Source organism: Verrucosispora sp. NA02020, from assembly GCF_013364215.1.
GTDB lineage: Bacteria > Actinomycetota > Actinomycetes > Mycobacteriales > Micromonosporaceae > Micromonospora.
The window spans coordinates 5,843,213-5,900,883 of record NZ_CP054923.1; the positions used below are offsets into that span (position 1 = coordinate 5,843,213).

Below are 57,671 nucleotides of genomic sequence, written 5' to 3' on the forward strand. Positions count from 1 at the left end.
TGTCCACTGACGCTACCGGCGGCGATGACCGCGCCTCCCGCCGACCCGCACGACGTCCACCAGTTGGCGCGCAAGGAAGGGCACCTTATTAACGCCTCAGGTAGAGCAGGGGGCCCTTGTTAACACTCCGGCTCGATGCGCGCCTGACGTCGGCCGACGGGCGAGTGCTGCCGGCCGACAGGCCCGTGCTGCCGGCTTGGGGGTGGTCTGTGCTGCCAGCCGACAGGCGTGTGCTGCGGGTTTGGGGGTGTGTGGTGCTGGCCCGGGGGTGTGTGCTGCGGGCCTTGAGGCGTCACCAGCGCGGTGGGGCGTACCCGTCCCGGCGGTGGGCCCTGGTCGCGTAGGTCCCGGTCCGGTGGGGTCAGACGCGAGGTCACGGGGACCCGGGCCACGCCCACCACACCCGACCCGGATACCCGGGTCAGGCCGTCGGAAGGGCCTTTTCCGGTGACGGGCCAGCGCAGGTCGACCGCCGGTCGGTCCGCGCCGCTCCCGCGCTCCTCCCACCACGGGACATCGTCGACGGGCGCACGGTGCTTGGCCATGGCTACACCTCCACGAGCTGCGGTGTGCGGTCGGCAGCCGTGGCTACGGGCCGCCGGATCGCCGCTGCGGACACCTGGTCAAACGAGGCCACAGAGCGGGCGGTGACGCGCAACGGCGGTAGCGGCAGCGTCCGGCGGCGGCAGCGGTGTTAGGAGGGGACCCCTGCTATACACGAGGCGTTAGCAGGGGGCCCTTCCTTACACCCAAGGTGGGTCAGGTGAAGATGGGGTCGATGTCGCGGCTGCGCTTGAGTTCGAAGAAGCCGGGCGTGCCGGCGACCAGCATCACGCCGTCCCAGAGTCGGCCGGCGGCCTCGCCCTTGGGTGCCGGGGTGACCACCGGGCCGAAGAAGGCGACCTGCTTGCCGTCCGGACCCGGAGCGTGCACGACCGGGGTACCGACCTCGGTGCCGACCGGACGCATCCCCGCCTCGTGGCTCTCCCGCAGGGCCGCGTCGAGGCTCGCGTCGTCGGCCGCCGAGGCCAGCGCCGGGTCCAGCCCGGCGTCGGTCAGCGCGGCGGCGTACAACTCCGGTCCACGCGCCTCCTTGCCGAGGTGGATCCGGGTGCCCATGGCGGTGTAGAGGTTCCGCACGGCGTCCGGGCCGTACCGCTGCCCGACGGCGATGCAGACGCGGACCGGGCCCCACCCGGTCTTCATGATCTCCTGGTACGCCTCGGGCAGCTCCCGCCCCTCGTTGAGCACCGACAGGCTCATCACGTGGTAGCGGACGTCGATGTCGCGGACCCGCTCCACCTCCAGCAGCCATCGGGAGGTGATCCACGCCCATGGGCAGATCGGGTCGAACCACATGTCGACACTGACACGCTCGTTCACGTTTAGGTCCCTTCGCAACGGAGATGCCGATTCGACCGGCCTATCACGCATCTTTACTCCGCATCGGGGCGACCGGCCGGTAACGGGCCGCGTGACCTCGCCCACCGACGGGTGTTGACGCATGGAAGACTCAGGCCCGGACCGGCCGTCACGAGCGGTCGACGACTGAGGTGACCGTGACGTGCGGCGATAGTGGGATGGAGACGAACGTGCCGGGAGTGCGCAACCTGACACAGGTCGAGGCGACCGAGCGGGCCCGACTGCTCGACGTGACCGGGTACGACATCAACCTGGACCTGTCCAGTGCCGTACACGCGGCCGGTGGCCGCACCTTCCGATCGACCACCGAGGTGCGCTTCCGGTGCAGCGAGCCGGGCGCCAGCACGTTCATCGAGGTCGCCGCGGACTCGATCCGCTCGGCGACGCTCAACGGCGACCCGGTCGACCTGTCCGACTGGTCGGCCGAGAAGGGGCTGACGCTGACCGGTCTGGCCGAGGAGAACACGCTGGTCGTCGACGCCGACTTCGCGTACTCCAGCTCGGGGCAGGGCCTGCACCGCAGCGTCGACCCGGTCGACGGCGAGACCTACCTCTACTCGCAGTTCGAGACCGCCGACGCGCAGCGCACGTACGCCTGCTTCGACCAGCCCGACCTGAAGAGCGTCTACACCTGGCACGCCACCGTCCCGGAGCACTGGAAGGCCGTCTCCAACATGCCGGTGGAGCGCGAGGAGGCGGCGGGTGAGGGTCTGAAGACCCTGCACTTCACCACCTCACCGCGGATGAGCACCTACATCACCGCGATCTGCGCCGGGCCGTACCACGAGGTGCGGTACGCCCACGACGGCATCGACCTGGGCTACTTCTGCCGGGCCAGCATGGCGCAGTACCTCGACGCCGAGGACCTGAACCTGATCACGACGCAGGGCTTCGACTTCTTCCACGAGCAGTTCGGGGTGCGCTACCCGCTGCCCAAGTACGACCAGGTCTGGGTGCCGGACTTCAACGCCGGCGCGATGGAGAACTTCGGCTGCGTCACGCACGCCGAGTCGTACTACCTGTTCCGGTCGCAGGTGACCGACTACGAGTACGAGCAGCGGGCCAACACGATCCTGCACGAGCTGGCGCACATGTGGTTCGGTGACCTGGTCACCATGCGCTGGTGGAACGACCTGTGGCTGAACGAGTCGTTCGCCGAGTGGGCCAGCCACTGGTGCAACACGCACGCCACCCGCTTCACCGAGGCGTGGACGACGTTCCTGTCCATCCGGAAGAACTGGGGCTACCGGCAGGACCAGCTCTCCTCCACCCACCCGGTGTACTGCGAGATGCCGGACCTGGAGGCGGTCGAGGTCAACTTCGACGGCATCACGTACGCCAAGGGCGCCAGCGTGCTCAAGCAGCTCGTGGCGTACGTGGGTGAGGAGCCGTTCCTGGCGGGTCTGCGGGCGTACTTCGCCAAGCACGCCTGGGGCAACGCCACCTTCGACGACCTGCTCACCGAGCTGGAGACCGCCTCCGGGCGCAAGCTGCGCACCTTCGCCACCCAGTGGCTGGAGACGGCGCAGGTCAACACGCTGCGGCCGGAGCTGACCATCGGCGAGGACGGCACGTACCAGCGGGTCCTGGTCCGCCAGGAGGCGCCGCAGGGTCACCCGACGCTGCGGACCCACCGGATCGGGGTCGGCCTCTACGACCTCACCGACGGTCGCCTGGTGCGCCGCGAACGGTACGAGGTGGACGTCGACGGCGAGTCGACCGAGCTGACCGAGCTCGCCGGAGTGCGGGCGGCCGACGTGCTGCTGCTCAACGACGACGACCTGACGTACACGAAGCTGCGCCTGGACGGGCGGTCGATGGCGACGGTGGTGCAGCACATCGCCGGCTTCGAGTCGTCGCTGGCGCGCGCGCTGTGCTGGACGGCCGCATGGGACATGACCCGCGACGCCGAGCTGGCCACCCGCGACTACGTGGCGCTGGTGCTGGCCGGGCTGCCGGCCGAGCGGGACATCAACCTGGTCACCGCCACGCTGCGCCAGGTCAGCACCGCCATCACCTTCTACGCCGACCCGAGCTGGGCGCCGACCGGCTGGGCCGACCTGGCCCGGACCGCGCGGACCGCGCTCGCCGCCGCCGAGCCCGGCAGCGGCTTCCAGCTGGCCTGGGCCCGGGCGTACGTCTCCGCGGCCCGCTCCGCCGAGGACCTGGCTATCCTGCGCGGCTGGCTGGACGGCTCCGAGGTGACCGCCGGGCTGACCATCGACACCGAGCTGCGCTGGAGCGTGCTGCAGTCCCTGGTGGCCAACGGTGTGGCGGGTGGGCCGCAGATCGAGGCCGAGCTGGCCGGCGACAAGACCTCCAGCGGCGAGCGGGAGGCCGCGTACGCACACGCCCTGCTGCCCACCGCGGAGAACAAGGCGGCGGTCTGGGCACAGCTCACCGGTGCCGAGGCGCTGCCGAACTGGCGGAACCGGGCGCTGTTGCAGGGTTTCACCCACCCGACCCAGGTCGAACTGATCACGCCCTACCGGGACCGGTACTTCGACACGGTCGGGCAGGTCTGGGCGCGCCGGGACAGCGAGCCGGCGCAGGAGTTCGCCATGCTGGTGTACCCGGCGTACCTGGTCGACGACGACACGGTCGAGGCCACCGACGCCTGGCTGGCGCAGGAGGGCCACCCGGGTCCGCTGCGCCGGCTGGTGGCCGAGGGCCGCGACGGTGTGGTGCGGGCGCTCGCGGCCCGCGCCCGGGACGCCCGCAGCGCCTGACCCGCGCGCCGTGCGGCGGGCCGGTCGGCCCGCCGCACGGACACGGAAGGCCACACGGAGACGAGAAAGCCCGGTCCCACGTCAGGTGGGGCCGGGCTTCGTCGTACGGGAACGGTCAGGCGGTGCCGGCGTACCGGGAGAGCTGGTCGAGCCCCTGGATGATGCCGCCGGCCAGGTCACCGCCGCCGAACGAGGCCACCATCGACAGCGCGGCGATCTTGGCGTACGTGTCCGGCACCCGCTTGCGGGCGTGCCGGCCGGTGACGATCTCCAGCTGCCGCTGGTTGGGCGAGACCGCGATCAGCACCGAGCGGTCCGGGTCGGCGAGCTGCCGGTGCAACCGCTCGGCGTGCTCGCGGACCGGCTCGTCGAGGCCGCCCACGAAGACCGAGAAGGTCAGGCCGGTGGTCCTGTCGGCCAGGCGCAGCGCCTCGTCGATGCGCAGCAGCTGGCGGGTCGAGAACGGACCGTCGAGCACGTCGGGCGGGGTGCCCGGAGTGGTCTCGGGCTGCTTCTCACCAACGGTCACTTGCGCCTCCGGTCCCACCGGCCGGCGCCTCGACACCGGCCTGTTCCTGCTTGCGGCTGCTCAGCGCGGGCGCCTGTGCCCCCGCCGCCAGCGCGGTGCCGGCCGAGTCGGCCAGCTCCTCCGGCTTGCCGAGGAACCACACCGGCGTGAAGCTGAAGGGTCGGCCCGGACGGTACCGCTTGGCACCGCCGCCACCACTGCGGCTGCCCGCGTAGACGAGGCCGGCGATCACCAGCACGACGACTGCCGGGATGCCGACGAAGACCAGCAAGGTGTCGGTTACAGACAATCCCAACGCCCCCAGGCGGAAAGAGAGAACTTCGACCGGGCCGGGTGGCGGGTCACCGTGGTGACCTCCCGACTCCGCTGCCATTCACGTTAGCGGAGCCCACGCCCCGCCAGAGCGGCGGGTGGCGATCCCACCCGCCACACAGACCCTCCAGTTGCGCAGCCGTCGCGATCAGTCTCGCGTCGTCGCCGTACCGACCGGTCAGCAACACACCGACCGGCAACCCCTCGGCGGTCACCCCCACCGGCAACGAGACCGACGGCTGACCGGTGACGTTGAAGACCGCACAGTACGGGGAGAACCGCCGTTGCAGGTCGAAGTCCTCCTCCGGCGTACGCCCCTCGGTGAACCAGCCGACGGGTGCCTGCGGGGACGCCAACGTGGGACAGAGCAGCAGGTCACAGTCGGCGGTACGGCGCGCGCCGAGGCGTACCTGCGCCTGGAGTTCGCCGAGGGTGGCGCTGAGCGTACCGGCGGATATCCCGCCGCCCCGGGCCCGCAGGAAGCGGGTCAACGGCAGCAGGTCGGCCTCCCGCTCGGGCGGCACCGGCGCGAGCGAGAGGACGTACCAGACGACCTCGAACAGCGGCCAGACCTGTGGCCCGAGTGGCGGTGGCACCTCGACCACCTGGTGACCGGCGGCGGTGAGCAGCGTCACGGCCCGGTCCACCGCGGCGACGCAGTCCGGGTGGACCGGCTCGTCGGCGAGCATCGGCGCGGTGAACCGGCCCACCCGCAACCGTCCGGGGTCGGCGGCGCGGGCGGCGCCCAGGTAGCCGTCGGCCGGCGGCGGTGGCGGCAGGTACGGCTCGCCGGGCATCGGCTCGGCGAACACGTCGAGCAGCGCGGCCACGTCGGCGACGGTACGGCCGATCGGGCCGCTGGTGGGCAGCCCGAACGCGCCGGAGCCGAGCGGGCCGCCGGAGACCACGCCCCGGCTCGGCTTGTAGCCGATCAGGCCGCACAGGGACGCCGGGATGCGGACCGATCCCCCGCCGTCGGAGCCCTGGGCCACCGGCACGAGCCCGGCCGCCACCGCAGCCGCCGCGCCGCCGCTGGAGCCGCCGGCGGTGTACGCCAGGTCCCACGGGTTGCGTGCCGGCGGGGCCACCAGCCCCTCGGAGTAGAGCGAGCAGCCCAGCTCGGAGGTGGTGGTCTTGCCGAGGCTGACCAGACCGGCCGACCGGACGAAGCGCACCACGTCGGCGTCGACCGGCGGGACCAGGTCGGCGAAGGCGGCCGAGCCGAAGCTGGTGGGTACGCCGGCCGTCAACGTCAGGTCCTTGATCGCGGTGGCCACGCCGTGCAGCGGTCCCCGCCGGTCGGCCGGGGTGGCGTCGGCGGCCCGCGCCGCCTCGCGCGCCGCCTCGGCGGTGACCGTGACGAAGGCGCCCACCGTGTCGCCGAGGGCGTCGACCCGGTGCAGGTAGTGCTCGACCGTCTCCAGGCTGGTCAGCTCGCCACGGGCGATCGCGGCGGCCTGCTCCAACGCGGTCAGGTCGTGCGGCTCGGCCATGTCGTTATCCTGCCGCGCCGGCCCGCCGCTCGCACCCGTCACGCGCCGGAACGCGCCCAGGCGGCTGCGTGCCGAGCGCGCTGCGTGCCGAGCGCCGAGCGCCGGGACGTGGTGTTAGGAGGGGACCCCTGCTATGCACGAGGCGTTAATAAGGTGCCCTTCCTTGCAGGAAGTGCAGGGCGTTACCGGCCAGCAGGCGGGCGCGCTGGGCGTCGGTGAGGAAGTCGGCCTGGTGGACCACCCGTCCGGCCGGACGCTCGCCCAGCGGGTACGGGTAGTCGCTGCCGAGCAGCACCCGGTCGACGCCCATGGTGTCGACCAGAAGCCGCAGCGCCGGGGTGGAGAAGACCACCGAGTCGACGTAGAACCGGTCCAGGTAGCTGCTGGGCGGGGCGGCGGAGGCACCGCGTACCAGGTCGCCCCGGCGGTGCCAGGCGTTGTCGGCGCGCCCCAGCCAGAACGGGAAGCTGCCGCCGCCGTGGGCGAAGCAGATCCGCAGCGTCGGCGGCACCTTGTCGAAGACCCCGCCGAGGATCATCGACAGCACCGACAGGTGCGTCTCGGCGGGCATGCCGGTGAGCCAGCGCGCCATCCACCGGTCGAGCCGGGGCCCGCCGGGCATGTCCCACGGGTGCACGAAGACCGGCGCGCCCACCTCGGCGCAGTGGGTCAGGAACGTCACGATGCCGGCGTCGTCCAGGTCCCGGTCGCCGACGTGGTTGCCGATCTCCACGCCGACGTGCCCGGCCGCCAGGCAGCGGTCCAGCTCGGCGCAGGCCGCGTCCGGGTCCTGCAACGGCACCTGGCAGAACGGCAGCAGCCGGTCGCCGCCGGCCGAGGTGACCTCCAGGGTGAGGTCGTTGAAGATCCGGGCCACCCGGACCGCCTGGTCGGCCGGGCGGTCGTAGCCGAAGAACACCGGCGTGGGCGAGACCACCTGCACGTCCACCCCGTCGGCGGCCATGTCGGCGAGGCGGGTCGGCGCGTCCCAGCACTCGGCGCCGACCGGCCGGAACTCGGTCTCCCCCACCATGATCATGGCCGCGCGTTCCGAGTCGACCCGCAGCCAGGGCCACCCGGACCCGCCGCAGGCCGCGGCGAGGTCCGGCCATCCCCTGGGTACGACGTGGGTGTGCACGTCCACCACGGTGGGTGTCGCCATCGTCAGCCCTTACCCGGGTGCAGCGTGCCGCACCGCTCGCAGGTCCGTGCCGCCTCGTCGGTGTAGAAGGCGCCGAAGACGGGCGGCAGGTCGGCGGCGATGTCACGGACCTGCAACTCGACCTCGTGCACCTTGTGCCCGCACTCGGGGCAGTACCACTGGAACTTCTCCAGCGTCCCCTCGGCGCGTACCCGCTCGACCACCACGCCGATCGAGCCGGGCTCGGGACGCTGCGGCGAGTGCGGAGTGTTGCGCGGCAGCATCCACATCTGGCCCTCGCGCACGTGCACCGTACGCGGCCCCTCCGGGGTCATCAGGTTGATGTGCATGTTGCCCTTGACCTGGTAGAAGAACTCCTCGTACGGGTCGACGTGGAAGTCGGTGCGCTGGTTGGGTCCACCCACCACCATGACGATGAAGTCGTCGGAGCCGGGGAACATCTCCTTGTTGCCGACCGGCGGCTTGAGCAGGTGCTGGTTGTCGGCGATCCAGCCGGGAAAGCTGAAAGGCTCGGCGATCTCACTCACGACTACCTCCTCCGGGAAGCAGGGCCACGGCTTGCATCTCGATCAGCAGGTGGGGATGCGGCAACTGGTGCACGGCCACGGTCGTCCGGGTCGGCCCGGTGGCGTCGAAGAACTCCGCCCACACCTGGTTGTACCCACCGAAATCATTCATGTTGACCAGGTACGACGTCACCTGCACCAGGTCGGTCAACTCGGCGCCGACGGATCTCAGCAGGTCACCGATGTTCTCGATGACCGCGCGCGTCTGCACCCGGATGTCCAGGTCGGTGGTGCCGAACTCGTCCACCGACACGCCGGCGAAGCTGTTGTCCGGCAGCCGGGACGACGTCCCGGACACGAACACGAACCCCCCGGCCACCTTCACGTGCGGAAAGGCCCCCCGAGGCACCGCCTTCCCCGCAACCACCCGCCCCCCGTCACTCCCCACACCACACCCCCACCAACGAACCCCGACCACCCGGCCGAGCAACACAAGCGCCAACCACCTGAGCCGCACCCCCACCCGGCGGAGCAACGCGAACGCCAACCGAGTCAGGGGTTCCGGGCAGCCCGACCGGCGCAGGGATCAAGCCTGACCGCCCGGAGCCGGTCGGGCTGCCCGGAACCCCCACCACGCACCCACGCACAAGCACAGACATCAAGAACCAGCCCGAACCGAAGCCCCACCAAGCTTCTCCACCACAGCCCGCACCCGCACCCCCGCCCGCAACGGCACCGCCGCCGTAGCCGCCCCCGCCAGGAACACCCACCCCTCCCGCAGCCGTACGCCGTGCCGTCCGGCCAGCCGGATGCCCTCGTCCAGGGCCCGGCGCGGGTCGCCGAGGATGGCCGCCGTCGAGCCGACCTGGGCGACTCGTCCGTCGACCTCCAGCAGTACGCCGAGGTTCTCCAGCCCGTCGGGCACGGGTGACCAGGGGCCGATCACGAACGCGCCGGCCGAGGTGTTGTCGGCGATGACGTCCGGCAGGGAGAAGGTGAAGTTCGCGTACCGGCTGTCGATCAGCTCGATCGCCGGGGCGACGGCGCGGACCGCGTCGGTGAAGTCGCCGACCGGCTCGCCGGGTTCGGGCAGTCGGTCCAGCAGGAACGCCACCTCGGGTTCGACCCGGGGGTGGATGAAGCCGGTCACGTCGACCGTGCCGCCGTCGGGGATCCGCATGGTGTCGGTGAGCCGACCCCAGATCACCTCGTCCACCCCGACCTGGGCCATCTTGGCCTTGCTGGTCAGTCCCATCTTCAGCCCGACCAGCCGCTCGCCACGGTCGAGCCGGCGTTGCACGAGAGCGGCCTGCACCGCGTACGCGGTGTCGACGTCGAGTCCGGTCTCGGCGGCGAGCTGCGGTACGGCGGTGGCCGTGTCGGCCGCCCGGTCCAGCGTCGCCGCGATCCCGGCGATGTCCGGCCCGATCATGTTCTCTCCTGCCCGGCGAGGTCCAGCGCCACGTCGACGATCATGTCCTCCTGCCCGCCGACCATCCGCCGTCGGCCGAGTTCGACCAGGATGGAGCGGACGTCCACGCCGTACCGGGCGGAGGCCCGTTCGGCGTGCCGGAGGAAGCTTGAGTAGACCCCGGCGTAGCCGAGGGAGAGGGTTTCCCGGTCCACCTGGACCGGCCGGTCCTGGAGCGGGCGGACGATGTCGTCGGCGGCGTCCATCAGCGCGAAGACGTCGCAGCCGTGCTCCCAGCCGTGCAGTTCGGCGACCGCGACGAAGACCTCCAGCGGCGCGTTGCCGGCCCCGGCACCCATTCCGGCGAGCGAGGCGTCCACCCGGACGGTTCGCCCGTGCGGGGCGTCCGGGCCGGGCGCGTCGGCGCCGACGACGCGTCCGTGCTCGACGGCCGCCACGCTGTTGGCCACCCCCAGCGAGAGGTTGTGGTGGGCGTGGATGCCGATCTGCGTGGTCGGCTCCAACACCTGCCGGTACGCGTCGACGCGTTGCGCCACGTCGGATGTCAGCAACCGGCCGCCGGAGTCGGTGACGTAGACGCAGTGCGCCCCGTACGACTCCATCAGTCTGGCCTGGGCGGCCAGCCCGGCCGGGTCGTTCATGTGCGACATCATCAGGAAGCCGGAGACGTCCATGCCGTTCTCGCGCGCCCACGAGATGTGCTGGGCGGAGATGTCGGCCTCGGTGCAGTGGGTGGCGATCCGGACGCTGGTCACACCGAGCGCACGCGCCGCCTTGAGGTCGGCGATGGTGCCGATTCCGGGCAGCAGCAGGGTGGTCAGCTTGGCGGTGGTCATCACCTCGGCGGCAGCCGCGATCCAGTCGGCGTCGCTGGCCGCGCCGTGGCCGTAGTTGACGCTGGAACCGGCGAGACCGTCGCCGTGCGCCACCTCGATCGCGGCCACCCCGGCGGCGTCCAGCGCGGCGGCGATGGTGCGGACCTGGTCGACGGTGTACCGGTGGGCGACGGCGTGCATGCCGTCGCGCAACGTCACGTCCTGGATGTACAGCTCGGTCATCGGACCGCCCTCCACGACCGTCCCGTCCTCAGTACTCACGCCCGCACCCCCTCGGTGCGCAGGGCGACCAGGCGCTGCGCGGTCCGCAGCGCGGCCGAGGTCATGATGTCCAGGTTCCCGGCGTACGCGGGCAGGTAGTGCCCGGCACCGGCGACCTCCAGGAAGACCGTCACCTGTACGCCGGTGAGCTGCCGGCCCAGCGTCGGCACGTACCCGTCCACCCGGTCGAACTGCACGTCCTGCTTGAGCCGGTAGCCCGGGACGTACTCCTGCACCTCGCCGACCATAGCGGCGACCGACTCGGCGATGGCGGCCCGGTCGGCGTCCGGGTCCGGGCAGAGGCAGTAGACGGTGTCGCGCATCAGCAGCGGCGGCTCGGCCGGGTTCAGCACGATGATCGCCTTGCCGCGTTCCGCGCCGCCGACCACCTCGATGGCGCGCGCGGTGGTCTCGGTGAACTCGTCGATGTTGGCCCGGGTGCCCGGACCGGCCGACCGCGAGGCGATCGAGGCGACGATCTCGCCGTACGCCACCGGGGTGACCCGGCGGACCGCCGCAACGATCGGCACGGTCGCCTGTCCACCGCAGGTCACCATGTTCAGGTTCGTCTCGTGCAGGTGCTCGTCGAGGTTGACCGGCGGCACCACGTACGGGCCGATGGCGGCCGGGGTCAGGTCGACCACCGTGCGCCCGTGGCGGCGCAGCACGGCGTCGTTGTGCCGGTGCGCGCCGGCCGAGGTGGCGTCGAAGACCAGGTCGACGTCGGCGAACTCGGGCATCGCGACCAGGCCGTCCACGCCCTCGGCGGTGGTGGCCACGCCGAGGCGGCGGGCGCGGGCCAGGCCGTCGGAGGCCGGGTCGATGCCGGCCATCGCCACCATCCGCAGGCCACCGTCGGCGTCACCGCCCGACCGGAGCACCTTGATCATCAGATCGGTGCCGATGTTGCCGGACCCGATCACCGCCACTCCGGCCATCAGGACGCCTCCTTCGCGAAGCAGGCCCGGACCGAACCGAGCCCGGAGATACGTGCCTCGTACGTCGCACCGGCCGTCACCGGCACCATCGGTCCGAGCGCACCGGAGAGCACCACGTCACCGGCGCGCAGCGGGTCACCGGCGCGGGCCAGGGTGCCGGCCAGCCAGGCCAGCGCGTGCAGCGGGTTGCCGAGGCAGGCCGCCCCGGCACCGACCGACACCGGCTCCCCGGCGTGCTCCAGCACCATCCCGGCCAGCCGCAGGTCCACGTCGCCGACCCGGCGCGGCGAGGTGCCGAGCACGAACAGTCCGCTGGAGGCGTTGTCCGCGACCGTGTCCACGATGGAGATGTCCCACCCGGCCACCCGCGAGTCGACGACCTCGATGGCCGGCAGCAGGTGGTCGACGGCGCGCAGCACGTCCACGGTGGTGATCCGGGCGTCGGGCAGGTCGGCGCCGAGCACGAAGGCGATCTCCGCTTCGACGCGGGGCTGGAGCAGCCGGTCCAGGGCGATCTCGGCCCCGTCGGGCACCGCCATGACGTCGGTGAGCACACCGAAGTCCGGCTCGTACACGCCGAAAGCCTCCTGGACCGCCCGGGAGGTCAGCCCGACCTTCGCCCCCACCCGGCGCTGACCGGACGCCAGCCACTCGCGGACCTGGATCTGCTGCACCCGGTACGCCGCCTCGACGTCCCCTTCGGGCAGCAGCCGTCCCCGCAGCGGCGGGCAGGGCTTCCCGCTCTCCCGCGCCTCGACCAGTTCCCGGGCGGCTCGATCGTGGTGAACGGTCATGTCAGCTCCTCGCTGCGCTCGGACCCGCCATGAGCCTCAACCCGGGCTGCTTCGATGATTCGCTCGCTACGCTCGCTCATGAGAGATCCACGCAGACGTTGGTGAGTTCGGAGTAGAAGTCGAGCGAGTGCACGCCGCCCTCGCGACCGATGCCGGACGCCTTCACCCCGCCGAACGGGGTACGCAGGTCGCGCAGGAACCACGTGTTGACCCAGACGATGCCGGTGTCCAGCCGGGCGCCGGCCCGGTGCGCCCGACCCACGTCCCGGGTCCACACGGTCGCCGCCAGGCCGTACTCGGTGCCGTTGGCCAGCTCGTACGCCTCGTCCTCGGTGTCGAAGGGCGCGACGTGCACCACCGGTCCGAAGATCTCCTCACGGTTGGTGCGGGCGTCCGGGCCGAGGCCGGTCAACACGGTCGGCTGCACGTACGCGCCACCGTCGCGGGCGTCGCCGAACTGCGGCGTCCCGCCGCCGGCCAGCACCTGTGCGCCCTCGGCGCGGGCCAGGTCGTAGTGACCGAGCACCTTGTCCCGGTGGGTGTGCGAGATCAGCGGCATGTTCACCGTCGCCTCGTCGGCCGGCCAGCCGTACGCCAGCTCGGCGGCGCGCGCGGCCAGCCGCTCGGTGAACTCCTCGAACACCGGCCGCTGCACGAGGATCCGCTCGGTGCAGAGGCACACCTGACCGCCGTTGGTGAAGCTGGACCGGACCGAGCCGGCGACCGCCGCGTCCAGGTCGGCGTCGGCGAAGACCAGCCCGGCGTTCTTGCCGCCGAGCTCGAAGCTGACCGCCTTCACGCCGTCGGCGGCGGCGCGCATGATGGCGCTGCCGGTGGCGGACTCCCCGGTGAAGGTGATCGCGTCGACGCCCGCGTGCCGGGTGAGGAACTCCCCGGCGGAACCGGGACCGAAGCCGTGCACCAGGTTGAACACGCCGTCGGGCACACCGGCCGCCGCCATCACCTCGGCGAGCAGCGTGGCCGAGGCGGGCGTCTCCTCGCTGGGCTTGACCACCACCGCGTTGCCGCAGGCCAGTGCCGGTGCGACCTTCCAGGTGAGCAGCAGCAGCGGCAGGTTCCACGGCACGATCACCGCGACCACGCCGACCGGCTTGCGGACCGCGTAGTTGAGCGCCCGCCCACCGGTCGGGGTGACCGTGGTGAACGACTCGGTCGGCGCGGTCGCCACGATCTCGGCGAACGCCCGGAAGTTGGCCGCGCCACGCGGGATGTCCAGGGTGCGGGCCTGTGAGATGGCCTTGCCGGTGTCGGCCACCTCGGCGGTGACCAGGTCGTCGAAGCGGCGTTCCAGCTCGTCGGCGACCCGACGCAGCACCTCGGCGCGTTCCCGCTCCCCCATCCGGCCCCACGGCCCGCGCAGCGCCGCCCGGGCCGCCGCCACCGCCTCGTCCACCACCGACGCACCGGCCTCGACCACCTCGAAGACCGGTTCGCCGGTGACCGGGCTGCGGCGGGTGAAGCGGGGGCCCTCGTCGCGGAACTCGCCGCCGACGAAGTTGCGCAGCAGGCCGGGGCCGTCCGGCGCGTGCCCGGTCATCAGCCGGGGGTCCCATCGGGTCATCGACGCCGCCCGCGCCCGATCGCCACCGCCGCACCGGCCACCGCCGCCAGCACACCGGCGGCCACCGCGCCGAGGACCTGGTACTGCCGGCGGACCCGGCGGCGCACCTGCGCGTACGGGACGGTGGAGAAGGAGACCATCTCGTACTGGGAGACGTACCGTCCGGGCAGCGCCCGCTCCAGGGCGTGCTCGACCTTCTTGCGGGTCCGGAACACCGGCGAGGCGACCTTGTCGCGCATCTCGACGAAGTTGGCCAGCGCCATCCGGGCGATCGCCTCGGCGTTGCCCTGCCGACGCTGCTGGAACAGCGGCAGCGCGGCGGACCAGTCGTCGTCGCACTCGGTCAGGCAGCGGTCCAGCTCCACCACGTCCTCGAAGGCGCAGTTGGCGCCCTGACCGTAGAAGGGCACGATGGCGTGCGCCGCGTCGCCGAGCAGACCGACGCGTCCGTTCACCTGCCACGGGTCGCAGCGCACCGTGCCGAGGACGCCGACCGGGTTGTGCTGGTAGTCGTCGACCAGGTCGGGGGCGAGCGGCAGCAGGTCCGGGTAGTGCGCGGCGAAGTGCTGTTCGATCGCCGCCTTGCTGCCCAGCGAGGCGAAGCTCGCGGTGCCGTGGGTGGGCCAGAACAGTGTGCAGGTGAAGGAGCGGTCCGGGTTGGGCAGCGCGATCATCATCGAGGTGCCGCGCGGCCAGATGTGCAGGGCGCCCTCGTCCAGGGCGAAGTCACCGCCGGCCGGCGGGATGGTGAGTTCCTTGTAGCCGTAGTCGAGGAAGTCGACGCTCTCGGTGACCAGGCCGTGTTCGAGCAGTTGTCCGCGTACCGCCGAACCGGCGCCGTCGGTGCCGAGCACGACGCGGGCGTCCGCGGTGGCGGTGCCCTGCGGGGTCTCGAAGGTCATCCGCGCGGTGTCCGGATCCAGGCCGACCAGCCGGTGGTCGAAGGCGATCCGCACGCCGGGCAGCTTCGCGGCGGCCTCCAGCAGCGCGTTGTTCAGCGCGCCCCGGCTGATCGAGTTGATCGCCCGGTCGCCGGAGACGCTGTACGACTGGAAGCCGGGCTCGCCGAGCACCGGGTGCACCATCCGGCCCCGCATCGGCAGCGCGTCGGCCATCACCTGCTCGTCGAGCCCGATCCGGCGCAGCGCGTCCAGCCCGCGCTCGGAGAGCGCCAGGTTGATCGACCGTCCCCGTTCGACCGTCCCGGTACGCGGGTCCGGCCGCCGCTCGTACAGCGCCACCGCATAGCCCCGGCGGGCCAGGAAGCAGGCCAGCAGGCAGCCGGCCAGCCCGGCACCGACCACGGCGATCTCGTCGCGTTCCCGGTTCATCCAGCTCTCCCAACGGTCGCGGCCAGCGCGTCGGCGACCCGCCAGCAGTCGTGGTACGTCGAGTAGAGCGGCACCGGGGCGAACCGGACGACGTCCGGCTCCCGGGCGTCGGCGATCACTCCGTGCTCGTACCGGAGCCGCTTGGTCAGCTCCCTGGCGCTGCCCTCGCCGAGTCTGACCGAGAGTTGGCAGCCACGGCGACCCGGGTCGCGCGGGGTGATCACGGTCAGCGGCCGGTCGGCGGTCACCTCGTCCAGCAGCCGCTCCAGGTAACCGGTGAGCCGCAGGCTGCGGTCGCGCAGCGCGGGCATCCCGACCGAGTCGAACAGCTCCAGCGAGGTACGCACCGGCCCCATCGAGAAGATCGGCGGATTGGAGATCTGCCATGCCTCCACTGTGGACGGCGGCCGGCTGACCGGCGTCATCTCGAACCGGGTGGCCGCCGCCGTGCTCCACCAGCCCTCGAAGCGGGGCAGGTCCGCATCGCCGTGGTGCCGCTCGTGCACGAACACCCCGCCCAGGGCGCCCGGCCCCGAGTTGAGGTACTTGTACGAGCACCAGGCCGCGAAGTCGACGTCCCACTCGTGCAGCGACAGCGGCACGTTGCCGGCGGCGTGCGCCAGGTCCCAGCCGACGACCGCCCCGGCGGCCCGGCCGGCGGCGGTGATCACCGGGATGTCCATCAGCTCGCCGGTGAGGTAGTTGACGCCGCCGAGCAGCAGCAGCGCGACGGTCTGCCCCTCGGCGGCGAGGAACGCGGTGACGTCCTCGGTGCGCAGGGTGTCCTCACCCGGTCGCGGCGTCAGCCGGACCACGGTGGTGTCCGGGTCGAGGCCGTGGAACCGGGCCTGGCTGCGCACCGCGTAGCTGTCCGAGGGGAAGGCGCTGTCCTCGATGACGATCCGGGTCCGCGTGCCGCTCGGCCGGTAGAAGCTGACCATCAGCAGGTGCAGGTTGACCGTGAGCGAGTTCATCACCACGGTCTCGGTGGGCAGGGCGCCGACGAGTCGCGCGGCCGGGGCCGTCAACAGCTCGTGGTACGGCAGCCAGGGCCGTTCCGCCTCCAGGTGCCCCTCGACACCGAGCCGCCCCCAGTCGTCCAGGTCGGCCAGCAACTCGTCCCGGGTCGCCCGGGGTTGCAGGCCGAGCGAGTTGCCCGCCAGGTACGCCGACTCGGGATGGTCACCGCCGTCGGCCGGTGGCACGTGGAACAGGTGCCGGTGTCCGGGGTCGCTGGCGTCCAGCCGGAGGGCTTCGGCCTCGCCGGGGCGTGGCGCCCCGGTCTCGTTCGTCGTCATCGTCGCCTCACATCGCGGTACGGGCGGACCACAGCTCGGGGAAGACCACCCGGGCCATGCTGCGTTGCAGCCAGGCCAGCCCGGCGGAACCGCCGCTGCCGACCTTGGCGCCCATGGTGCGCTGCACCGCCTTGATGTGGTGGTGCCGCCAGTCGCCGAACTGTTCGGCGACCTCGGTCAGCGCCTCACCGAGCATCCGCAGGTGGTTGTCCGGGCCGGCGTCGGCGTAGATCCGCACCCAGGCCGCCTCGACGGCGGGGTGCGGCTCGTGCTCGACCGCCACGTCCCGCTCCAGCAGGTCGGCGGGAAGCTCGTGGCCGTGCCGGGCGAGCAGGGCCACCACCTCGTCCCAGACGCTGGGCGTGTCGAGGGCGGCGGTCAGCTCGGCGTGCACCTCGGTCTGCCGGCGGAACGGCCGGATCAGCGCCGGGTCGCGGAGCCCGAGCTGGAACTCCAGGTGGCGGTACATGGCCGACTGGAATCCCGAGCCCTCACCGAGCAGGTTGCGGAAACGGTTGAAGTCGGCCGGGGTCATCCAGCGCAGCCCCCGCCAGGCGGCGTTGAGCCCTTCCAGGTGCAGCGCGGCCCGCCGCAGCGGGGCGAGCGCCTCCCACACCCGGTCGGTGCGCACCAGCCGGGCGGCGTCGCGCAGTTCGTGGCAGGTCAGGCCGAAGTACAGCTCCATGATCTGGCTGACCATCAGGAACGACATCTCGCCCGGGTCGTCGCTCAGCGGCTGCTGCAACCGGTGCAGCGTGCTGGCCTGCACGTACGCGTCGTACGGCACCCGCTCGGCGAATTCCAGCGTCGGCTCACCGCCGTTGCGCGCGGCACGGGCCGCGCGCTGGCGGCCGGTGACCGGACGCACCGCCGCCCGGGCACCGGGGCGCAGTTCCGTCTGCTCCATGCGTCGGCTCCTTCCTGGCGTCGGTCCAGACATGATCTCGCGGTGGGATCGCCTGACGGAATGCCTCTTCAACGGCGGTTCAGCAGGTCGACCTGCCGAACGAAAGGCACTGGCAGCAGTTCGCTTGCCGGACGTAAGGTCGCCGCGTGGACGAGATGGACTGGGCCCTGCTCCGTGAGCTGCAGGCCGACGCGCGACTGTCGTTCAGCGAGTTGTCCCGGCGGGTGCACCTGTCTCCCCCGGCCGTCGCCGAACGGGTCCGGCGGCTGGAGGAGACCGGCGTGGTCACCGGCTACCACGCCCACGTCGACCTGGCCCGGGCCGGTCGCAACGTGGTGGCGCTGATCCGGATGTCCTGTTACGGCGCCCGGTGCATCCTGCACGTCCCCGAGGTCGCCGACTGGCCGGAGATCCTGGAGATCCACCGGATCACCGGCGACGCGTGCAGCGTGCTGAAGGTCGCGGCCGGGTCGATCGGGGAGTTCGAGGCCGTCATCGACCGACTCGCCCCGTACGGGCAGCCGTCCAGCACGATGGTCCTCTCCACGCCGCTGGGCTGGCAGCCGGTCACCCCGCTGTCGGGTTAGCCGCCCCGGCAGGGGGAATGCGCCGCGGGTCACCCCAGCAGGACCGGTGCACCGGTGCCGGGAGGGAGGATCATGCGGGGTCTGCGTCCGTACCCGTCGACCGTCGTCCGACTCTTCGGCGCGTTCGCCTTGATCGGGGCTTTCGTCCTGGTCGGCGCCGCGCCCGCCCGGGCAGGTGAGAACACCTTCGTCGAGGTGACGCCGAACAGCGTGCAGGCCGGTTCCCGGGTGCACCTCAAGGCCAGCTGCGACAACGCCAACAACCGGCAGGCCGAGGTGACCTCGGACGCGTTCCGTCAGGTCTTCCTCCGCCCGAACGACGGCTTCCTCACCGGGGACGTCACCGTGCCGAGCGAGAAGCAGGCCGGCAACTACCCGGTCACCCTGCACTGCGAGAACGGTCAGACGGCCGACACCACGCTGACCGTGCTGAACATGGAGCAGCCCACCAAGGGACCGGCGACCGGAGGCGGCGGCACCGCAGGCGGCGACACCGGCTCGATGCTGCTGCTCGGCGGCGCCGCAACAGTGGCCGCGGTGGTGGTGTTCGGGCTGGTGAGCAGCCGGCGTCGGGCCGGTTCCTGACCCGCTGTCGCGATGAGCGGCTCTCGCGTACCCGCGCCGGAACCCGGTCCGGGTCGGCGCCGGACCACCGCCCGTCGGGTGCCTCGCGCCTGGCGTCGGGTGGTGGGCACGGCGCTGGGCCGGCTGGGCCGGGTCACCACGCAGATGGGGTCGGCCAGCGTCAGCACGCCCGACCCGGCGGCCCCGCCGGTGCCGCCCCGCCGTCGGCAGCTCGGCCGGTACCGCCGGTACGGCCGGTCCACTCCCGGGGTGCCGGTCCTGGTGATCGGCGCGTTGATGCTGCTGATCGTCACGATGCTCGGCGTCGAGCGGCTGACCGGGGTGAACCTGCTGCCGGACCGGTTCATCGCCGGGCTCGGCCGCCCGCCGAAGGAGTACCCGATGCTGTCGGCGAGCGAGCCGGTCAGCATCGAGATCAGCAAGATCGACCTGACCGCTCCGGTGCACAACGTCGGGATCGCGCCGGACGGCAGCGTCGCCGCTCCACCGGCCGAACGGGCCCAGGAGGCCGGGTGGTACGACCAGGGTCCGACCCCCGGCCAGTACGGCCCGGCCGTCATCGTCGGGCACGTGGACACCAGCACCGGACCGGCGGTCTTCCAGGACCTACGGGAACTGCGCGGCGGTGACCGGGTCGAGGTGGCCCGGTCGGACGGCTCGGTCGCGGTGTTCGAGGTCGAACGCATCGGCCGGTACGACAAGGAGCAGTTGCCGGCCGACGACGTCTTCGGCGACTTCAGCCGGCCCCAGTTGCGGCTGATCACGTGCGGCGGGCGCTGGGTCGGCGGCGACACCGGGTACGCGGACAACGTGATCGTCTTCGCCTCGCTGGTGCAGGCTCGCTGACCCGCCTGGACGCCCGGCCGACGACGGCCCTCGCGGCCGGGCCGCGTCGGAGGCGCGCCCAGGCGGCGCCGGACGCGGCTCGGGGCTGTCGCCGGGGGCGCGGCTCAGGCGGCTTCGGGCTCGCGCAGGTCGAGCCAGTCCGCCCAGCGCGGGTCGGGGGCGCGGTGCCCGAGCACCCGCCAGGCGATCCCGCGCGGCGGTGCCGGCGGGGAGTGCAGCCGCCAGCCCATCTCGGCGGGGGTCTTGTCGCCCTTGCTGTGGTTGCAGCGGGCGCAGGCGGCGACCACGTTCTCCCAGGCGTGCCGACCACCCCGGCTGCGCGGGAAGACATGGTCGATGGTCTCGGCCGGCCCCCGGCAGTAGGCGCACCGCCAGCCGTCCCGAGCGAAGATCGCCCGGCGGGACAGACCGACGTGGGTGCGGTACGGCACCCGGACGAACCGGGTGAGCCGGACGACGGAGGGCACCGGGAGCGCGTTGCGTGCGCTGTGCAGGATGCCCTCGCCGTCGGCGACGCAGACCGCCTTGGCGGAGAGCACGAGGATCGCGGCACGGCGGACCGACACGACACACAGCGGCTCGTAGGTGGCGTTGAGAACCAGCGCGCCGGAGCCCACCGTGGGTCGTATGTCAGGCATCGCGTCACCCTCCCGGTCAAGCGGCAGTCACACTCGCCACCGCCGACCGGTGTCGGACACAGCCCTACACCATGTCGACGCCGGCCGGTTCACCGACGTCCGTTGCGCCAATCGTCCCTGATCGGAACCGCGAATGCACGTACTAATCCTGGGTAGCCGGGGCGGCTTTCCGACCGGTCGAGGTCCGACGTCACCGTCCGGTGGGGCGGCGGTGTACCCGTCGGGCGGTTGCGGTACGAACACAGGGTGATTGTCAGCATCCTGCGCACCGTCGTCCCCACGCCGTCCCCGACCCCGTCGGAACCGGACGAGACACCCAGCCCGGAGTGTCTGGACGAGGTCGTCTGCAACTGGGTCTGGAAGTTCTCCGACTCGGTGTGGTTCGCCGAGGGCAGCTACTGGATCCTGATCAAGCCGTTGCGGATCCTGTTGATCCTGCTGCTCGCGATGTCCGCCCGGTGGCTGGTGCACCGTACGCTCCGCCGTCTGGTCCGCACCACCAGCGACGCCGGGGTGCCCACCATGCTCCGCCCGTTGCGCGAGCGCATCCCGACCGCGACCGCCGCACCCGGCGAGTTCGTGCCGGAACGTCGCCGACAGCGCGCCGAGGCGATCGGCTCGGTGCTGCGCAGCATCAGCACGGCGTTCATCTACGGCATCGCGGTGCTGATGGTGCTCAAGGAGTTCAGTTTCGAGCTGGCACCGCTGCTGGCCAGCGCGGGCATCGCCGGTGTGGCTCTCGGCTTCGGCGCACAGAGCCTGGTGAAGGACCTGCTCGCCGGGCTCTTCATGCTCATCGAGGACCAGTACGGGGTCGGTGACAACGTCGACCTCGGCGAGGCGACCGGCGTGGTCGAGGCGGTCGGGCTACGGGTGACCACGGTGCGCGACGGTCGGGGCGTGCTCTGGTACATCCGTAACGGCGAGGTCGTCCGGGTCGGCAACAAGAGCCAGGGCTGGGCGCTGGTGGTGGTGGACCTGCCGATCGGCTTCGCCGGCACCGAGGAGGCCATGGCGGTGCTGCGGACCGCCGCCGCCTCGGTCGCGGTCGACCCGGAGCTGGCCGCGTCGATCGTGGAGCCACCGGACGTGCTCGGCGTCGAGCAGGTGACGGTGGAGGGCACGGTCATCCGGACGGTGGTCAAGACCACCGCCGAGGGACAGTTCGCCGTCGGTCGGGAGTTGCGTCGCCGGCTCGCCGAGGCGCTGGAGAACTCCGGCATCACGGCGCGGATCGCGGTGGGACGGCTCTATCCCGGGCTACCTACTCGTTCCGATAGTGAGACCGGTCAGGGGGGTGCCACCTGAGCGGCGTGACGGGGGTCGCGGCCGAGTGGCCCCTCGGGTATCGTCCGTTCGTTCAGTCGGAGATGCGACCGTCCACCCGTTCGCCCTAGCCAGTTGTCAGACGATCGGGCAGAATCCGGTTCACGCGCTACCAAGCGCGGTCACGTCCTCGCTGATCTGCAGATCTGACGATGGTTCCGGCACGGTCATCACGAGTGACCCGCCACCGGAACGATGGAGGCGAAGGTGTCCGACGAGCGACCTTCTCCGGAAGGGCCGGCCACCTTCCGTGAAGTTTTCGCCCAGAGTGAGTACCGCGCCGTATTCGCGGCCAACACGCTGACCTGGATCGGCGATTACGTCGCCAAGGCGGCGGTCACCCTCCTCGTCTACCGGACGACCCAGTCCGTCGCCCTCTCCGCCGCCGCCTTCGCGGTGAGCTACCTGCCCTGGCTGATCGGCGGGCCCCTGCTGGCCACCATCGCCGAGCGACACCGGTACCGGCAGGTGATGGTCGTCTGCGACCTCATCCGCATGTCGCTGATGCTGCTCATCGCCATCCCGGGCATCCCGGTGCCGGTGATCCTGGCGTTGCTGTTCGCCACCACGTTGGCCAACCCGCCGAGTCAGGCCGCCCGGTCCGCCCTGATGCCGCTGATCCTGCCCGGCGACCGGCTCGTCGTCGGGCTCTCGATCAACGCCAGCGTGGGGCAGGCCGCCCAGGTGGTCGGCTATCTGCTCGGCGCCGTCGTGGCGACGGCGAGCCCGACCGCCGCGCTGCTGATGAACGCGGTCGCCTTCGCGCTCTCCGCGCTGCTCGTCCGGGTCGGCGTCCGCGACCGGGCCCCGGCGATGAGCACCGCCCACCGCAGTCACCTGCTGCGCGAGACCGGCGACGGGTTCCGGATCGTCTTCCGGACGCCGGTGCTGCGGGCGATCGCCGTCCTGGTCTTCAGCGCCATGCTCTTCTCGATCGTGCCCGAGGGGCTCGCCGCCGCCTGGGCGAACGAGAGCGCGGACGGGATGAACACCGGCCTGGCGCAAGCCATGATCATGGCCTCGCACCCGCTCGGCTTCATCCTCGGCGGCCTGCTGATCGCGCGGCTCGTCGGGCCGGCCCGTCGACTGGCCCTGATGCGCCCGCTGGCCGTCTTCGCGCCGCTGGCCCTGGTGCCGTCGTTGCTCGACCCCTCTCCGGTGATGGTGGCCCTGCTCGCCGCCGTCTCCGGCTTCGCGGTCGCCGGCATGCTGCCGGTCGCCAACGGACTCTTCGTGCAGGCCCTGCCGGACGGCTTCCGGGCCCGCGCCTTCGGCGTGATGGCCACCGGCGTGCAGGTGATCCAGGGCGCCGCGGTGTTGGTGACCGGGCTGCTCGCCGAACGCTTCCCGATCCCCGTCGTGGTCGGGGTGTGGAGCGTCGCGGGCGTGCTGCTGATGTCGATCGTGGCGCTCCGCTGGCCCGACCACCGGGCCGTGGCCGCCTCCGTCGAGGCGGCCCGGCGAGCCGGTGCCGCCCCCGCTCAGGGCGGTGCTCCCGGGCCGGAGGCGCCCGGCTCCGAACAGGTGGGTCCGGGGCGGCCGCAGCACGCGGTGAGCTGAACCACCCCCGGCCGGCCGTCCCGGGCGGGCCGACGGTCGATGGGGCCTGGCAGGATGGAACGGTGAATCCCGCAGGTGAGTCCGAGCGCAACGGCGAGACGGTCACGCTCTTCGAGGCCGTCGGCGGCGAGCCCACGTTCCGCAAGCTGGTCGACGAGTTCTACGCCGGCATCGCCACCGATCCGCTGCTACGGCCGATGTACCCGGAGGACCTGGGCCCGGCCTCCGACCGGATGAGGCTGTTCCTCATGCAGTACTGGGGCGGCCCGAACACCTACTCGTCCCAGCGGGGGCACCCCCGACTGCGGATGCGGCACGCGCCGTTCCGGATCGGCGCCGCCGAACGCGACGCCTGGTTGCGGCACATGCGCCGGGCGGTCGACACTCTCGACCTGCCGCCGACGATCGAGACCGAACTCTGGACCTACCTGGAGCGGGCGGCCCTCTTCATGGTCAACGTGATGGAGGACCCGGCCGCGCCGGCATGAGCCGTGGTCACCCGGCACGGGGTGCGTGCCCGCCACCTGCCCGGCGGCGGGCCGCATCCGTACGGCTCAGAGCAGCGCTCCCTCGTCGTGCAGCCAGTCGACGAAGCTGGTGGCCACTGCCGCCCCGCAGTCCAGCAGCTCGACCAGGAGGGCGTCGTGGGCCCCCGCGGCGAGCGGCACCTGCAACTCGGCGTAGATCGGCAACTGGCCCCGCTCGGTGGCGTCACCCACGTACGCCTTACAGAAGCGTCGGGTGTGGTTCCACTCGTTGACCACCCGGTAGGCCCGGTCCGCCCAGTCCGGCGGCACGGTCGCGTGCGGCCTGGCCCGGAGCACGAGGATCTCGTCCTCCGGCCCCTCCAGCGTGACCAGCACCGCGTGCCGCTCCCACATGGCCAACAGGTTGCCGTCGCCGTCGGCGAGATAGCGCACGTCGAGCAGGTCGAGCGCATCGCAGACCCGGCCCAGGGTGACCGGTTCGACGGTTGCCGGCATGTCGGCGATCAACGGATGCTCCCCGCCCGACCGGTCGTCCCCCGGTTGGCGGGGCGGAGGCGGCCCGACCCGGACCGTGCCCTCCACCGTGATCCTGCTTCGAGTTTCCGGGTCACCGCCACTGGCGGGACCGGGGCGCCATGACCACCACGGCATCGCTCGCGCACCTCACTCCCCAGCGGATCCAGTCGCCTACGGTGGGTTGGATCCGAGGATGGACGGTACCCGGACAGCCGGAACGAAGCACCCCCCCAACGGCAGCCCCAGCCCAGAAGGATGACCGAGGGTCATCCGTTCGCATGAGCCACGGAGGGCCGTACGACCAGATCCGTGGCCTTCTGCGACCAGACAGCTCCATACGGTCCCACCAGCCCGACCCATCGGCCAGCCGCACGGACCTGGACCGCGCCCGATTCCGGCGAATCCCCGGCAGCACCCAGGAAACCCATCCGAACCAGACCCTGCACCAATCGCTGGGTCACCTCCACCGGACGGCCAGGCTCGTCGTCCGGCGTGACCACCACCGCCACGTGGTCCAGTAGGGCGTCCCGCAGGGCCCGCTGCCCGACCGCCCGACCGGCCACCCCGTGCGCGGCGGCCTCGCGCAGCGTGCCCGCCGCCGCCGAGGCGAGTCGGCGCAGTTCCCCGCCCGGCAGCGTCTCCACCCACCGGCTCCCGGCCGGTGGCAACGCCCAGCGCCACTGCGCGTCCTGTCGCGTGGGCAACGCGCTCCCACCGGCCGCCAGTTCGGCCAGCAGACTCCCGGCGGCCACCGTGACGTCTCCGGCACCCGCGCCGGCCACCGTGCGCGCCGCCAGGACGCCCCACGGCAGCCGGGCCCAGAGGGCGGTACGGCCCGGTGCACCGGCCGGCCGCAACCGGACCAGGGCGGTGCTCTCGAACCGGACCAGCCGGGACAGGAAGGCCCCCGCGTCGGCGACGTCGACGATCCCGTGACCGTCGGCGTCGCCCCGCGATCCGGTCACGGTGTCCCGCCGTCGAGGGCGTACCCGAGCAGGAAGGCCCGTTCCTGCTCGGTCAGCCGACGGGCCGCCTGCTGGGCCAGGTCGAACGGCACCAGGACCGAGCGCGCCCGGCTGACCAGCAGGTCCCCGTCGTACATCTCGTAGCCGATGGTGAAGGAGGCCGCACGGATCTGCTCCACCCAGAGGTCGATCCGCACCGTGGGCGCACCATCGGCGGTGGCGCGGTGCAGGGCGAAGTCGACCGGGCGCAGATAGTCGATCTCGTGCCGGCGGATCACGACGCCGTTGGTGAACGAGTCGATCCCCTGGGCCTGGGCACCGGCGAACATCAACGCCACCCGCGCCTCCTCATAGAGCGTGAGGAAGCGGGCGTTGTTGACGTGACCGTACGCGTCCTGGTCGGACCAACGCAGGGTGCAGTGGTAGACGAACCGGTCAGCCACGACGATCCGCCCCGATCAGTCGCGGGTCAGCTTGCGGTAGGTCACCCGGTGCGGCCGGGCCGCCTCGGCGCCGAGCCGGTCGATCTTGTTCTTCTCGTACGCCTCGAAGTTGCCCTCGAACCAGAACCACTTGGCCGGGTTCTCGTCGTCGCCCTCCCAGGCGAGGATGTGCGTGGCGACCCGGTCCAGGAACATCCGGTCGTGGGAGATCACCACGGCGCAGCCGGGGAACTCCAGCAGCGCGTTCTCCAGGCTGGAGAGCGTCTCCACGTCCAGGTCGTTGGTCGGCTCGTCGAGCAGGATCACGTTCCCGCCGATCTTCAGCGTGAGCGCCAGGTTGAGCCGGTTACGCTCGCCGCCGGAGAGCACCTTGGTCGGCTTCTGCTGGTCCGGCCCCTTGAAGCCGAACGCGGCGATGTACGCCCGGGACGGCATCTCGACCTTGCCCACCATGAGGTGGTCCAGCCCGTCGGAGACGACCTCCCAGACCGACTTGTCACCGGCCAGGCCCTGCCGGTTCTGGTCGACGTACGACAGCGAGACGGTCTCGCCGACCTTGACCGAGCCGTCGGTCGGCTGCTCCAGCCCGACGATGGTCTTGAACAGCGTGGTCTTGCCGACGCCGTTCGGGCCGATGATGCCGACGATGCCGTTGCGCGGCAGCGAGAACGACAGGTTGTCGATGAGTACCCGGTCGCCGAAGCCCTTGGTCAGGTTGTGCGCCTCGATGACGGTGTTGCCCAGACGCGGCCCCGGCGGGATCTGGATCTCCTCGAAGTCCAGCTTGCGGGTCTTCTCCGCCTCGGCGGCCATCTCGTCGTACCGGTCGAGCCGGGCCTTGGACTTGGTCTGCCGCGCCTTGGCGTTGGAGCGGACCCACTCCAGCTCCTCCGTGAGGCGCTTCTTCATCTTGGCGTCGCGGCGTCCCTCGACGGCGAGCCGGGCGGCCTTCTTCTCCAGGTACGTGGAGTAGTTGCCCTCGTAGCCGACGGCCCGGCCACGGTCCAGCTCCAGGATCCAGCCGGCCACGTTGTCCAGGAAGTACCGGTCGTGGGTGATCGCCAGCACGGTGCCGGCGTACTTGGCCAGGTGCTGCTCCAGCCACTGCACGCTCTCCGCGTCCAGGTGGTTGGTGGGCTCGTCGAGCAGCAGCAGGTCGGGGGCCTCCAGCAGCAGCTTGCAGAGCGCGACCCGGCGGCGCTCACCACCGGAGAGCGTGGTGACGTCGGCGTCCGGCGGCGGGCAACGCAGCGCGTCCATGGCGAGTTCGAGCTTGGAGTCGATGTCCCAGGCGTCGGCGTGGTCCAGCTCCTCCTGGAGCCGGCCCATCTCCTCCATCAGCTCGTCGGAGTAGTCGGTCGCCATCTGCTCGGCGATCTTGTTGAACCGCTCCAGCCTGGCCTTGGTGTCCGCGACCGCCTCCTCGATGTTGCCGAGGACGGTCTTCGCGTCGTTGAGCGGCGGCTCCTGGGCCAGCAGCCCGACGGTGTGGCCGGGCATCAGCCGGGCCTCGCCGTTGCTCGGCCGGTCCAGCCCTGCCATGATCTTGAGGAGGCTGGACTTACCGGCGCCGTTCGGGCCGACCACACCGATCTTGGCCCCCGGCAGGAAGCTCAGCGTCACGTTGTCGAGCACGACCTTGTCGCCGTGCGCCTTGCGCGCCTTTTCCAGGACGTAGATGTACTGGGCCACGGTACGGGCTACCCTCCGTCGGTGGTGATCGCCGAATGTCGTGTGGTGCGGGTGCGGGCCGGTTGACCGCCCGCCGCCGGCCGGAAGCCGGCCACGCGCACGCCATCGTCAATCCTGACAGGTACGCCGCCCCGCGCCCACATCGCCCCGCCCGACGCCATCGGGTAGGCCACCGGCCCGACACGCGGCAGCCCAGGCCGTCGGGGCAGGCGGCGGGCCGTGTCACCATGATCACGTTCACGGTTGACGGAGTCTGGGAAGGGTAGGTGACTCCGGCACGGGGGAACAGACGCCGCAGCTACGCTCAGTACGCTCATCGCGGTGGACCCGTCAGCACCCGGAGGTGGCCGATCGTGACCGTCCGTAGCTCCTTTGTCGTAGTGGCGAATCGACTGCCGGTCGACGAGGTGAGCACACCTGAGGGCCGACAGTGGCGACGCAGCCCAGGCGGGCTGGTCACCGCACTGCACCCCGTCCTCGCCGAGCATCAGGGCACCTGGGTCGGCTGGGCCGGCGGCACCGGCGCGGCCCCCGAACCGTTCGACCTGGAGGGCATCCGCCTGCACCCGGTGCCGTTGAGCGCCGAGGAGTTGGAGCGGTACTACGAGGGCCAGTCCAACGCCACCATCTGGCCGCTCTATCACGACGCCGTCGAGACGCCCGCCTACAAGCGGCGCTGGCGTGAGGCGTACCGCCTGGTGAACGCGCGCTTCGCGGAGGCCGCGGCGGAGGTCGCGGCCGAGGGCGCGACGGTGTGGGTGCAGGATTACCAGCTCCAGCTGGTGCCGGCCATGCTCCGGGAACTCCGGCCGGACCTACGGATCGGGTTCTTCCTGCACATCCCGTTCCCGCCGATCGAGCTGTTCATGCAGATGCCGTTCCGCACCGAGATCCTGCGCGGACTCCTCGGCGCCGACCTGGTCGGGTTCCAGCAGCGGCTGGCCGCGCAGAACTTCGTCCGGCTCGCCCGCCACCTGCTCGGCCTGCGGTACGAGGGCCAGATGATCCAGGTGGACGGTCGGCAGGTCAAGGCCGGCGCGTTCCCCATCTCCATCGACACCAAGGAGATGGAGCGGCTGGCCGCCGACTCGGCGATCCAGGCCCGGGCCAAGGAGATCCGCGAGGAGCTGGGCAATCCCAAGACGATCATCCTCGGCGTGGACCGGCTCGACTACACCAAGGGCATCGAACTGCGACTCAAGGCCTTCCGCGAACTGCTCGCTGACGGAAAGTTGACAGTCCCCGACGCCGTTATGGTGCAGGTCGCCACGCCGAGCCGCGAACGGGTCGAGCACTACCAGGCACTTCGCGTCAAGGTCGAGCGCGAGGTTGGTCGGATTAATGGCGAATTTGGGCGGGTCGGTGTGCCTGCGGTGCATTATCTGCATCAGTCGTACAGTCGGACCGAACTGGCTGCGATGTACGCCGCCGCTGACGTGATGATGGTGACTCCACTGCGAGACGGAATGAACCTCGTGGCCAAGGAGTATGTCGCGTCGAGGGCGGACCACGGGGGCGCGCTCGTACTCAGTGAGTTCGCCGGCGCAGCCACCGAGCTGCGTCAGGCGTTCCTGTGCAACCCGCACGACCCCGACGCGGTCAAGGACGCTCTGCTACGGGCCGTGCATGTGGAGAAGCCGGAGGCTCGTCGCCGTATGCGGACTATGCAACGCCATCTGCGCACCCACGACGTGGGGCACTGGGCGAAGTCCTTCCTCACCGAACTAGGTGTGCCTGACATGGAGGCGGCGTGAACGCCGGCTCAAACGAGATCATCACCCCGGCGGCGGGCACCATGGACCCGGAGCTCCGGTCCGCCATCGGCCGGATCGCCCGGGTCCCCCAGCTCCTCGTCGCCTGCGACTACGACGGCACGCTCGCCCCCATCGTGGAGGATCCGAGCAAGGCCGTACCGCTGCCGGAGTCGGTGGCGGCGGTGCGTGCCCTGGCCGCGCTGCCGCAGACCACCGTGGCCGTCGTCTCCGGTCGCGCGCTGCGCGACCTGGCCGCGCTCTCCCGGCTGCCCAGCGAGGTCCATCTGGTCGGCAGCCACGGCTCCGAGTTCGACATCGGGTTCGTCGAGCGGCTCTCCCCCGAGCTGATCGCGGTCCGCACCCGGCTGCGGGACGCGCTGCGCGAGATCGCCGCGACCCACCCGGGCGTACGCCTGGAGCGCAAACCGGCGAGCGTCGCGGTGCACACCCGTGGGGTGGCCCCCGAGATCGCCGGCGCGGCCATCGAGGCGGTCCGCAACGGTCCCGCCACCTGGCCGGACGTGACGGTCACCCAGGGCAAGGAGGTGATCGAGCTGTCCGTGGTGGCCACCCACAAAGGCACCGCGGTCGACCAGCTCCGCACCCAGCTCTCCGCCAGCGCGGTGCTCTTCATCGGTGACGACATCACCGACGAGAACGCCTTCGGCAACCTGCACGGCCCCGACGTCGGCATCAAGATCGGGCCCGGCGAGACCAAGGCCGGCTACCGGGTGGACGAGCCGATCGAGGCCGCCCGCGCGCTCGGACTGCTCCTGGAGACCCGACGGCACTGGCTGTTCGGCGAGCGCGCGGTGCCGATCGAGCGGCACTCGATGCTGGCCAACGGGCGTACCGTCGCCCTGCTCACGCCGGACGCCAAGGTCTCCTGGCTGTGCAACCCCAAGCCCGACTCGGCGGCCATCTTCGCCGACCTGGTCGGCGGCAGCCCGGCCGGTCACTTCAGCGTCGCCCCCGAACGCGGCGGCATCCCGCTCGGCCAGCGCTACCGGTCCGGCACCATGACCGTGGAGACCCGCTGGTCCGGGCTGACCGTCACCGACTGGCTCGACAAGCCCGACCCGAAGGCCACACCGGACGGTCCCGCGATCATCTCCGGTGACTCCACCCTGATCCGGGTGCTGGCCGGCACCGGTCGGGTCCGCGTGGAGTTCGCTCCCCGGCCCGAGTTCGCGCAGGTCGCGGTCCAGCTCCAGCCGGTCGGCGACGGCCTGCTGGTGCTCGGTTCCAACGAACCCATCGCGCTCTACTCCCCCGGCGTGCAGTGGGAGGTCGGCAACGACGGCGGGTACTCGACCGCCAAGGCGGTGGTCGACCTCTCGGCGCTCGGCGGGCAGGTCGTGCTGGAGCTGCGCTTCGGCACGCACAGCCTGGAACACCACCGGCTGCCGATCCACGAACGCCAGGCCGCCGCGGAACGGCCCTGGAAGGACTGGGTCGCCTCGCTACGCCTGCCCACCACGGCCCGGGACCTGGTCGCCCGCAGCGCGCTCACGCTACGCGGGCTCTGCCACGAGGCGACCGGCTCGATCCTCGCCGCCGCCACCACCTCGCTCCCCGAGGAACTGGGCGGAGTCCGCAACTGGGACTACCGCTACTGCTGGCTGCGCGACGCCGCGATGACGGCCCGCGCCCTGGTCGACCTCGGCTCGATCACCGAAGCCGAGGCGTTCCTGCGCTGGGTGGACGGATGCGTCGAGCGCACCGGCGGACACCCCGAGCGGCTGCACCCGCTCTACACCGTCGACGGGTACGAACTGGGCGCCGAAGCGGTCATCGACACGCTGCCCGGCTACGCCGGCTCCCGGCCCGTACGCGTCGGCAATCTCGCCAACCACCAGCTCCAGCTCGACGTGTTCGGCCCGATCGCCGACCTGATCGCCGCCACCGCCGACGCCCGAGGATCGGTCCGCCCCGAGGAGTGGCGGGTCCTGGAGAACATGGTCGAGGCGGTCCGTCGCCGCTGGCACGAGCCCGATCACGGCATCTGGGAGGCGCGTCTGCCTCCCCGGCACCACATCTTCTCGAAGGTGATGTGCTGGATGACCGTCGACCGGGCACTGCACGTCACCCGCCAGCACGGCGGCGAGGACCGCGCCGAGTGGGTGGAACTGCGCGACCGGATCGGCGCCAACGTCCTCGAACACGGCTGGCACGAGCAGGCCGAGGCGTACAGCGTCGCGTACGGCGACGAGGACATGGACGCCTCGTCGCTGTGGATCGGCCTGTCCGGGCTGCTGCCCGGCGACGACCCGCGCTTCCTCTCCACCGTGCTCAAGATCGAGGCGGACCTGCGCAGCGGCCCGGTCGTCTACCGCTACCACTGGGACGACGGCCTGCCCGGGCGGGAGGGCGGCTTCCACATCTGCACGTCCTGGCTGATCGAGGCGTACCTGCGCACCGGTCGGCGTACCGACGCCGAGGAACTGTTCCTCCAGATGATCGACACGGCGGGCCCGACCGGACTGCTCCCCGAGCAGTACGACCCGCTCGCCGAGCGTGGCCTGGGCAACCACCCCCAGGCGTACAGCCACCTCGGCGTGATCCGCTGCGCGCTGCTGCTGGACAACATGCTCAAGCAGTAGCCCACGTACGCGCACACGGGCGGCCGGAGACCCAAAGGTCTCCGGCCGCTCCGCCGTCCCCACTGCGTCCTCCCCAGCGCTCCGCACTCTCTCCCACGTCTCACCCCCACACCCCTTTCCCCGCCCGCGCTACGTCCCACCCCCCGGCCCCACCCCGCCCCGCCCTCCCCCGCATATCACTCACCAGTCCCGCCCTGGGATGGTTCGGGCATGGCTCGGGGATGACCCCCCGGTTGATCAAGAAGTTTCAATCCGGATTCGCCGCCCATACGCACCAAACTCCTTGATCAACGACTGACCTTGCAGCGGGTCGGCCTTGCGGGGCTGGCGCGGACGGGCCCTGCGGGACAGCACGGGAGGCAGCGCGCGCCGGGGATTTCTGCCTGGATGGCGGCCGTGTCCGCTATGAGTCGAATTCGGATCGGTGCTGGGCGGAATCGGGGTGGGGTCGGGGGCGTTGTCATCGGGTGGCTGACCGCGCAGGACCTCAACCCCGCGCAGGCGGTTCGACTCTCGCCTCGGCGCAGGATGGCGGGCGGGTGTCGGAATGGTCTGGCTCGGTCGGTGGTTATACCTGGTCCCGGCGCCGCGACAGGCTGGTGGATGGCCGGGGAATGATGCGGGCTGCCAGGTGGTTGTGTATTGACCCGACGCCGCAAAGCCGGATCCGCTGATCCCTTCTCGGGCCGTGTTGCCGTCGGATTTCCTCTTCTTCTAGCGCCTGACGGCGTTCGCGTCACTCTCGATCCCCCTGTGGGTGGCGTCTACCCCCGAATGGAGCTTGTGATGAACTCGAAGCTGCTGCGTAAGAGCGTTCTCGGTGTTGCCGGTCTCGCGTTTGCCGGTGGTGTGTTCGCCGGCCCGACCATGCAGGCTGACGCCACCCCTGTCACGGGTTCGCTGGTGGCGGTGCAGGCGGACAAGCCCGACAGCGGCAAGTTGATTCCGCATGGTGTGCAGGGTGCCCAGTCGCGTATCGACCTGTCCGACGAGCAGGTCGCCAACGCGAAGGCGATCATCGCGGCGACGAAGAAGGCCGGTATGGACGAGCGTGCCGCCGTGATCGCGATCGGTACGGCGTTCCAGGAGTCGAAGTTGGAGAACCTGGGTCACCTCGGTGACCGCAACGATCATGATTCGCAGGGCTTGTTCCAGCAGCGCCCCTCTTCGGGTTGGGGCACGGTGGAGCAGATCACCGACCCCGAGTACTCCACCCTCGCCTTTCTGAAGGGTTTGAAGCAGGTCGACGGTTGGCAGGACATGCCCCTGACCGTCGCCGCCCAGACCGTCCAGGTGTCGGCGTTCCCGGATCACTACGCCCAGTGGGAGCAGCAGGCCGCCGACCTCGTCGCCGAGCACTGGAACAGCTGACCCCACACCGAACAGACTTTCCTCGCACAAGGGGGAGCAAGAACGCCGCCGGCCGGTACCCACCACGGGTACCGGCCGGCAGCGTCTTCTCCGCGCCCCGGATCCCCGCACGACTTGCGGTGTACGGCGGGGTGGGATGTAAGCAGGGGTCCCCTGCTATACACCAGGCGTTAGCAGGGGACCCCTCCTTACAAAACAAGCAAGCACACGAACAAGCCGGCAAGCAGAATCCGCCGCGCGACCGGGAACAACGAGCTGTGGAGCGCGGTTGTACCGGGCGTCGGTGTGATCCAGTGTCCCCGGGCCTCACCTAAAATGCCGTCGCGGAATACCAGTTCGGCTGGAGCCGCGTCGCGCCACTCGCCGAGAGGCGACCTGCACACCGACCTACTGGCCGGCATCCCACTCGGGGTGCCGGCCAGTCGCCTTCACTCGGACAGGTCGAGAGCAGTGACCACGTCACCGAGTACGACCACGGCGGGCGGGCGCAGTCCCGCGTCGGCGACGGCGGCGGCGACCTCGCCCAGCGTGGCGCGCACGACCCGCTCCGAGCCGGTGGTGGCCTCCTGGACCACGGCCGCCGGGGTGTCGGCGGGTCGCCCGTGTGCCAGCAGGGTGGCGGTGATCGCCGGCAGGTTCTTGAGCCCCATCAGGATCACCAGCGTGCCTCGGAGACCGGCCAGGGCCTCCCAGCGCACCAGCGAGTCCGGTGAGTCGGGCGCGACGTGGCCGGACACCACGGTGAACTCGTGGGCCACGCCCCGGTGGGTGACCGGGACGCCGGCCGCTGCGGGGGCGGCGATGGAGCTGGTCACGCCGGGAACCACGGTGACCGGTACGCCAGCCTCCGCGCAGGCCAGCAGTTCCTCCCCGCCCCGGCCGAAGACGTACGGGTCGCCGCCCTTGAGCCGGACCACGAAGGACCCGGCGCGCGCCCGGTCGACCAGGATCTGGTTGATCTCCTCCTGGGTGCGGGACGGTCCGTAGGGGATCTTGGAGGCGTCCACCAGTTCGACGCCGGAGCGCAGCTCGTCCAGGAGCAGGCCGGGCACCAGGCGGTCGGCGACCACGACGTCGGCCTCGGTGAGCAGACGCCATCCCTTCAGAGTGATGAGCTCGGCGTCGCCCGGCCCGGCACCCACGAGGGCGACAGCGCCGCCCCGACCCGTCCGGGTGTTAACAAGGGGCCCTTCCTCTACCGGAGGCGTTAATAAGGTGCCCTTCCTTACGTGCAGGAGGGTGCGGATGGCGTCTCGGACGGCCATGGCGCGGTGTGGGTCTCCGCCGCCGAGGACGCCGACGGTCACCGGGCCGTGCCGGGTCACCGCCGGGGTCCAGGCGGTCGCCGCCGTACGGTCGTCGGCGCGTACGCAGAAGATCCGGCGTTCGGCGGCGGCGGCGCTGACCGTGGCGGCGGCGACCGGGTCGTCGATGGCGACCTGCACCAGCCAGGCGCCGTCGAGGTCCTCAGGGACGAAGCGACGCTCCGCCCAGCGCAGCCGTCCGGCGTCGGCGTGGGCGCGCAGGGCCGGACTGATCTCGGGCGTCACCAGCAGCACGTCCGCCCCGGCGTCGATCAGGGCGGGTACCCGGCGGGTGGCCACCGTTCCCCCGCCCACCACGACCACCGGAAGGCCGGCCAGGCGCAGTCCGAGCGGATAGGGGTTCGCGGTCACTTCTCGGCCACCCCGGCGGAGTCGAAGGTGGCGACCTCGTGCAGGACGCGGGCCGCGCCGGTGACCACGGGCAGGGCCAGCAGGGCGCCGGTGCCCTCGCCCAGCCGCAGGCCGAGGTCGATCAGCGGGTCGAGACCGAGCCGGCGCAGCGCGACCGTGGCGCCCGGCTCGGCGGAGCGGTGACCGGCGATCATCGCGCCGACCGCGTCGGGGGCGAGGGCCGCGGCGGCGAGCGCGGCGGAGACCGCGATCACGCCGTCCAGCAGCACCGGTACGCGTCGCGCGGCGGCACCGAGGACGAACCCGGTCAGTGCGGCGTGTTCCAGCCCGCCGACGGCCGCGAGCACTCCCAGCGGATCGTCCGGGTCGGGGGCGTGTCGGTGCAGCGCGGCCCGCACCACTTCGATCTTGTGGTGGTACGTCGGGTCGTCGACGCCGGCGCCCCGACCGGTCGCCTCGGCGGCGTCGACCCCGGTGAGGGCGGCGATCAGGGCGGCGGCGGGGGTGGTGTTGCCGATGCCCATGTCCCCGGTGAGCAGGATTCTCGCGCCCGCGTCGATCAGTTCCCCGGCGATCCGGATGCCGACCTCGATCGCCGCCGTGGTCTCCTCGCGGGTCAGCGCGGCGGTGACGGTCAGGTCCCGGGTGCCTCGGCGTACGGGGGTGGTGACCAGTCGGGGCAGCCCGCCGTTGTCGTCCGCGTCGGTCGGGTCGGGGGCGGGCAGCGGGGTGGCCACGCCGACGTCGACCACGGTGACCGAGGCACCGGCCTGCCGGGCGAACGCGTTGACCACGGCACCGCCGGCCAGGAAGTTGCCGACCATCTGCCCGGTGACCTCCTGCGGCCAGGGGCTGACCCGCTGGGCGTGCACCCCGTGGTCTCCGGCGAAGATCGCCACTGCGGCCGGGGTCGGCAGCGGTGGCGGGCAGGTGCCGGCCAGGCCGGCGAGGCGTACGGACAGCTCCTCCAGGGCACCCAGCGAGCCGGCCGGCTTGGTCAGCCGGGCCTGCAACTGGCGGGCCGCGGTCATCGCCGGCTCGTCGAGCGGGCCGATCGCCGCGATGGTGGTCTCCAGCATCATGCCTCCAGGATCTCCGCCAGCACCTCGATGAACGCGTCCGTGGTCGCCCGATCGCGTACGGCGATCCGCAGCCAGTCTGGTCCGAGTCCCGGGAAGGTGTCGCCCCGGCGTACCGCCCAGCCGCGTTCGCGCAGGTCGGCGCGGAGCCGGTCGGCACCGGGCCGCTGCACCAGGACGAAGGCGCTGGCCGGACGGCCGGCGACGCGTACGCCCGGCAGGGTCGACAGCCGGTCGACCAGGTAGGCGCGGTCGTCGGCGAGTTGCGCGGCGATGGCGCGCTCGGCCTGGACCGCGACGTCGGTGGCGCAGGCGGAGGCGGCGGCCAGGGCGGGGGTGGCGACGGCCCAGAGCGGCTGTACGGCGGCCAGCCGCGCCAGCAGCGTCGCCTCGCCGAGCAGGTAGCCGATCCGGAGTCCGGCCAGTCCCCAGGTCTTGGTGAGGCTGCGCACGACCAGCAGGCCGGGCAGGTCACGTCGGGCGGCCAGCGACTCGGGTTCACCGGGTACGCCGGGCGTGGCCGTGGTGTCGGCGAACGCCTCGTCGATCACCAGGACCCGGCCGGGGCGGGCCAGGGTGGCCAGGTCGGCGGCGGGGTGCAGCACCGAGGTGGGATTCGTCGGGTTGCCGATCATGACGAGGTCGGCGTCGGCCGGGATGCGCTCCGGGTGCAGCCGGAAGTCGTCGGCCGCGTCGAGCAGCACCCGTTCCACGGTGTGCCCGGCGGCCCGCAGCGCGGCCTCCGGTTCGGTGAACTGCGGGTGCACCACCACGGGTCGGCGTACTCCGCGCAGCGCCTGGGCGAGCAGCACGAAGCCCTCGGCAGCACCGGCGGTGAGCAGCACCTCCTCCGGTGGGCGGCGGTGCCGGGCGGCGACGGCGGCGCGGGCCGGACGCGGGTCCGGGTATCCGGCGAGGTCGTCCAGGGCGGCTCTGATCGGGTCGCCCAGCCAGGCCGGCATGGGGGCGCGCCGGACGTTGACGGCGAGGTCGACCAGGCCGTCGCCGACCTCCGCGTCACCGTGGTGCGCGAGGTCGGGTTCGGGTGTCGGGTGGGACGCTCCGGTGAGCGGACCGTGCATGCCCGCGATCCTGCCGGGAAGGCGGCGCGGGCGACAGCAGCCCGTGGAGTGCTCCGCATCACCACTGATCACTTCATGAGTATTTCTCATGTGCGAATCGGAAATGTCATAACTTATCGGTGTGAGTAATCGACCCCTTGCCGCCGCAGGTCGACTCGTTCCTCTCCTCCGCGCCGGGCTGATCGCCGGTGTCGTCGTCGCCGCCGTCGCGTACCCCGTGGTCGCCGTGACCGGCCTCGGCGCCAAGGCCACCGCGCACGCCGTGGAGAGCAAGACCCGCCTGCTGGCCACCGCCCTGCCCGCCGAGACCTCCTACCTGTACGCGCCCGACGGCAAGACCGTGCTGACCATGTTCTTCGAGGAGTACCGGCAGTACACCAAGCTGGCCGACATCTCCCCGCACATGCAGCAGGCGATCGTCGCCGCCGAGGACAACCGCTTCTACCAGCACCACGGCGTCGACCCGAAGGGCGTCGCCCGCGCCTTCGTGGCCAACGCCCGCTCCAGCGGCGTCTCCCAGGGCGCCTCCACGCTGACCATGCAGTACGTGCGGATGGCGCTGCGGGACAGCGCCACCACGCCCAAGGAGGTGCAGGAGGCCACCGCGCAGACGCCGATCCGCAAGGTCAAGGAGATGCGGATGGCGGTCGACCTGGAGAAGGAGCTGGGCAAGGAGGACATCCTGGAGCGCTACCTCAACTCCGCGTACTTCGGGCACCGCGCGTACGGCATCTACGCGGCCAGCGAGATCTTCTTCTCCAAGACGCCGAAGGAACTCACCCCGGTCGAGGCGGCCACCCTCGCCGGCCTGGTGAAGTCCCCGTCGCAGTACGACCCGGCCAGCTCCGACCAGAAGGACGCGACCACCCGGCGCAACTACGTGCTCGACAACATGACGCGGCTGGGTTACCTGTCGCCGGACTCCGCCGAGGCGGCCAAGGGCGAACCGATCCGGCTGCGGCTGACCTACCCGCCCAACGACTGCGCGGCGGTCCCGGAGAAGTGGAACAGCTGGGGCTTCCTCTGCGACTACCTGAAGAACTGGTGGAGCGCCCAGCCCGCGTTCGGCAAGAACCGCCTGGAACGCCTGGACAAGCTGCGTCGGGGCGGCTACCGCATCGTGCTCAGCATGGACCCGAAGGTCCAGGAGGCGGCGGAGAAGAACGTCGGCACCGAGGGCAACACCGGCAGCCCGTTCGCCAACGGCATCGTGGTCTCCGAGCCCGGCACCGGGCGGGTCAAGGCGATGGCGGTGAACCGCACCTACTCGTTGGAGGTGAACGAGAACCCGCTCAGCTCGAACCCGGAGGCGGGCCCGAACGTACGGGCCAACTACCCGAACACGGTTGCCCCACTGATGGGCGGCGGTGACCTGCCGGGCTACCAGGCCGGATCGACGTTCAAGATGTTCCCGATGCTGGCCGCGCTGGACGCCGGCATGACGCTGAACACCAGCTTCAACGCCCCGCACAGCTACCGCTCCGAGGTCTACGACGGCTGGCAGCCGTCGAACGCCAGCGGCGCGATGAGCGGTACGCAGACCATGTGGTCCGGCTTCGGCAAGTCGGTGAACACCTACTTCGTCTGGCTGGAGGAGCAGGTCGGGGCGGAGAAGGCCGTCCGGCTCGCCGAGCAGTTGGGGCTGCGCTGGCGTACCGACGTGGACCGCGACCACGCCTCACCGGCGAAGGCGAACAAGTGGGGCGCGTTCACGCTCGGCGTCTCCGACGCCACCCCGCTGGAGATGGCCAACGCGTACGCGGCGATCGCCGCCGACGGACGCTACTGCGAGGCGATCCCGGTGAACGCCATCTACAACCGGGACGGCACGCCCGCGATGTTCACCACCCCGGGCGGTATCCAACGCGAGATCGCCAAGCCGCGCTGCCGCCAGGTGGTCAACGCCGACGCGGCGCGGGCCGCGACCGACGCCGCCCGCTGCCCCACCGGGGACACCCCGGCCAGGGGAAGCTGCGGTGGCTGGTCGACCGCGGACAGCGTGCGCGGCACGGTGGGCCGCCCGGTGGCCGGCAAGACCGGCACCACGGACAGCACCCGGTCGGCCTGGTTCGTCGGCTACACCCCGGAACTGGCGGCGGCCAGCTTCATCTCCGACCCGGACAACCCGTTCAACGCGGTCGGCGACGGCCAGTCGCAGATCCCCATCGCGGCGGTCTCGAACACGCTCCGCGACGCCCTCAAGGGCACCCCGACGCGGGACTTCACACCCCCGTCGGACCGCATCGTCGGCTGACTCCCGACACGCGCCGGAGCGCCGCTCAGGCCGGTGCTCCGGCGGCCGGTTCGGCCGCCACCACACCGGCGGGCGTGATCGGGACACCCAGGTCGGGACCGGCCGGGATCGCGGCCGGCTCGGTCACCGCGGCGGCCACCAGACGCCCGGCGATCCGTGGGTACGCGGCCCAGTGCGGGACGAGCTGGGAGGCGTGCACGCCGCGCCAGACGAAGCCCTCCGGCGCGCCACCCGCCCAGCCCCACGCCGGACGGGGCCCGCCCCGGGGGGTGAGCACCGCGCGGTGCTCCTTGTGCCCGGTCACCACCTCGCCCCGGGTCGCCACCACACTGTCGCTCTGGGCGGTCGCCTCGCGGTACCCGACCACCAGACCGTCCCGGATGCTGCCGATCGCGTCGAGCACCCCGCACATCGGCAACCCGTCGAGTTCCCGAGCCAGCCAGAGCAGCCCGGCCCCCTCGGCGACGACCGGTCGGCCGGTACGCGCCAACTCGGCCACCGCGATGCAGAGCCGCCGGTTGGCGGAAAGCTGCTCGGCGTACGACTCGGGCAGCGCGCCGCCGACCACCAACGCCCGGGTGCCGACCGGCAGCACCTCGTCGACGAAGGGATCGAGCGTGACCACGTCGGCACCGGCGGCCCGCAGCAGCTCGACGGTCTCGGCGTGGCTGAAGCTGCCGCCCGGCCCACCGGCCACCGCTACCACCGGCCGTCCGGCACCGGCCGGCACCGGCGGTGCGGCGGCCCCCTCCGGGTGCGGCGACCACGGCGACACCGCGAGTGCGGGGGCCGACCGGGCCAGCCCGAGCAGCCGTTCCAGGTCGACGGTGGCGGCGACCGCCTCACCGAGCCGGCGGACCGCCCGCGCGGCCTCGCCGCCGTTCTCCAGCACCGGCATCACCCCGTGCCGGCGGCTCGGCAGCACGGCCGGCAGGTCCTGGCGGCGCAGCGCGCCGTAGACCGGTATGCCGATGTCGTCGAGCGCCTCGCGCAGCAGCGTCTCGTGCCGGGCGGAGGCGACCCGGTTGAGGATCACGCCCCCGATCCAGAGCTGCTCGTCGTACGCCCGGAAGCCGTGCACCAGGGCGGCCACCGACTGGCCCATCGCGGCGACGTCGACCACCATCACCACCGGGCTGCGCAGGGCGGTGGCGACCGCTGCGGTCGACTCGGTCTCGCAGCGTCCGCTGAGGCTGTCGTAGAGGCCCATGCTGCCCTGCACCACGGCGAGCCCGGTGTCGGCGGCACCGTGCAGCAGCAGCGGCGCGAGCCGGTCGGTGCCCATCAGCCGAGGGTCCAGGATGCGCCCGGGTCGCCCGGCGGCGAGCCCGAGGTAGGCGGCGTCGACCGGATCCGGGCCGATCTTGAATCCGGCCACGTCGAGACCGCGATCGGCGAGCGCGGCGAGGATGCCGATCGCCAACGCGTTCTTGCCGTGCCCCGACGAGGGGGCACTGAGCACCAGACGCGGCACGACGGTCATCATCGACTCCTCGCGAGCGGAGAGCGTGCCGACCGTCGGCGCGCCCCGTGCGCGTGACGATAACCCACGCCGGTCGCCCGTAGGCGCCGCCCGCCGTCCCGACCCACTTCGATCCGCCCGACCGGAGCGGACCGCCCCGGCACCGACACGCTCCGTCGTCGACCGGCCGGTTTCCGGCCGTCACCTCGACGGGCGGGGCGGCGCAGTGGCGACGGTCATACGGGTAGCCTCGTGGCGTGTACCGGTTCCTGCTGACGCCGCGCTGGCTGGGCATCCTCGCGCTGACCCTGGTCCTCGCCACGATCATGGTGATGCTCGGCAACTGGCAACTGGACCGCTACCACGGTCGGACGGCGGTCAACGAACGCATCGACGCCGGGTTGCGGATGGACCCGATGCCGCTGCGCGAGGCGGTGCCCGCGCCCACCGGCGGCGCTGGCAGCGTCGGCCCGGCACCGGCCGAGGACCGGACCTTCATCCGGGTGATCGCGACCGGCCGGTACGACACCGACAACGTGGTCCTCGTCCGGGGCCGGACGGTGGAGAGCAAGGTCGGCTTCGAGGTGCTCACCCCGCTGGTGCTGGCCGACGGCACCGCCGTCCTGGTGAACCGGGGCTGGATCCCACCGGCGCCCGGCGGCGCGATGGCCCAGCCCGAGGTGCCGGCGGCGCCGGCCGGTGAGGTGACCGTCGAGGGCCGGGTGCACGCCAGCGAGAGCGGCTCCGGCAACGTGGCCCGACGGGAGGGCCGGCTGGAGACCCGCCGGGTCGCCGTACCGCAGCTCGCCGCGCAGTTGCCGTACCCGGTGCACGGGGCGTACGTGCTGCTCGACGAGCAGACCCCGGCCGCCGACCCGGTCTTCCGTGCGGTGCCGGTGGGGCACGCCAACAACTGGCAGAACCTCGGGTATGTCGTGCAGTGGTGGATCTTCGCGGCGATGACGCTCTTCGGCTACGGCTGGATCGCCCGCCGGGAGGCCCGCCGGTTGGCCGGTGTGCCCGACGACGACCGCCCGCGCGACCGGGCCGCCGAACCGGCCCCGAGCAGCCCCGCGACGAGCAGCACGGCTCCGACCAGCTCTGCCTGAGCAGCCCGCCCCGGCCAGCTCTGTCTGCGCTGGTCAGCGGCCGGCGTGGATGGCGCGTACGGCGTCGATGGTGTCGGCCTCGGCGGCGGTCTTGTCGTCGCGGTAGCGGACCACCCGGGCGAACCGGAGAGCCACCCCGCCCGGATAGCGTGAGCTGGTCTGCACCCCGTCGAAGGCGATCTCCACGACCTGTTCGGGCCGGACCCGCACCACCCAGTCCCCGCGCTCCACGGCCAGCTCCAGGAACCGTTCGGTCTGCCACCGCAGCAGCTCGTCGGTGAGGCCCTTGAAGGTCTTGCCGAGCATCACGAATCCGCCGGTGGCCGGATCCCGCGCCCCGAGGTGCAGGTTCGACAGCCAGCCGCTGCGCCGACCACTGCCCCACTCGACGGCGAGCACCACCAGGTCGAGGGTGTGCCGGGGCTTCACCTTCACCCAGGCCGCACCGCGCCGACCCGCGTCGTAGGGCGCGTCGGGCGACTTCACCACGACGCCCTCCTGGCCGGCGTCGAGCGCGGCGGCGAATGCCGCGCCGGCCTGCTCCGGCCCGTCCACCTCGATCCGCCCGACCAGCACCGACGCGTCGACGGTCGCGGCGAGCGCGGCCCACCGCTCGCGACCGGGCAGGTCGATCAGATCCGCGCCGTCGAGGTGCAGCAGATCGAAGAAGTACGGCACGAGCACGGTCTCACCGGTCCGTGCGGCGGCGGCACGGACCGCCGGGGCGACGGATGCCCCGGTGGCCCGGCGGGCGGCGGCGCTCGACGTCTGCTGGAACGGCAACGGGCGGCCGGTGGCGTCCAGCCCGATCGCCTCCCCGTCGAGCACCAACTCGCGGGCGGGCAGGGCGCGGACGGCGGCGACCACCTCGGGCACCCGGCCGGTGATCTCGTCGAGGCTGCGGGTGAAGACGGCGATGTCCTCGCCGCTGCGGTGCACCTGGACGCGGATGCCGTCCAGCTTCACGTCGACCACGGCGGGTGTGCCGGTGGCGGCGAGCGCCTCGTCGACCGTGGCGGCGCTCTGCGCCAGCATCGGCGCCAGCGGTCGCCCGACCCGCAACCCGAACTCGGCCAACGCCGGGGCACCGCCGTCGAGTGCGGCCACCGCGACCGCCCGCAGGTCACCGGCGAGCAGCAGGGCCCGGCGTACCGCGCCGACCGGCACCTCGGCGGCCCGGGCGATCGCGTCGGCCAGCAGCCCGGCCTGGGCGCCCTGACGCAGTTCGCCGAGGAAGAGGCCGGTCAGGACGCGCTGCTCCTCGGCGGTGGCGGCGGTGTAGAGCGCGGCCACCAGGTCCCGGCGGCGGGCCTGCGAGCCCGCGCCGTGCACCGCCGCGATCTCGTCGATCGCCGCGTCGACCCCCGCCACGGTCAGCGTCGCCTCGGCAGCCGGTGGCGGCAGGTCGCGCAGCGCGGCCCAGCCGACGCCGGTCTGTCGCTGGCGCAGCTCGCCCGCGAGCCAACCGGCTCCCGCCGCCACCTCGTCCGGGTCGAGCCGGCGCAGGGCGTCGGCGAGCAGCTCGACCTTGGCCCGTCGGCCACTGACGGCACCGACGGCTGCGGAGGTGGCAGCCAGGTCGAGGAAACGCACGACCTCATCCTGCCAGCCACCCCCGACAACGGGTGTCACCTGCGCGGGAGCTGCTCCGGCGGGTCAGGCCGGGACCGGCTCCTCGACCCGCAGGCCGCGCGCGCGGACCTCCTCGGCGATACGGGACAACGACGCGTCCACGGCGACCAGGGCGGCGGACAGCTCGGCGAGCTGTTCCTTGAGCGTGGCCTCGGGCCACGCGGAGACGTCGACGTCTCCCAGAGCGCTGACGGCGGCCTCCAGCGGGGCCATCACCTCGTTCGTACGCATGTTCGAGAGGCTACAACAGTGACGCGTCCGACACGCCGGAAACCGCCACCATTCGCGCGCCATTCACCGAGTTGGGGCCACGCCCGCCTCGGCCACCTTGGCCAGCAACAACGCCTCGGCGAGGCAGACCCGGGCGAACTCGCCCAGGTGCAGACTCTCGTTCGGCCCGTGTGCCCGCGCGTGCGGATCCTCCACACCGGTCACCAGGATCGCCGCCTGCGGGAACATCTCCTGGAAGGTGGCGATGAACGGGATCGACCCGCCGACGCCGATGTCCACCGGGTCGGTGCCGTCCCAGGCCGCGCGGAAGGCCGCGCGCGCCGCGTCGAAGACCGGGCCGGAGGCGTCGATGACGCACGGTGCGCCGTCGTGCTCGAAGGTGACGTCGACCTGCGCGCCCCACGGCGCGTGCCGCTCCAGGTGGTCGCGCAACGCGAGGTACGCCTGCTTCGGCTCGTCGCCCGGCGCCAGCCGGAGGCTCAGCTTGGCCTTGGCGGCCGGCACCAGCGCGTTCGGCGCCTCGGCGGTGGCCGGGGCGTCGATGCCGAGCACGGCCAGCGCGGGGCGGGTCCAGAGCCGGTCGGTGATCCGGCCGGAGCCGATCAGGCGTACGCCCTCGACGAGGCCCGCCTCGGCCCGGAACCGGTCCTCGGGGTAGTCGACGCTTGCCTCGTTCCGACCGACCAGCCCCTCCACCACCACGTTCCCGGCGTCGTCGTGCAGCGTGGCCAGCAAGCGGACCAGCGCGGTGAGCGCGTCCGGCACGGCTCCGCCGAACATCCCGCTGTGCACCGCGTGGTCCAGGGTGCGGACCTCGACGAAGCAGTTGACGACGCCGCGCAGCGAGGTGGTCAACGCCGGCACGCCGACGTCCCAGTTAGTCGAGTCGGCGATCACGATGACGTCCGAGGCGATCGCGTCACGATGGTCGGCGAGCAGCTGCTCCAACGAGTCGGAGCCGTACTCCTCCTCCCCCTCGACGAACAGCACCACGCCCACGGGCAGGCGGTCACCGAAGGCCCGCAACGCGGCGACGTGCGCCATGACGCCGGCCTTGTCGTCGGCGGCACCCCGGGCGTAGAGCCGGCCGTCCCGCTCGACCGGCTCGAACGGGTCGGACTCCCACAGCGCCCGGTCCCCGACCGGCTGCACGTCGTGGTGGGCGTAGAGCATGACGGTGGGCGCGCCGGGCGGGGCGGCCCTGCGGCCGATCACCGCGGGCTGGCCGCCGGCCCGCACGATCTCGACGTCGAGACCGCAGCCGCGCAGCAGCTCGGCCACCGCCTCGGCGGAGCGCTCCACGTGCGAGTGGTCGAATCCCTCGAAGGCGATGCCCGGGATACGGACGAGGCGTTCCAGGTCGGCCCGGACGCCGGGCAGTTCCCGGGTCAGGGCCTCCCGCAACTCGGACTCGGTCATGATCGGTGTGCTCATGACCGGCATGGTATGCCGCCCCCACCTGCGGTTCCCCGCCGAGCCAGATAGTAGTGACGGTCATCGTGCGGCAACCCGGGGTCACCGTCGACCACCAGGTCGGCCCGCCTCTGCGTGTCGTCGGCGGCGAAGTGCGCCTGCTCGGTGTCGTGCCACCGACGCAGCTCCGGCAGGATCCCCGGGCCGTCGCGCGCCACCGCCCGCGCCAGCCGCAACGGGTGCGGCGCGGTGACGAAGACGGCCAGCGTCAGGTCCGGCCCGGCGGCGGCCCGGGACGTGCTGACCCCCTCGACGATCAGCACCGGTTCCACCGGCACCGACACCGGCTCGGGTCGGAAACACCGGCGCACCCAGTCGTAGCACCGGTACGACCCGACCCGGCCGGACCGCACCGGCCGCAACACGTCCCGCTCCAGCCGCGTCCAGAAGGTGAGCTGGTCGTCCCACCCGTCGAGCAGGTCGTCGGTGTGCACCACCGGCGGACGTACCGCCTGCGGCCCGATGCCGCCGAGGGCGTCGGCCAGGCGCGCGGCGAACAGCGTCTTGCCCGCCCCACTCGGCCCGTCCACGGCCACCAACCGGGTACGCCCCAACCGGGCCGGTGCCGTCAGCACCCGCCCCGCCAGTCCGGCGTACGACTCGAAGACCGCCACCACGGACACCGACGTTACCGATCGGGTTGTCCCGCACGGCTTCGGACCGCCTGCCGAGAAGCCACACGGCATGATCGTGGCGTGTCCCATTCCGTGATGAGTCCCGGCGTCGAGGCGTTGCTGGAGCAGGCCCGCTCGGGCATGAACCGGCTGTCCCCACAGGAGACGGTGCAGGCCGCCGCCCGGGGTGCCCTGGTGATCGACACCCGTACCGACGGGCAGCGGCGGGAGCAGGGCGACCTGCCCGGTGTCATCGTGATCGACCGGACCGTCCTGGAATGGCGGCTCGACCCGGCGAGCGACTGGCGGATCCCCGAGGCCACCAACTACGACATGGAGATCGTCGTGGTGTGTCGCCAGGGCTACAGCTCCAGCCTGGCGGCGGCGAGCCTGCGCGCGCTCGGCCTACACAAGGCGACCGACATGATCGGCGGTGTGGAGGCGTGGCGCTCGGCCGGGATGGCCTTCTCCGACCACCCCGCCGACGTCCGCTACTGACCGCCGACGTTCGTTCCTGACCGCCGGCATCGCGAGGCGCTGACGCCCGGCCGGTGACTAGGTGGGGACGCCGGGCGGGATGAAGGGCAGGTCGGCGGGAGGCCCGGACTCGACGAGCCGACGCAGGGCGGCGGTGTCGAGGTGTTCCTCGACGAGGTCGCCGAGCAGGTCGAGGGTGCGTTCGCGGGCGGCGGCGAAGGACGTGTCCGGGGCGACCCGGAAGCCGGTCCGACCGGCCAGGCGGGCGGCCCGGTCGAGGAACCAGCGGCGGAACTCGTCGGACTCGAAGGTGCCGTGCCAGTGCGTACCGTGCACGACTCCCCGCATCATGCCCTCACCGGCACCGTCGGCGTCCCGCAGCAGCGGCGTCGACTCCGGGTCGGCGGTCGAGACGTACCCGTGGTGGATCTCGTAGCCCCGGACCGGAAGCTCCCCGGCGGCGGCGGTGCCGGCCGCCTGGCGGACGGTCTTGCGCGGGTCGAAGGTGATCTCGACGGGCAGCAGTCCGAGGCCGTCGACGCTTCCCCGGCGGCTCTCCACCGGGTCGTGGATGGCGCGGGCCAGCATCTGGAAGCCGCCACAGATGCCGAGTAGTGGTCGTCCGGCCGCGACGTGCGCGGTGATCGCGTCGGCGAGGCCGGTCTCACGCAGCCAGGCCAGGTCGGCGACGGTCGACTTGGAGCCGGGCAGAACGACCAGGTCGGCGGCGGCCAGTTCGGCCGGTTCGACGGTCAGCCGGACCCGCACGCCCGGCTCGGTGGCGAGCGCCTCCACGTCGGTGGCGTTGCTGATCCGGGGCAGCCGCACCACGGCCACGTCGAGCCATTCGGTGCCGCGCGGGGCGGCCGGGCGACCCAGCACCCGGCCGTAGGCGAGCGAGTCCTCGGCGTCCAGCCACAGGTCCAGCGCCCAGGGCAGGACGCCGTACGTCGGGCGGCCGGTGAGCTGCCGCAGCGATTCCAGCCCGGGGGCCAGCAGGCCGAGGTCGCCCCGGAACTTGTTGACCACGAACCCCGCGATCATGGCCTGGTCGGCGGGTTCGAGCAGGGCCAGCGTGCCGAACATGGCGGCGAACACGCCGCCCCGATCGATGTCACCGACCACGATCGTCGGGAACCCGGCGTGCCGGGCCAGCCCCATGTTGACGTAGTCGCCGTCGCGCAGGTTGATCTCCGCCGGGCTGCCCGCCCCCTCGCAGACCACCACGTCGTACGCCGACCGCAACTCGGCCAGCGCCGCGTACGCGGTCTCGGACAACCGGGGACGCAGGGTCCGGAACGAACCGGCGGTCATCGTGTCGACCGCCTCGCCGAGCAGCACCACCTGACTGCTCAGGTCGCTGCCCGGCTTGAGCAGCACCGGATTGAACCGCAGGTCCGGGGCGAGCCCGCAGGCCGCCGCCTGCATCGCCTGTGCCCGCCCGATCTCGCCGCCCCGGCCGTCCGGCCCGACGACCACGGCGGAGTTGTTCGACATGTTCTGTGCCTTGAAGGGTGCCACCCGGACGCCCTCGCGGTGCAGCCAGCGGCAGATGCCGGCGGTGAGCACGCTCTTGCCGGCGTCGGAGGTGGTCCCGGCGACCAGCAGGCCACCGCTCACCGTGTGCCTGTGAGGCGTCGGGCCACCGCGCCGACCAGCCGGCCGGCGGTCAGCGGGTACGCCGCCGCGAGGCCGAGCGCGGCCAGTCCGACCGCACCGGAGATCCGGGCGGCCCGAGGCAGGTGCCGTGCCTCGGGACGGGGACCGTCGCCGAGGAAGGGCCGCACCTCGGACCGGCCGAAGTAGACGTTGCGCCCACCGAGCCGGACGCCCAACGCACCGGCCATCGCCGCCTCGCACTGCCCGGCGTTGGGGCTGGGGTGGTCGTCGCGGTCCCGACGCCACACCCGCCAGGCCCGCTCCCGGTCGCCCTTGCCGGCCGGTGCCAGCGCGACGGTCAGCAGGCCGGTCAGCCGGGCCGGCGCCAGGTTCAGCAGGTCGTCGAGGCGGGCGGCCGGGGTGCCGAACCGGGCGTAGCGCGCGTTGCGGTGACCGACCATGGCGTCGAGGGTGTTCACCGCCCGGTAGCCGAGCAGGCCCGGCAGCCCGGCCACCGCACCCCAGAAGAGCGGGGCGACCACGGCGTCCGAGGTGTTCTCGGCCACCGACTCGACCGTGGCCCGGGCCAACTCCGACTCGTCGAGGGTCGACGGGTCCCGACCGCACAGGTGCCCGAGCCGTGCCCGGGCGGCCGGCAGGTCCCCGCCGCGCAGCGCCCGACCCATGGTCCTCGCCTCGTGCCGCAGGCTCTGCCCGCCCAGCACCGCGAACGTGCCGGCGGCCACCAGCGCCGCACGGGCCAGCGGCTGCCGCCGGGTCGCGTACGCGAGGGCGGCCCCGGCCAGCACCGGCCCGCCGACACAGAGCGCGGTGTGGGTGCCACCGGCCAGCCGGTCGGGCCGGTAGAGCCGACGTTCCAGGGCGGCGGCGGCCCGGCCGAAGCCGGCGACGGGATGGCCGCGACGTGGGTCACCGAAGTACGCGTCGAGCGCGTACCCGGCGACGAGTCCCGCCGCGTTCGCCACTGCGCCCGTATGCCGCACCCGCACCACCTCCGGCCGGCCAGCCTAGCCGAGCCCGGCCACCGGAACCGCTGCTCGACCGCCCCGCCCAGTTCAGACGGGCTGCGGCAGTCGACCCCGCCCCCGCCGGCCACGCCCGGTCGCCGCCGCCCCGCTGCCGGACTCCGCCGGAGCGTCCGCCGAGGCCGTCGTCGACTCCTCGGCGTCGCCGCCCCGCTCGCCCGACTCGGACCCACCCGGCGTGCCGTCACCCGTGCCCGGGATCTCGCCCGTGGCCGAGAAGTCGCCCGTGCTCGGGGGATCGCCCGCGAGGCCGCCCGTGCGGGTGCGACCGTCCGTGCCGGAGTGGCCGTCCGTCCCGGTGACGTCGCCCGTGCCGGGCAGGTCGTCGAAGGGGTCGGTCCCGCCCAGGTGCTGTGGGTATCCGGTGCCCGCCGGGACGTACTCGGACAGCTCGAAGTCGTCGTCCAGCGGCCCGTCCTCGGGCAGGGCGGGCGCGTCGTCGTCCGACACGGCCTCGGTCAGTTCGCCGTGCACCCGCTGCTCGGTCTCGGCGTCGGACACGGTGCTGGTCGCCAGGTTCGGCTTGTTGCGCAGGAAGCGCCCGCGTCCCCGGGACAGGTCGTGACCCACCGCCACCGCCTCCAACTCGTAGAGAGTGCGGTGGTTGCCGGCGTCGTCGGTCCAGTCGCGGGTGTAGAGGCGACCGCAGACCACCACCGGGTCCCCGACCATCACCGACGAGGCCACTCCCTCGGCGAGCTTCCGCCAGCAGTTGACGCGTACGCGCAGGCTGTTGCCGTCCACCCAGCGCCCGCTGTCCCGGTCGAGACGGCGGGCGGTGGAGGCGACCTTGAAGTTGGCCACCAGCGTGTTGCTCTGCGTGGTGCGACGCCATTCGGGGGCGGTGAGCACGTTCCCGACGACCGTCACGTAGGTATCGAACATCGTTCCTCCAGCGGAGATCCGGGTCGGCTGGTACCGACTCGCCGCCCAGCCTCGCGCCACGCGGCCCACCCGAGCAGCCCCTCCGGTCGTACCTGTGGACAACCTGGCGGCCTGTGGACGAACGCCTGATCAAGGTCCCGATGTGCTAGGCCGACCGCCCCTGCCCGGCGCGGGCCCGGCGGCGGACGATCGGATCGCACAGGAAACCGTCAGGTTCCGGACCGGTCCGCCTGGGTAGGAAATCGCCAACCGCACCTGCGACGTCGAACGAAAGGTCAGCGATCATGATGATGACCATCGCTTGTTCCGCCCGCGTCCCTGGTCAGGTGCGGCGATGAGCGAGAACCCGGCCACCGTCGACAAGTGCCTGCGAATGGGCGCCGGATTCTCGCAGGCCGACCGGGACTGGATCGTGGTCCAGTTCGCCACGCTCGACGCCCGTCTGGCCGGTTTCCACGCCGACTCCACCGAACTCGAACTCTCGGTCAAGGACCGGGAGGCCAAGGGCCAGCGGGTCACGCTGGAGTGCTGGATCGCCGGCCGACAGAAGATCGTCACGACCTCCTCCGAGGAGGACCTGCGCGCGGCGCTCAACGACGCCCGTGACGACCTGCGCCGCAAGCTCAACGACTCCAAGACCCGTCAGGAGCCGCGCAACAACAAGCACCTGCGGGTCACGCCCCCGCCCGGCGAGCCGACCCCGGTCGACGAACTGGCCGAGGAACTGGCCGCCGCCGGGACGAAGACCGACGAGAGGTGACCGTGTCGCCGTCCGGACACCCGTCCGGTCGGCGGCGCTGAACAGGGAGAGGTGAACGGCATGCCCAACGTGCAGCAACCGGAGATGCGCCGCAGCGGCGAGACCCGGCTGGTCCAGGACAGCGACGGACCGATCCCGGGGGGTGGCTCCGCGACCAAGCAGGAGCACCGGACGGTCCCGGTGGACCAGGTCTCGCCGTACGGGCCGGATCGTGGGCGGGCCTCGACCTCGCACGAACCGACCGACCGCGACGCCCACGGCGACTGACCCGCCGCACGGTCGTAGCCCCCGCCCACGCTGGGCGGGGGCTACTACCGTGCGGTAGCTTCCTGGCGTACCGTCGGTCCGGTGGAACCCGACGTGCTGGGACCGCCCTACGAGCGGCACACCATCGACCTTGGCCGCGACGACGAGGGACCGGTGGTCGCGACCCTGGTCCGCCGCCGGGCCGAGCGACCCACCGGGCGCGCGGTGCTCTACGTGCACGGCTTCGTCGACTACTTCTTCCAGACCCACGTGGCCGACTTCTTCGCCGCCCGGGGCTGGGACTTCTACGCGCTCGACCTGCGCAAGTACGGCCGCAGCCTGCTCCCCCACCAGACCGCCAACTTCTGCCGCGACCTCGCCGACTACTTCCCCGAACTGGACGCCGCCGCCCAGATCATCCGCACCGAGGACGAACACGACACGCTGCTGGCCATGGGCCACTCCACCGGCGGGCTGATCGTCTCGCTCTGGGCGGACGCCCGCCGCGACACCGGGCTGGTCGACGGCATCTTCCTGAACAGCCCCTTCTTCGACCTCAACGCCCCCTGGGTCGTGCGTCGCCCCCTCGCGGCCGCCGTCGCGCGCCTGGGCCGTCGGGCACCCCACCGCGTCCTCCCCTTCGGCCTCGGCACCGTGTACGGCGAGAGCCTGCACGCCGACCATCGCGGCGAATGGAGCTACGACCTGGCCTGGAAGCCGCTCGCCGGATTCCCCGTCCGGGCCGGCTGGCTCAACGCCGTCCGCACCGGCCAACGACGCCTGCGCGCCGGACTCGACATCCCGGTGCCGGTGCTGCTGGCCTGCTCGACCCGCTCGTTTCGGGGCGTCAAGTGGCACGATTCGGCGACCCTCGCCGACGCCGTCCTCGACGTCGAACACATGGTCCGCTGGGCTCCCCGCCTCGGCCAGCACGTCACGCTCGCCCGCTTCGACGGCGGCCTGCACGACCTGACGTTGTCCGGCCCCGCCGTACGCGACAAGGTCCTCACCGAGGTCGGCCGCTGGGCGGACGCCTTCCTCGACGCCGGACCGACGCCCCCTCCCCCACCAGCCCCACGCCGCCCGGCCGACAGCGAGTCCACCTCGCACGCCACCCCCTGATCCATCGGCCGCCTGGGCCGCCGTCTCGCCTGACCCCGGGTCCGCCCGGGTCTGCCGACGCCGTGGATTCGCAGGTGCGCGGGGTCCATGGCGCGTGCGACGCTGACCGGGCACCCGTTCCGTCGCGCCGGGCCGGTGCGGCGGTACCCTTCTCGCGCGATACCACAGCGCGCCCGTAGCTCAGCGGATAGAGCAGGGGACTTCTAATCCCAAGGCCGCAGGTTCGAATCCTGCCGGGCGCACCTCTGTTCGCACTGCTCAGCGGCTAGTCGCCGAGTCGAGTCGACACCCGGATCGCGGCGATGGCGGACATCGGAACCGCCTCGCGCGCTCTTTGCTCTCGCATCCACCACGAGATCGCGCTCGATCCGGGATCAAGTGGCTATCGTCGCGCTCCGAAACCACTCGATCCCGGATCCGGCGTGATCTCGAATCGCGGATTAGACACTGTGTGTATAGCCTGTGTGTATAGCGGCCCGGACACCGTCGGACTCCGGTGGGCACGGGCGGGCCGCGAGAGACGGAGGCTGTGACGTGAGACGACAGACGCTGACCGGGACGGCGGCCGCCGCGCTGGCGACCGTGGTGGCGCTCGGCATCACACCCGCCCAGGCGAACCCACGGACCGAGGCACCCGCCGCCGGTACGGGCATCGCGTGGGAGCCGTGTGCCGACGAGCCGGAGGCGGAGTGCGGCAGCGTGACCGTACCCGTCGACTGGTCCGATCCGGACGGCCCGACGATCGACGTCGCGCTGGCCCGCCGGACCGCCACGGACCCGACCGCCCGGATCGGCACGATCCTCACCAACCCCGGCGGACCGGGTGCATCGGGGGTGCAGGACGCCATCCTCGGCGGCATCGGCGGCAGCTTCAGTGACGAGGTCCGCCGCCGCTTCGACGTGGTCGGCTTCGATCCTCGGGGTGTGGGCGGCAGCGACCCGATCCGGTGTCAGGTGCCGGAGGGCCCGGAGCCGAAACTGTTCCCCACCACCGCCGAGGAGTTCGACGGCCTGCGCGCCTGGACCCGCGCGTACGGCGAGAGCTGCCGGGAGCACAGCGGCCCGCACGTCGACTTCCTCGACAGCCGGACCGTCGCCCGTGACATGGACGCCATCCGGGCCGCGCTCGGCGAGAAGAAGCTGACCTTCTACGGCAACTCGTACGCCACGATGATGGGACAGCAGTACGCCACGCTGTTCCCGCAGCGGGTGCGGGCGATGGTGCTCGACAGCACGATGGACCACAGCGCGGCTACCACGTGGGACTTCCTGCGCAGCGAGACGAAGGCGACGCAGGACAGCTTCGACAGGTACGTCGAGTGGTGCCGCACCTCGACCGAGTGTGCGCTGCACGGCCAGGACGCCCGCACGGTCTTCCGGGACCTGTACGCCGAGGCCGAACGCGGTGAGCTGGTCGACCCGGGCAGCTCGCGGACGATGAGCCCGACCGATCTGCTGGAGGACATCCAGTGGACGTTCCTCGGCCCGTACTGGACGCAGTTGTCGGAGCGGCTGGCGGGCCTGTCGGCGGGCGAGCCCGGCCCCACGACGGACGCCGCCCGCCCCACCACGGCGCGGACGGCGATCACAGAGCAGGAGCCGGAGCAAGAGCCGGGGCAGGAGCCGGTCGAGGATCCGAGCCTCGCCATCTTCTGCCAGGACTGGAGGTTGCCGGTGCGCGACGTCGACCAGCTACGGGCGTACCAGGAACGACTGGCCCGGGTGGCACCGGAGATGAAGCTCAACCTCCAGGCGTGGGGCTCGACGATGGCCTGCCTGGGCTGGCCGACCGAGGTCCGCAACCCGCAGGCGCCGCTGCGGTGGAAGGGCGTGCCGCCGGTGCTGGTGCTCAACAGCCGGTACGACCCGGTCACGCCGCACGAGTGGGCCCGGAACGTGGCGCGCCAGTCGGGTGCGACCCTGCTGACCTACGAGGGTGCGGGGCACGGGGTCTACTCGTTCGGCAGCGACTGCGTCGGCGACGCCACCACGCGGTACCTGATCCACGTCAAGACGCCCCCGCAGGGCACCCGGTGCCCGGCCGTGGCGCAGTGACCGGCGTCTTGACCTGAACTGACAGCCACGTCGTAGTGTTGCCGGCGTGGGGCTGGTGAACACGTCGCGTTCCTCGGACTCACCGTGGATCTCCTCGGTGTGGACCGGTCACAGCACCCAGGTCTCGCAGATGACGTCCGTCGCCAGCGAGACCTGGGGGCTCGTGTTCTGGGAGTCCAGGGGTACGCCGTTCGCCGCTGTCGTCGGCCCGGAGGACCGCACCGTCTCGGCACCCGTACCGCAGGAAGCCCGGTTCGTCGGCGTCCAGTTCGCGGTCGGCACCGTCCTGCGGGCGGCACCCACGTCGACGCTGCTGAACTCGGGAATCGAACTGCCCGACACCACCTCCGGGCGGTTCTGGCTCGACGGCGGGCGCTGGCACACGCCGCGTGTCGACGACGACGCCGAGGCCCTGGTGGCGAGGCTCGTCCGCGCCGGCGTGCTGGTGCGCGACCCGCTGGTGCAGGCGACACTGGACGGCAGTCCGGTGGCCACCGCGAGCCGCACGGTGGAGCGCCGCTTCCGGGCCGCCACCGGCCTCACCCGGGGCACCGTCGCGCAGATCGGACGCGTCCGGGCCGCCGCGGAGTTGCTGTCGGCGGGCGTCCAGGTCAGCACCGTCGTGCACCGGCTCGGCTACTACGACGAGCCGCATCTCGCGCGGGCGTTGCGACGGTACGTGGGGCGTACCGCCGGTCAACTCCGCAGCGGCGCCGGCGGCGCGATCGCGCTCCCGGCGCCAGCCGACGACGCCGCGCTCACGGCGCTAGCGGACGACGTCGTAGACGGCCTTGAGCACGCCGTTGCCGTAGGCAGCGGAGTCGCGCAGCGCTAGCCGCTGCTCCCGCTGCTCACGCCGGGGGAACACGCTCTTGCCGTCACCGAGCAACACCGGAAAGACCAGCAGGTGGTACCGGTCGACCAGCCCGGCCTCGGCCAGGCTCCGCGCGAGTTCCGCGCTGCCGTGTACGAAGATCGCCCCACCCTCGGTCTCCTCGAGCGCGGCCACGTCGTCCGTCGACCGCAGAACGTGCTGATCACCCCAGTCACCGACCAGCGCGTCCGCCCCGAGCGTCGAGGACACCACGTACTTCGGCAGATCCCGGTAGGCCACGTGGTCCTCGGACTGCGGCCAGATCGGTGCGAACGCCTCGTAGCTGCGGCGTCCGAACATCAGCGCGCTGGTCTCGGCGAGTTCCTCTTCCTTCAGCGAGTACGCCTCGGGGTCGAACTCGGTCCGGAACACCCATCCCCCAGCGGGGTGCCCTTCGACCGTACCGCCGGGCGAGTCGACGATCCCGTCGATCGACATGAATCCGGTCCACACCAGTTCGCGCGTCACCACTGTCTCCGCTTCGGTCCTCGTCACACCTGCACCTCGGCCCGAAGGTCCCACACCCCGCGCCACACGGGTGACGCTATCGCCCCCGCCCCCACCGGTCTTGTACGAAACCGACACCCCTCCGACTCACTCCCCCGACTCACTCCCCGGCTCATCGACGCCCACCCAACGACCCGGGCCCACCGGAGATGACCAAGAAGTTTGCACCCTCAGACCTGCCCCCTCCGCGACCAAACCTCTTGATCAAGATGCCGAATCTGTCGGACGCGCCCGGAGGGGTGGTGGTGTGCTGGTGAGTCCCGGGGAGGTGGGTAGATCTGTTGTCGTCCGGACGACAACAGATCTACCCACCTCCCTACGGGGCGACAGCCCCTGTTCCGCTAGCACCGAACGGGTACAGGCGCAGGGCACGCGCCAGGCGCGGGCAGGGGCTGGACGAGGCGGCGCCGCAGGCGGACGACCCGACGCTCTCCCCACCGACCCTCCCCAGCCAGGGCATCATTCCCCCACAGACCGACCCCATGGAGGGCGACGCACGCCTCGACGGTGTGCGCCACCGGAGATGACCAAGGAGTTTGCACGCTCAGACCTGCCCCTCCGTGACCAAACTCCTTGATCGATCCGGGGTTCGGCGTGGGGGCGGGATGCTTGCGCTGGACGGGGCAAGATCCGCACAACTTCAGCGATATTGCTGTCTCCGAGCACGCCTGAGGCAGCAGTATCCGTGAAGTTGCGCGGATCATGATGAGCCGCAAGGGGTGTGCCGACACTATGCACAACGAGCGGCACCGGCACAGGCACGGACGGGCATCTGGCGACGGGGATGGTCCCGGGCAGCCCACCGTCGACGGGTGGGCTGCCCGGGTCGGCGCCGTGGCGCCGGTCGCCCGGGGACGCGGGCGGGAATCAGCTGAGCCGGCGCAACGTGCTGCCGACGGCAATCAGCTCAGCTGGCAGGACGTGCCGTTGAGGCGGAAGTCGCCGGGACGGTCGTTGGTGCCGGAGTAGGTGGCCTGGAGGCCGAAGGTGGCCGTGCCGTTGGTCGGCAGGCTGCCGTTCCAGGACACGTTGCGCGCGGTGACGGTCCGGCCGGACTGGGTGACCTGGGCGTTCCAGGCGTTGGTGACCTGCTGGTTGCCGGCGAACGTCCAGGTCAGCGTCCAACTGGTCAGGGCGGACCCACTGTTGGTGACGCGCACGTCGGCGGTGAAGCCGTTGCTCCACTGGTTGGCCGTCCAGCTCACCGCGCAGGCAGCCGGGCCGGTCGTCGGCGGGGGCGTCGTGGGAGGGGGAGTCGTGGGAGGGGGCGTGGTCGGCGGGGGCGTGCTGGGCGGCGGGGTGGTGCCGTCGCGGGGCGGGAAGCGCAGCACCCGGTCGTCGGTGGACGCCGGGGTGCCCCGGCCGTCACGGTTGCTGGTGGTGACCCAGAGCCAGCCGTCGGGGCCGTACTCGACGGTGCGCAGGCGTCCGTAGGTGCCCAGCAGTTCGGCGGTGGGGGTGCCGACGCCACCGGAGCCGTTCAGCGGCACGTTCCAGAGCCGGGTGCCGCGTAGGCCGGCCACGAAGAGGCGGTTCCCGGCGATGGTTACGCCGCTCGGGGACGCCTCGGCCGGCGCCCAGACGAGCAGGGGGTCGCGGAACCGGGGGTCGTTGGCGCGGCCCTCGACAGTGGGCCAGCCGTAGTTGCCGCCCGCGACGATCAGGTTGAGCTCGTCCCAGGTGTTCTGACCGAACTCGCTGGCATATAGTCGGCCTTGGGCGTCCCAGGCTAGACCCTGCACGTGGCGGTGGCCGAGGCTGTAGACGGGTGAGCCGGCCGTCGGGTTGTCCGGCGGGACGGTGCCGTCGGGTCGGATGCGCAGGATCTTGCCGTTGCGGCTCTGTGGGTTCTGGGCAGTCGCGGTCTGTCCGGCGTCACCCACTCCGACATAGAGCATGCCGTCCGGTCCGAAGGCGATCCGGCCTCCGTTGTGGATCGACGCACGGGTCAGTCCGGTGAGGATCGGTTGCTGGTCCTGCACGGCGGTGAGCCGGAACCGGGAGATGCGGTTGTCGGTCGCGGTGGTGAAGTAGACGTAGATCCAGCCGTCCTGCGCGTAGGTCGGCGAGACGGCGAGACCGAGCAGGCCACCCTCGCTGGTCGCGGCCACTCCGGAGATCGTGACGACGGGTACGGGCTGCTGGCCGGGACGGACCCGGACCACCTGGCCGGTGGGACGTTGGGCGACCAGGGCGCTGCCGTCGGGCAGGAAGTCCATGCCCCATGGCACCTGGAGCCCGGTGGCGACCGTTTCCGGGCGGGTGAAGTCGAAGTCGCCGACGGCGAGCAGCCCGGGGGCTGCGGCGGTGCCGGCGGACGGGCGTTCGACGGCGGGTACCGCGCCGGCGAGACCACCGACACCGACGGCACCGGCGACCAGCCCGGCGGTGAGTACGGCCCCGACCCTGAGTCGGATTTTCATGCCACCTCCCGAAATAGAGATGTTTATCAATGTAACATGCGCGAATTCCTGACGCGCGGGATCACGCCCCGAAGCAACAGCCACGGAGCAGGAAAAGGTGGGGAGAATTCATATTTCTGTCTCGGACTCGCATCGACTACGGTAGGAAACACAGGTGAT

The 57,671-nt window shown here is 72.0% G+C and carries 51 protein-coding genes, 1 tRNA gene and 1 pseudogene (1 of these 53 cut by a window edge); 19 read left to right on the plus strand and 34 right to left on the minus strand.

What is annotated here, in order from left to right:
• Window position 1, minus strand: a 1-nt sliver of a protein-coding gene (locus HUT12_RS26005; RefSeq protein WP_176095041.1) for a DUF1015 family protein. It extends 1,205 nt beyond the left edge of the window; only 1 of the gene's 1,206 nt is visible here; only part of the start codon is in view: it crosses the left edge, with 1 base visible at window position 1; its stop codon lies off the left edge, out of view.
• A gap of 758 nt (window positions 2-759) precedes the next feature.
• Window positions 760-1,383: a disulfide bond formation protein DsbA gene (locus tag HUT12_RS26010; RefSeq protein WP_131056477.1), complete on the minus strand. Its 624-nt coding sequence runs from the start codon at window positions 1,381-1,383 to the stop codon at window positions 760-762.
• A 218-nt stretch (window positions 1,384-1,601) separates the two neighbouring features.
• Between HUT12_RS26010 and pepN the strand changes: the two genes are divergently transcribed.
• Entirely contained in the window at window positions 1,602-4,151 is a 2,550-nt protein-coding gene (gene pepN / locus HUT12_RS26015) for an aminopeptidase N (protein WP_176095982.1), read from the plus strand.
• 115 nt (window positions 4,152-4,266) lie between these two features.
• On the opposite strand, the gene HUT12_RS26020 is transcribed toward pepN, so the two are convergent.
• The 14 genes from HUT12_RS26020 to HUT12_RS26085 form a co-directional block, all read right to left on the minus strand.
• On the minus strand, window positions 4,267-4,680 hold the full coding sequence (locus HUT12_RS26020) for a DUF5130 family protein (protein ID WP_131057827.1): 414 nt from the start codon (window positions 4,678-4,680) through the stop codon (window positions 4,267-4,269).
• Window positions 4,667-4,951 (minus strand): hypothetical protein, encoded by a 285-nt coding sequence (locus HUT12_RS26025; protein WP_131057828.1) that lies wholly within the window; start codon window positions 4,949-4,951, stop codon window positions 4,667-4,669. The genes HUT12_RS26020 and HUT12_RS26025 overlap by 14 nt, the downstream gene beginning before the upstream one ends.
• A 70-nt stretch (window positions 4,952-5,021) precedes the next feature.
• Complete coding sequence (locus HUT12_RS26030; protein ID WP_176095042.1) at window positions 5,022-6,485, minus strand: amidase; 1,464 nt, start codon at window positions 6,483-6,485, stop codon at window positions 5,022-5,024.
• Between the two features lie 145 nt (window positions 6,486-6,630).
• Window positions 6,631-7,647 carry an amidohydrolase family protein gene (locus tag HUT12_RS26035; protein WP_176095043.1) on the minus strand — a complete coding sequence of 339 codons (1,017 nt, stop codon included), beginning with the start codon at window positions 7,645-7,647 and terminating at the stop codon, window positions 6,631-6,633.
• Between the two features lie 2 nt (window positions 7,648-7,649).
• On the minus strand, window positions 7,650-8,174 hold the full coding sequence (locus tag HUT12_RS26040) for a 3-hydroxyanthranilate 3,4-dioxygenase (protein WP_131057720.1): 525 nt from the start codon (window positions 8,172-8,174) through the stop codon (window positions 7,650-7,652).
• Window positions 8,167-8,601: a RidA family protein gene (locus tag HUT12_RS26045; protein ID WP_131057719.1), complete on the minus strand. Its 435-nt coding sequence runs from the start codon at window positions 8,599-8,601 to the stop codon at window positions 8,167-8,169. The genes HUT12_RS26040 and HUT12_RS26045 overlap by 8 nt, the downstream gene beginning before the upstream one ends.
• A gap of 210 nt (window positions 8,602-8,811) precedes the next feature.
• The gene (locus tag HUT12_RS26050) at window positions 8,812-9,585 is read right to left on the minus strand and encodes a 2-keto-4-pentenoate hydratase (protein WP_176095044.1); all 774 of its coding nucleotides are present in this window, start codon (window positions 9,583-9,585) and stop codon (window positions 8,812-8,814) included.
• Window positions 9,582-10,643: a 4-hydroxy-2-oxovalerate aldolase gene (gene dmpG / locus HUT12_RS26055; RefSeq protein ID WP_176095983.1), complete on the minus strand. Its 1,062-nt coding sequence runs from the start codon at window positions 10,641-10,643 to the stop codon at window positions 9,582-9,584. The genes HUT12_RS26050 and dmpG overlap by 4 nt, the downstream gene beginning before the upstream one ends.
• A gap of 35 nt (window positions 10,644-10,678) precedes the next feature.
• Window positions 10,679-11,623 (minus strand): acetaldehyde dehydrogenase (acetylating), encoded by a 945-nt coding sequence (locus HUT12_RS26060; RefSeq protein ID WP_176095984.1) that lies wholly within the window; start codon window positions 11,621-11,623, stop codon window positions 10,679-10,681.
• Complete coding sequence (locus HUT12_RS26065) at window positions 11,620-12,414, minus strand: 2-keto-4-pentenoate hydratase (protein WP_176095045.1); 795 nt, start codon at window positions 12,412-12,414, stop codon at window positions 11,620-11,622. Before HUT12_RS26065 ends, HUT12_RS26060 begins: the two co-directional genes overlap by 4 nt.
• 76 nt (window positions 12,415-12,490) lie before the next feature.
• Window positions 12,491-13,972 carry a 2-hydroxymuconic semialdehyde dehydrogenase gene (locus tag HUT12_RS26070; RefSeq protein WP_176095985.1) on the minus strand — a complete coding sequence of 494 codons (1,482 nt, stop codon included), beginning with the start codon at window positions 13,970-13,972 and terminating at the stop codon, window positions 12,491-12,493.
• A 20-nt stretch (window positions 13,973-13,992) separates the two neighbouring features.
• Window positions 13,993-15,327 carry an NAD(P)/FAD-dependent oxidoreductase gene (locus tag HUT12_RS26075; RefSeq protein WP_131057032.1) on the minus strand — a complete coding sequence of 445 codons (1,335 nt, stop codon included), beginning with the start codon at window positions 15,325-15,327 and terminating at the stop codon, window positions 13,993-13,995.
• A complete protein-coding gene (kynU, locus tag HUT12_RS26080) occupies window positions 15,324-16,625 on the minus strand; it encodes a kynureninase (RefSeq protein ID WP_176095046.1) in 1,302 nt (433 codons plus the stop codon). The genes HUT12_RS26075 and kynU overlap by 4 nt, the downstream gene beginning before the upstream one ends.
• Before the next feature lie 7 nt (window positions 16,626-16,632).
• Window positions 16,633-17,532 (minus strand): tryptophan 2,3-dioxygenase, encoded by a 900-nt coding sequence (locus HUT12_RS26085; protein ID WP_176095047.1) that lies wholly within the window; start codon window positions 17,530-17,532, stop codon window positions 16,633-16,635.
• A 146-nt stretch (window positions 17,533-17,678) separates the two neighbouring features.
• Here HUT12_RS26085 and HUT12_RS26090 point away from each other — a divergent pair, with 146 nt between their 5' ends.
• The 3 genes from HUT12_RS26090 to HUT12_RS26100 all read left to right on the plus strand — a co-directional run bounded on the left by HUT12_RS26090 (window position 17,679) and on the right by HUT12_RS26100 (window position 19,550).
• Window positions 17,679-18,119, plus strand: coding sequence for an Lrp/AsnC family transcriptional regulator (locus tag HUT12_RS26090; protein ID WP_131057848.1), 441 nt, complete (start codon window positions 17,679-17,681; stop codon window positions 18,117-18,119).
• A 72-nt stretch (window positions 18,120-18,191) separates the two neighbouring features.
• Window positions 18,192-18,704 (plus strand): hypothetical protein, encoded by a 513-nt coding sequence (locus HUT12_RS26095; RefSeq protein WP_131057849.1) that lies wholly within the window; start codon window positions 18,192-18,194, stop codon window positions 18,702-18,704.
• 12 nt (window positions 18,705-18,716) lie between these two features.
• Window positions 18,717-19,550: a class F sortase gene (locus HUT12_RS26100; protein WP_176095048.1), complete on the plus strand. Its 834-nt coding sequence runs from the start codon at window positions 18,717-18,719 to the stop codon at window positions 19,548-19,550.
• A 104-nt stretch (window positions 19,551-19,654) separates the two neighbouring features.
• Here the strand turns inward: HUT12_RS26100 and HUT12_RS26105 are convergent, their stop codons facing one another.
• Window positions 19,655-20,188 carry an HNH endonuclease gene (locus tag HUT12_RS26105; protein ID WP_131056270.1) on the minus strand — a complete coding sequence of 178 codons (534 nt, stop codon included), beginning with the start codon at window positions 20,186-20,188 and terminating at the stop codon, window positions 19,655-19,657.
• Between the two features lie 258 nt (window positions 20,189-20,446).
• Between HUT12_RS26105 and HUT12_RS26110 the strand changes: the two genes are divergently transcribed.
• The 3 genes from HUT12_RS26110 (at window position 20,447) to HUT12_RS26120 (ending at window position 23,562) form a co-directional block, all read left to right on the plus strand.
• Window positions 20,447-21,496: a mechanosensitive ion channel family protein gene (locus HUT12_RS26110; protein WP_236145963.1), complete on the plus strand. Its 1,050-nt coding sequence runs from the start codon at window positions 20,447-20,449 to the stop codon at window positions 21,494-21,496.
• A 213-nt stretch (window positions 21,497-21,709) separates the two neighbouring features.
• A complete protein-coding gene (locus tag HUT12_RS26115; RefSeq protein WP_131056274.1) occupies window positions 21,710-23,074 on the plus strand; it encodes an MFS transporter in 1,365 nt (454 codons plus the stop codon).
• Between the two features lie 62 nt (window positions 23,075-23,136).
• Window positions 23,137-23,562: a globin gene (locus tag HUT12_RS26120; protein ID WP_131056276.1), complete on the plus strand. Its 426-nt coding sequence runs from the start codon at window positions 23,137-23,139 to the stop codon at window positions 23,560-23,562.
• A 66-nt stretch (window positions 23,563-23,628) separates the two neighbouring features.
• Here HUT12_RS26120 and HUT12_RS26125 read toward each other — a convergent pair whose 3' ends face one another.
• The 4 genes from HUT12_RS26125 to ettA all read right to left on the minus strand — a co-directional run bounded on the left by HUT12_RS26125 (window position 23,629) and on the right by ettA (window position 27,178).
• The gene (locus HUT12_RS26125) at window positions 23,629-24,213 is read right to left on the minus strand and encodes a YbjN domain-containing protein (protein ID WP_131056278.1); all 585 of its coding nucleotides are present in this window, start codon (window positions 24,211-24,213) and stop codon (window positions 23,629-23,631) included.
• Between the two features lie 131 nt (window positions 24,214-24,344).
• Complete coding sequence (locus HUT12_RS26130; protein WP_176095049.1) at window positions 24,345-25,043, minus strand: hypothetical protein; 699 nt, start codon at window positions 25,041-25,043, stop codon at window positions 24,345-24,347.
• A complete protein-coding gene (locus tag HUT12_RS26135; RefSeq protein WP_131055136.1) occupies window positions 25,040-25,486 on the minus strand; it encodes a thioesterase family protein in 447 nt (148 codons plus the stop codon). The genes HUT12_RS26130 and HUT12_RS26135 overlap by 4 nt, the downstream gene beginning before the upstream one ends.
• A gap of 15 nt (window positions 25,487-25,501) precedes the next feature.
• The gene (gene ettA / locus HUT12_RS26140; protein WP_131055134.1) at window positions 25,502-27,178 is read right to left on the minus strand and encodes an energy-dependent translational throttle protein EttA; all 1,677 of its coding nucleotides are present in this window, start codon (window positions 27,176-27,178) and stop codon (window positions 25,502-25,504) included.
• Between the two features lie 353 nt (window positions 27,179-27,531).
• Here ettA and HUT12_RS26145 point away from each other — a divergent pair, with 353 nt between their 5' ends.
• From HUT12_RS26145 to HUT12_RS26155, 3 genes are all read left to right on the plus strand, one after another.
• Window positions 27,532-28,932 (plus strand): trehalose-6-phosphate synthase, encoded by a 1,401-nt coding sequence (locus HUT12_RS26145; RefSeq protein ID WP_131055133.1) that lies wholly within the window; start codon window positions 27,532-27,534, stop codon window positions 28,930-28,932.
• A 41-nt stretch (window positions 28,933-28,973) separates the two neighbouring features.
• Entirely contained in the window at window positions 28,974-31,535 is a 2,562-nt protein-coding gene (gene otsB, locus HUT12_RS26150; RefSeq protein ID WP_131055138.1) for a trehalose-phosphatase, read from the plus strand.
• Window positions 31,536-32,321: 786 nt separating this feature from the next.
• Window positions 32,322-32,906, plus strand: coding sequence for a hypothetical protein (locus HUT12_RS26155; RefSeq protein WP_131052209.1), 585 nt, complete (start codon window positions 32,322-32,324; stop codon window positions 32,904-32,906).
• Between the two features lie 428 nt (window positions 32,907-33,334).
• Here the strand turns inward: HUT12_RS26155 and cobA are convergent, their stop codons facing one another.
• From cobA to cobC, 3 genes are read right to left on the minus strand one after another with little or no spacing between them, the layout of a single operon-like run.
• Window positions 33,335-34,582 carry a uroporphyrinogen-III C-methyltransferase gene (cobA, locus tag HUT12_RS26160; RefSeq protein ID WP_176095050.1) on the minus strand — a complete coding sequence of 416 codons (1,248 nt, stop codon included), beginning with the start codon at window positions 34,580-34,582 and terminating at the stop codon, window positions 33,335-33,337.
• Complete coding sequence (cobT, locus tag HUT12_RS26165; RefSeq protein WP_176095986.1) at window positions 34,579-35,661, minus strand: nicotinate-nucleotide--dimethylbenzimidazole phosphoribosyltransferase; 1,083 nt, start codon at window positions 35,659-35,661, stop codon at window positions 34,579-34,581. Before cobT ends, cobA begins: the two co-directional genes overlap by 4 nt.
• Complete coding sequence (gene cobC / locus HUT12_RS26170) at window positions 35,661-36,743, minus strand: Rv2231c family pyridoxal phosphate-dependent protein CobC (protein ID WP_176095051.1); 1,083 nt, start codon at window positions 36,741-36,743, stop codon at window positions 35,661-35,663. The genes cobT and cobC overlap by 1 nt, the downstream gene beginning before the upstream one ends.
• 121 nt (window positions 36,744-36,864) lie before the next feature.
• Between cobC and HUT12_RS26175 the strand changes: the two genes are divergently transcribed.
• Window positions 36,865-38,997, plus strand: coding sequence for a transglycosylase domain-containing protein (locus HUT12_RS26175; protein ID WP_131057339.1), 2,133 nt, complete (start codon window positions 36,865-36,867; stop codon window positions 38,995-38,997).
• A gap of 25 nt (window positions 38,998-39,022) precedes the next feature.
• Here the strand turns inward: HUT12_RS26175 and HUT12_RS26180 are convergent, their stop codons facing one another.
• The gene (locus tag HUT12_RS26180) at window positions 39,023-40,480 is read right to left on the minus strand and encodes a cobyrinate a,c-diamide synthase (protein ID WP_176095052.1); all 1,458 of its coding nucleotides are present in this window, start codon (window positions 40,478-40,480) and stop codon (window positions 39,023-39,025) included.
• Window positions 40,481-40,716: 236 nt separating this feature from the next.
• Between HUT12_RS26180 and HUT12_RS26185 the strand changes: the two genes are divergently transcribed.
• On the plus strand, window positions 40,717-41,568 hold the full coding sequence (locus HUT12_RS26185) for an SURF1 family protein (RefSeq protein WP_131057625.1): 852 nt from the start codon (window positions 40,717-40,719) through the stop codon (window positions 41,566-41,568).
• A 33-nt stretch (window positions 41,569-41,601) separates the two neighbouring features.
• On the opposite strand, the gene HUT12_RS26190 is transcribed toward HUT12_RS26185, so the two are convergent.
• From HUT12_RS26190 to HUT12_RS26205, 4 genes and pseudogenes are all read right to left on the minus strand, one after another.
• Entirely contained in the window at window positions 41,602-43,161 is a 1,560-nt protein-coding gene (locus HUT12_RS26190; RefSeq protein ID WP_176095053.1) for an ATP-dependent DNA ligase, read from the minus strand.
• A 63-nt stretch (window positions 43,162-43,224) separates the two neighbouring features.
• Window positions 43,225-43,431 (minus strand): hypothetical protein, encoded by a 207-nt coding sequence (locus tag HUT12_RS26195; protein ID WP_131055226.1) that lies wholly within the window; start codon window positions 43,429-43,431, stop codon window positions 43,225-43,227.
• 63 nt (window positions 43,432-43,494) lie between these two features.
• The gene (locus tag HUT12_RS26200; protein ID WP_176095987.1) at window positions 43,495-44,850 is read right to left on the minus strand and encodes a dipeptidase; all 1,356 of its coding nucleotides are present in this window, start codon (window positions 44,848-44,850) and stop codon (window positions 43,495-43,497) included.
• Window positions 44,843-45,680 (minus strand): annotated as a pseudogene (locus tag HUT12_RS26205) (uridine kinase); the annotation flags it as partial. The pseudogene HUT12_RS26205 and the gene HUT12_RS26200, both read right to left, overlap by 8 nt.
• Between HUT12_RS26205 and HUT12_RS26210 the strand changes: the two are divergent.
• Window positions 45,615-46,016, plus strand: coding sequence for a rhodanese-like domain-containing protein (locus tag HUT12_RS26210; RefSeq protein ID WP_254877079.1), 402 nt, complete (start codon window positions 45,615-45,617; stop codon window positions 46,014-46,016). The pseudogene HUT12_RS26205 and the gene HUT12_RS26210 sit on opposite strands and share 66 nt — an antisense overlap.
• A gap of 57 nt (window positions 46,017-46,073) precedes the next feature.
• On the opposite strand, the gene HUT12_RS26215 is transcribed toward HUT12_RS26210, so the two are convergent.
• The 3 genes from HUT12_RS26215 to HUT12_RS26225 all read right to left on the minus strand — a co-directional run bounded on the left by HUT12_RS26215 (window position 46,074) and on the right by HUT12_RS26225 (window position 49,525).
• The gene (locus HUT12_RS26215) at window positions 46,074-47,615 is read right to left on the minus strand and encodes a cobyric acid synthase (RefSeq protein WP_176095055.1); all 1,542 of its coding nucleotides are present in this window, start codon (window positions 47,613-47,615) and stop codon (window positions 46,074-46,076) included.
• Window positions 47,612-48,598 (minus strand): cobalamin biosynthesis protein, encoded by a 987-nt coding sequence (locus tag HUT12_RS26220; protein ID WP_176095056.1) that lies wholly within the window; start codon window positions 48,596-48,598, stop codon window positions 47,612-47,614. The genes HUT12_RS26215 and HUT12_RS26220 overlap by 4 nt, the downstream gene beginning before the upstream one ends.
• Before the next feature lie 72 nt (window positions 48,599-48,670).
• Window positions 48,671-49,525 (minus strand): single-stranded DNA-binding protein, encoded by an 855-nt coding sequence (locus tag HUT12_RS26225; RefSeq protein ID WP_176095057.1) that lies wholly within the window; start codon window positions 49,523-49,525, stop codon window positions 48,671-48,673.
• Between the two features lie 334 nt (window positions 49,526-49,859).
• Between HUT12_RS26225 and HUT12_RS26230 the strand changes: the two genes are divergently transcribed.
• From HUT12_RS26230 to HUT12_RS26255, 6 genes are all read left to right on the plus strand, one after another.
• Window positions 49,860-50,285: an HPF/RaiA family ribosome-associated protein gene (locus HUT12_RS26230; protein ID WP_131051752.1), complete on the plus strand. Its 426-nt coding sequence runs from the start codon at window positions 49,860-49,862 to the stop codon at window positions 50,283-50,285.
• A 60-nt stretch (window positions 50,286-50,345) separates the two neighbouring features.
• Window positions 50,346-50,552 (plus strand): hypothetical protein, encoded by a 207-nt coding sequence (locus tag HUT12_RS26235; protein ID WP_161594905.1) that lies wholly within the window; start codon window positions 50,346-50,348, stop codon window positions 50,550-50,552.
• 81 nt (window positions 50,553-50,633) lie between these two features.
• Window positions 50,634-51,653, plus strand: a complete 1,020-nt coding sequence (locus HUT12_RS26240) for an alpha/beta hydrolase (protein ID WP_176095058.1) — start codon at window positions 50,634-50,636, stop codon at window positions 51,651-51,653.
• Window positions 51,654-51,822: 169 nt separating this feature from the next.
• Window positions 51,823-51,895: transfer RNA gene (locus HUT12_RS26245), tRNA-Arg, on the plus strand.
• 292 nt (window positions 51,896-52,187) lie between these two features.
• Window positions 52,188-53,708 (plus strand): alpha/beta hydrolase, encoded by a 1,521-nt coding sequence (locus tag HUT12_RS26250; RefSeq protein WP_176095059.1) that lies wholly within the window; start codon window positions 52,188-52,190, stop codon window positions 53,706-53,708.
• 46 nt (window positions 53,709-53,754) lie between these two features.
• Complete coding sequence (locus tag HUT12_RS26255; RefSeq protein ID WP_217706050.1) at window positions 53,755-54,543, plus strand: AraC family transcriptional regulator; 789 nt, start codon at window positions 53,755-53,757, stop codon at window positions 54,541-54,543.
• On the opposite strand, the gene HUT12_RS26260 is transcribed toward HUT12_RS26255, so the two are convergent.
• Window positions 54,475-55,020 (minus strand): dihydrofolate reductase family protein, encoded by a 546-nt coding sequence (locus HUT12_RS26260; protein WP_217706110.1) that lies wholly within the window; start codon window positions 55,018-55,020, stop codon window positions 54,475-54,477. The genes HUT12_RS26255 and HUT12_RS26260 overlap by 69 nt on opposite strands.
• A 971-nt stretch (window positions 55,021-55,991) precedes the next feature.
• Complete coding sequence (locus HUT12_RS33270; RefSeq protein ID WP_176095061.1) at window positions 55,992-57,512, minus strand: PQQ-dependent sugar dehydrogenase; 1,521 nt, start codon at window positions 57,510-57,512, stop codon at window positions 55,992-55,994.
• Between the last annotated feature and the right edge of the window lie 159 nt (window positions 57,513-57,671).

Coding starts and splice junctions, on each gene's coding strand:
- HUT12_RS26200 (WP_176095987.1), bottom strand. CDS start 44,850: ATGACCGAGTCCGAGTTGCGGGAGGCCCTGACCCGGGAACTGCCCGGC.
- HUT12_RS26225 (WP_176095057.1), bottom strand. CDS start 49,525: ATGTTCGATACCTACGTGACGGTCGTCGGGAACGTGCTCACCGCCCCC.
- dmpG (WP_176095983.1), bottom strand. CDS start 10,643: ATGACCGAGCTGTACATCCAGGACGTGACGTTGCGCGACGGCATGCAC.
- HUT12_RS26095 (WP_131057849.1), top strand. CDS start 18,192: ATGCGGGGTCTGCGTCCGTACCCGTCGACCGTCGTCCGACTCTTCGGC.
- HUT12_RS26260 (WP_217706110.1), bottom strand. CDS start 55,020: ATGTCGATCGACGGGATCGTCGACTCGCCCGGCGGTACGGTCGAAGGG.
- HUT12_RS26115 (WP_131056274.1), top strand. CDS start 21,710: ATGGAGGCGAAGGTGTCCGACGAGCGACCTTCTCCGGAAGGGCCGGCC.
- kynU (WP_176095046.1), bottom strand. CDS start 16,625: ATGACGACGAACGAGACCGGGGCGCCACGCCCCGGCGAGGCCGAAGCC.
- HUT12_RS26235 (WP_161594905.1), top strand. CDS start 50,346: ATGCCCAACGTGCAGCAACCGGAGATGCGCCGCAGCGGCGAGACCCGG.
- otsB (WP_131055138.1), top strand. CDS start 28,974: ATGGACCCGGAGCTCCGGTCCGCCATCGGCCGGATCGCCCGGGTCCCC.
- HUT12_RS26050 (WP_176095044.1), bottom strand. CDS start 9,585: ATGATCGGGCCGGACATCGCCGGGATCGCGGCGACGCTGGACCGGGCG.
- HUT12_RS26230 (WP_131051752.1), top strand. CDS start 49,860: ATGAGCGAGAACCCGGCCACCGTCGACAAGTGCCTGCGAATGGGCGCC.
- HUT12_RS26105 (WP_131056270.1), bottom strand. CDS start 20,188: ATGCCTGACATACGACCCACGGTGGGCTCCGGCGCGCTGGTTCTCAAC.
- HUT12_RS26075 (WP_131057032.1), bottom strand. CDS start 15,327: ATGAACCGGGAACGCGACGAGATCGCCGTGGTCGGTGCCGGGCTGGCC.
- HUT12_RS26100 (WP_176095048.1), top strand. CDS start 18,717: ATGAGCGGCTCTCGCGTACCCGCGCCGGAACCCGGTCCGGGTCGGCGC.
- cobT (WP_176095986.1), bottom strand. CDS start 35,661: ATGCTGGAGACCACCATCGCGGCGATCGGCCCGCTCGACGAGCCGGCG.
- HUT12_RS33270 (WP_176095061.1), bottom strand. CDS start 57,512: ATGAAAATCCGACTCAGGGTCGGGGCCGTACTCACCGCCGGGCTGGTC.
- HUT12_RS26210 (WP_254877079.1), top strand. CDS start 45,615: ATGAGTCCCGGCGTCGAGGCGTTGCTGGAGCAGGCCCGCTCGGGCATG.
- HUT12_RS26070 (WP_176095985.1), bottom strand. CDS start 13,972: ATGACCGGGCACGCGCCGGACGGCCCCGGCCTGCTGCGCAACTTCGTC.
- HUT12_RS26085 (WP_176095047.1), bottom strand. CDS start 17,532: ATGGAGCAGACGGAACTGCGCCCCGGTGCCCGGGCGGCGGTGCGTCCG.
- HUT12_RS26035 (WP_176095043.1), bottom strand. CDS start 7,647: ATGGCGACACCCACCGTGGTGGACGTGCACACCCACGTCGTACCCAGG.
- HUT12_RS26195 (WP_131055226.1), bottom strand. CDS start 43,431: ATGCGTACGAACGAGGTGATGGCCCCGCTGGAGGCCGCCGTCAGCGCT.
- HUT12_RS26180 (WP_176095052.1), bottom strand. CDS start 40,480: ATGACCGTCGTGCCGCGTCTGGTGCTCAGTGCCCCCTCGTCGGGGCAC.
- HUT12_RS26125 (WP_131056278.1), bottom strand. CDS start 24,213: ATGCCGTGGTGGTCATGGCGCCCCGGTCCCGCCAGTGGCGGTGACCCG.
- HUT12_RS26030 (WP_176095042.1), bottom strand. CDS start 6,485: ATGGCCGAGCCGCACGACCTGACCGCGTTGGAGCAGGCCGCCGCGATC.
- HUT12_RS26065 (WP_176095045.1), bottom strand. CDS start 12,414: ATGACCGTTCACCACGATCGAGCCGCCCGGGAACTGGTCGAGGCGCGG.
- cobC (WP_176095051.1), bottom strand. CDS start 36,743: ATGCACGGTCCGCTCACCGGAGCGTCCCACCCGACACCCGAACCCGAC.
- HUT12_RS26155 (WP_131052209.1), top strand. CDS start 32,322: ATGAACTCGAAGCTGCTGCGTAAGAGCGTTCTCGGTGTTGCCGGTCTC.